Here is a 40,537-nt window from a genome sequence, read left to right as displayed (position 1 = left end):
GCTCCATACCTACAATCACCATCGCGGACACACCGCGCTCAACGGCCTACCACCCGCCAGCCGCATCCCCAACCTCTCGGGTCAGTACAGCTAGGCGGGCTGGTCGGCGGGGAGGGGCTCGGCGCGGTCGGCTTCGGCGGTGAGGAGCGCCTTCCACGGGTACGCGGTGCTGTCCTCACGGCGGCGCAGCCAGGCGGCGTGGGTGTCGCGGACCGTGGACGGGGTCGACGTACCGATGCTGATCGTCATGGCGGGCTCCTTGCTGTCGGCGAGTGCACCGCCTATCGGCGGGGGTCTGCCGTCCGCGAGGAATCCGGGTCACCCGGACGGTATCGAAGGGGTTGCAAGGTTCCGCGGTCGCCACTAACGTACAACCACATGGTTGTAGGTTCGCTTTCTGGCGCGGACACGGATCGGGTGTTCCACGCTCTGGCGGATGCGACCCGGCGGGACATCCTGATCCGGGTGATCCGGGCCGGGCAGTCCGTGTCGGAGCTGGCGCGGCTCTATCCGATGAGCTTCGCGGCGGTGCAGAAGCACGTCGCGGTGCTGGAGCGGGCCGCCCTGGTCAGCAAGACCCGGCGCGGCCGGGAGCAGATCGTCAACGGCGAGGTCGAGACGCTGCGGCGGGTGTCGCTGCTGCTCGACGCCTATGCGGAGATCTGGCGGCAACGGGCCGACCGGATCACCGCCATCCTGGACGAGGAGTGAGAGATGACCGTCATCAGTTCGACCAAGGACGTGGAGAAACTGACGCTGACCTTCGTGGCGGAGTTCGACGCCCCGGTGGACCGGGTCTGGCAGGTCTGGGCCGACCCGCGCAAGCTGGAGCGCTGGTGGGGCCCGCCGACCTGGCCGGCCACCTTCGAGCGCTACGAGTTCGAGCCCGGCGGCCAGGTGCGCTACTTCATGACCGGCCCGGACGGGGAGAGGGCGCACGGCTGGTGGACGATCACCGCGGTCGACGCGCCGCACCGGCTGGAGTTCGACGACGGGTTCGCCGACGACAAGGGTGAGCCGGTCGACGTGAAGGACACCACCCACGGCGTGGTCACCCTGGAGGCCGCCGGCGGCCGGACGCGGATGACCACCGTCTCCACGTTCGTCAGCGCCGAGCAGCTGGAGCGGATGGCCGCGATGGGCATGGAGGAGGGCATGCGCCAGGCCCAGGGCCAGATCGACGCGCTGCTCAAGGAGTGACGTCGCGGCCCGTCCCGCCGGTGATCGGCGGGGCGGGCCGAACGGCGTACGCGGGACACCCCGGCGCGGTAGCGTCGGCTTCACCCACAATGCGCCGGGAGGGGAGGGGGACCGTGGTGTGGGCCCTCCTCGCGGTCTCGGTGCTCGTGCTGGCGATCGGCGTCTGGCTGATCCTGCGGAGCCGCCGGCTCGCCGCTGCCGGGGACGCGAAAGCCCAGCGGGAGATCGCCGCCCTCACCGCGGCGCTGAGCGAGCGTGACGCCGAGCTGGAGCGGCTGCGCGCCGACCGGGACGCCCGGGCCGAGGCCGCCCAGGTGGAGCAGCGCCAGCTCAACCACCGCCTGCGCCGCCGCGCCAAGGAGGCGATCGACAGCACCGCCGCGGTGATCGGCGGCAAGCTGGAGGACGTGGTGCTCCAGGTGGACGCGGCCCGCAACGCGGCGACCGCCACGCACGAGCGGGTGACGCACACCAACGACGCCGCGGAAGCCCTGGTCCAGCGTGCGCACAGCGCCGACGAGGCGGCCACCGCGCTGAACGCCAGCCTGCGCCAGGTCGCCGGGATCGCCAGTGTGATCTCCGGGATCGCCTCGCAGACCCGGCTGCTCGCGCTGAACGCCACCATCGAGGCGGTCCGGGCCGGCGCCGCCGGCAGCGGGTTCGCCGTGGTCGCCGACGAGGTGAAGAGCCTGGCCGACACGACGGCCGACTCCACCGAGCAGATCACCAGCACGATCGCGACCCTGGAGGCGGACGTCGCGCAGATGGGCGGGACGCTGAACGCGATCATCCGCGACGTCGGCGACATCGAGGACGCCCTGCGCCAGCTCGGAGGGATCGCCGACCAGCAGCACGGCATCGTGATGCAGCTGCATCAGAGCGTGGACGCCACGATGCACCAGATCGGCGACCTGTCCGACGTGGCCGAGCGCCTGGAGCGCCGCCGTCACGACCGGATCCCGGTGCAGGGCTCGGCGACGTTGCAGACGGCCTCCGGCCAGACGATCAGCGCACGGATGACGGATCTGAGCGCCGACGGTCTCGGCTGCACGGTTCCGCCCGGCACGGCGCTGATGGTCAACGACGCGGTGCGCGCGGACTGCGCGTTCGACGGCTTCCGCGGGACGGTCGACGCCCGGGTGGTACGCCGGCTGGTCCGCGACGACGCGATCGAGATCGGCCTGCACTTCGACGAGCTGCCCGACGCGCTGCGCGACCAGGTCGACTCCTACCTGGTGAGTCTCGGCGCGCAGTACACCTGATCGTCAGCCCTCGACGCCGGTGGAGTCGTGCGCGCTGCCCACCGGTTTGGACTCCGGGGAGCCCCGCTGCCGCAGGTAGATCGAGAGGATCACCATCGACGCGACGGCGAGCAACTCGGACTGCCAGTTCTGCAGGGTGCGGTTCCAGAAGTCCGGCTCGGTCAGGTAGGCCGCCCAGGAGACCGGGTCCTGCAGGTCGCGCAGCTGCTCCTCGTTGAAGGCGGCCATCCCGGCGATCGACTGGGTGAGCCAGGACCCGAGGAAGAGCAGGCCCATCACCAGACCGAGCGAGTTGGACAGCAGCGCCCGGCGCATCCCGCCGGCCCGCGCCCAGCTCGGCGAGTCCTCGGTGGCGTACCGGCCGACCTTCTGTTTCTCGTCGGACTCCAGACCCTCCTCGCCGAGCTTCTTGGACTCCGGCGAGCCCTTCTGGACCAGCCAGACGGTCAGGAAGATGTAGAGGAAGAACTGCAGGTACTCGGACTGCCAGTTCTCCGCAACGTCGGCCGCGAAGGACGCCGAGGTGAGGTAGCGGCCGAGGGGGATCGGCTCCATCCCGGAGGCGATCTGCCGGTGGTTGAAGTCGGCGTGCCCGGCGAAGGCCTGCCCGACCAGCACGATCAGGAAGAGGGTCCCGAAGACGAGACCGAGCGAGTTCTCCCGGACGAACCTTCTCATCGGTGCAGCACCCCCAGCGTGGCGAAGTACACCAGGCCGGCCGTCACCACGAGCAGGAGCAGCAGGTACTGGAAGCGCATCGGGTCACCCGCCCTGGATGACGCAGTCGTAGGGACGCTCACCGCGCGGGGTGCAGCCTGCGGCCACGACCCGCCAGCCGTCCGGGAACACGGCGAGGAAGACGGTCTCCCCGTTCATCCGGACCAGCGCGCGCTGGCCGTACACCTCGGTCTCGGTGACCGGCGACGGCGCCGGAAGCGCCTCGCTCAGAATGCTCTCCGCGCAGGGCGCGTCGATCTCGGACTCGGTCTCCGGGGCCAGCGCGCCGCAGGCGGCCGAGCCGTCACCGTCGGCGACCGCCCGCAGGAACCCGGTCGCGGTCTCCGCAGCGGCCGAGGCCCGCTCCTCGACGGATGCGCAACCGGCCAGCAGCAGAGCCGGCACCAGCAATATCGCACGTCGCACGAAGCGCAGCTTGCCCCGCAAGACCATGTTTCATGCCTCGGGGAACACTCCCGGAAGATCCTCGGTGAGGTAGCGCTGCACGGTCGGGCCGAGCGCGGCGACCAGGGCCTCGGCCGGCGCGGACGCGATCGGCTCCACCTTGATCACGTAGCGGGTCATCGCCATGCCGGCCATCTGGCTGGCCGCCAGGACGACCCGCAGCTCCCCCTCCGCCGGGTCGAGGCCGAGTTTCGCCACCGCCCGCCGCAGGATCTGGGTGACGATGAACTCGCGGAACAGCTTGGTGGCCCACTCGTTGCCGACCGCCGAACGCAGCAGCGCCACCCCGGCCTTGCCACCCGGACCGTCCCAGATGTGCAGGAACGTGCGGACGAACCGGATGCCGATCTCGTCCCGGCTGCCGTTCGCCGCCTCCTCGATCACGTCGAGCGGGTCCATCGGCGAGTTCATGGTGGCCAGGAACAGCTTGTCCTTGGTGCCGAAGTAGTGATGGACCAGCGCCGGGTCGACCCCGGCGCCGGTCGCGATGGCACGGATCGAGGCGCCGTCGTATCCCTTCTCGGCGAACGCGCTCCGCGCGGCGATGAGGATCGCTTCGCGCGTGTCCGGGTTTCCGGGCCGGCGTCCGGTCCGTCGCACCATCGTTCTCCCTTTTCCCGGTACGGGGGTTCGGTTCAGGCCGTCCGGCGGCGCAGGGTGGCCGCGCCCAGGATGAGCGCCACCACGATCGCCCCCACGACGACGGTGAGGTCTCGCCACATGATGCCGGTCGGCTCCGCGTGCGCGCCCACCTCGGTCAGCGCCTCCACCGAGTAGGACATCGGCAGCACGTCGCTGATCGCCTGCAGCCAGCCGGCCATCGCGGCGCGGGGCACGAACAGCCCGCACAGCAGCAGTTGCGGCGCCACCACGAGCGGCATGAACTGCACGGCCTGGAACTCGGTGCGGGCGAAGGCGCTGCACAGCAGGCCGAGGGCCACCCCGAGCACGGCGTTGGCCACGGCGATCAGGATCACCAGGCCGACGCTGCCGGCCGTCGTCATGTCGAGCACCCAGTAGGCGAAAGCGGCCGCCACGGTGGCCTGCGCCGCCGCGGCCAGGCCGAACGCCACCCCGTAGCCGAAGAGCAGGTCGAGTTTGCCGACCGGGGTGGTGAACAGCCGCTCCAGGGTGCCGGTGGTGCGCTCGCGCAGCATGGCGATGCTGGTGATCAGGAACATGACGATGAACGGGAAGACGCCGAGCATGGTCAGCGCGATCCGGTCGAAGATGCGGGGCTGCTCGTCGTACATGAAGTAGATCAGGGTGATCAGCAGCGTCGGCACCACGATGATCAGCGCAATGGTGCGGGGGTCGTGCCGCAGCTGGGTGAGGATCCGCCTGATCGTGCTCGTCAGGATCATGCCGCCACCGCCTGTCGCTTGATCAGTCGCAGGAACGCCTGGTCCAGGTCGTCGGTGCCGGCCGAGGTCTTGACCGCCGCCGGCGTGTCGTCGGCGATCAGCGCGCCCTCGCGGATCAGCAGCAGCCGGTCACACCGGTTCGCCTCGTCCATCACGTGGCTGGAGACGAGCACGGTGGCGCCGTCCGCGGCGAGCCGGCGGAAGTGGTCCCACAGCTCGTCGCGCAGCACCGGGTCCTGCCCGACGGTCGGCTCGTCGAGGACGAGCACCTCGGGCCGGCCGACGATCGCGCAGGCCAGCGAGGCGCGGCTGCGCTGCCCGCCGGAGAGGTTGGCCACCAGCTGGCCGGCCGCGCCGGTCAGCCCGACCGCCTCGATCGCCTCGTCGGCCACCGCGGCCTTGAGCCGGTAGAGGCTGGCGAAATAGCGCGCGTTCTCCCGGACCGTCAGGTCGGCGTAGACACTCGGCGCCTGCGTCAGGTAACCGATCTTGCTGCGCAGCGGCGCGGACCCGGCGGGGTGGCCGAGGACGGTCACCGTGCCGGACTCGACGATCTGCACGCCGACGATCGCTCGCATCAGCGTGGTCTTGCCGCTGCCGCTGGGCCCGAGCAGGCCGGTGACGCTGCCGCGCGGGATGACGCAGGAGAAGCCGTCGAGCACGAGCCGCTTCCCGCGTTTGACGACGAGGCCGGAGACCTCGATCGCGGTATCCATCGTTCCTCCCCAGAAACTCATCAAGTGTTGAACTCAACGCTAGATGAGTTTCCCGGGCACGCACAAGTGCCAATCTCAACACATGATGAATTAGACCCCGGCCGGGTGGAACCGGGCCAGGACCTCGTCCACGTCCTCGTCGGTGAGCTGGGTGAAGTCCTCGTACCAGCGGCCGACGGCGAGGAACTGGTCGGGGGCGGAGAGGCAGACGACCACGTCGGCCTCGGGCGCCAGCGCGTCCCGGGCCTGCGGCGCGCAGACCGGCGCGGCCAGGATCAGCCGCTCCGGTTCGTGCTCGCGCACCCAGCGCAGGGCGGCGTGCGCGGTCACCCCGGTGGCCAGGCCGTCGTCGATCAGCACGACCTCCCGGCCGCGCACCGCCGGCGCGGGCCGCTCCCCGCGGTAGCGCCGGATCCGGCGTCCCAGCTCGGCGCGCTCCTCGGCCAGGATGCCGGCGACGTCCTGCTCGGTGATCCCGGCGTAGCGCAGGTTCTGCCGGTCGAAGACGGGCGGGCCGTCCTCGGCCACGGCGCCGACACCGAACTCCGGATGGCCGGGCGCGCCGATCTTGCGGGCCACCACGATGTCGAGGTCACCGCCGATCCGCTCGGCGACCGGGGCGGCGACCGGCAGACCGCCGCGCGGCAGAGCCAGCACCAGGGAACGATCCCGGCCGGCCCCGGTGACCTCCTGCGCGAGCCGGTCGGCCAGCGCGCGGCCGGCCTCGGTGCGATTCCGGAAGATCATCCTCGGTTCACCTCACCGGCGTACGGGTCGCGGTCGCCAGATGCATGCTGAACCAGCCGCCGGCCTCCTCGGCCACCTGATCCAGCGTGCCGGGCTCCTCGAACAGGTGCGTGGCGCCCGGGATGATCCGCAACTCCGCGCGGATCCGCATGGTGTTGCGGGCCTGCTCGTTCATCTCCAGCACCCGCGGGTCGCGCTCACCGACCACGAGCAGCGTCGGCGCCCGCACCTCGAGCAGGGCCGGTCCGGCCAGGTCCGGGCGGCCGCCCCGGGACACCACCGCCTGGATCGCCTCCGGCCGGGCCGCCGAGGCGACCAGCGCCGCTCCCCCGCCGGTGCTCGCCCCGAACAGCCCGATCGGCAGCGCCGCGGTGGGCGGGTGGGCCCGGGTCCAGTCGATGATCCCGACCAGCCGGTCGGCCAGCAGGCCGATGTCGAACCGCAGGTCACCGCTGCGCGAGTCGTGGGTCTCCTCCTGCTCGGTCAGCAGGTCCGCCAGCAGCGTCGCCAGCCCGCGCCGGTTCAGCTCCCGGGCCACCGCCTGGTTGCGAGGACTGTGCCGGGAACTGCCGCTGCCGTGGGCGAAGAGGACCACGCCGACCGGGTGCTCCGGCAGGGTCAGATCACCGGCGAGGCGTACCGTGCCGACGTCGATCAGCTCTTCGGTTGTCCAGGTGGTCATCGTCGTCCGTCCTTCTCTCGGTCCGTTTCATCGGTCGGAGTCCGGAGGGACAGGGCCTCACCACCACGGTAGGCCGGACCGGCCCAAAAAGCTCTCAGGTCCGCGGACCGGCTGCCGATCAGGAGGAGGAAGAGCGACCACGGCCTTCGGAGTCCGCCATGTCCGTGTCCCGGTTGAACCGCAGCCAGCTGACACCACCGGTCAACCCGGCCGCAACCCCGCCCGGGAACGGAACCAGGCCGCCCGGGAGGACGCGGCGTCACTGACCGACCGCGACCGGGAACTGATATATCAGGCCACCGGCCAGCGCATCCGGGTCGGCGAGACCAATCAGGGCTGGATCAACTCGCTGGCCGCGGCGATCGCCTCGGACCGGGCCACCGGCCGGCTCGCCCCGGGCCAGGAGGTGACCGCGGTCTACCTCAAGGACCTGGTGCGCCGGTACGACCAGAACCCGACCGGGCGCAACCCGGTCACCGGCTATCTGGAGCCGGCACTGCGATACCTCTCCCAGCACGGCGGCGGCGGCCGGCTCGACGTGAGCGCCTGACCGCCCCCGTCAGCGGTCAGGCGCCCACGTCAGCCGCGCTGCGTACGCTCCACGAGCGCCGCCGCGACGTCGCGCAACTTACGGTTGCTGTCCTGCGACACCCGGGTGAGGATGGCGAACGCCTCGTCGGCGGTGCACCGCCGTTCGCCCATGATGATGCCCTTGGCCTGCTCGATCACCGCCCGGCTCTCCATCGCCGCCTGCATGTGCTGGGCCAGGGTGGCCGTGGTGTCGTAGAGGTGGGCGTTGGCGAGGGCGACCGCCGCGTACCGCACGAAGGTCTGTGCCAGGGCGACCGCGTCGTCGTGGAAGGCGCGCGGCCGCGCGCCGTAGATGTTGAGCGCGCCGGAGACCTTCTCCTCGATCGGCAGCCCGACCGAGAGGACGCTGCCGATCCCGGCGTCCGCGGCCACCTGGGCCCAGCCGTTCCAGCGGTGGTCGGTCCCGGTGTCCGGCACCGGCACGGTGGTCCGGCCGGCAGCCGCCTCCAGGCACGGGCCGCCGTCCTGCTCGTACTGTCGCTCGTCGAGTTTCAGCGCGATCTCGCCGGTGTGCGCCGCGGTGTGGGCGCCCCCGTCGCGAACCAGGGTGATCGAGACCTGTTCGGCGCCGGGCAGGGTGCGCTGGGCCAGATCGGCCACCCGGCGCAGGACGCCGTTGAGGTCGGTCTCGCCCAGCTTGATGCGACCGAGCTCCGCGAACGCGGCCGCCGAATCGGTCGGGTCGTGCGCCATCAACGTCAGAAGGTCCCCGCAGCGGAACGCGAACCGTCGCCGGACGGCCCGCGTTTGGTTAACCGGTGTTGCTGCCCGGTGGGCGGTGTGCCCACGGACCCGCGCCGCTGCTTGACGCTGGTTCGCCGGCGTCGATGGGACGACTCCGGCCGCAGGACGACGATAATACCTAAGCCGCCCGGAATCGGAACGATCGGTGTGGCGCTCACTCCGACACCGGCAGGACCCGGTCCAGGCCCGCGATGGTCAGCACCCGCCGGGTGAGCCCCCGCGCGTTGCACAGCTCCAGCCGGTGTCCCCGCGTTGCCGCCCGCCGGCCCGCCTCCGCCAGCGCGTTCACCCCCGCCGCACCGAAGAAGCGCAGGCCGCCCAGATCGCAGGAGACCAGCGGGTATTGATCGACCACGGGCAGCAGCGCGGCGGTCAGCGTGGCGGTGGTGTCGGTGTCGATCTCACCGTAGAGGTGGACGACCGCCGCGGGCGTCCCGTCCGGCAGACGCACGGGACGGCAGTGCACACGGAGAACGTCGTCGTCCGGGCTCATGGGAAACGCAGGCATGGCCGAGCCCTCACCGTCGTCGAAGCGATGGCTGGGCACGTGGCTTGACCCGGCTTCGACTCTAGTCCCAGCAGGGCCGCCGGCAACCGGGACAGGACGGGCGCGGTCGGGTACAAAGTGAAATGATGAGCCTCGAGCCGCTCGACCCCACCACCGCCTTCAGCGAGCTCGGCCGGATCAACCTCGGCGAGTCCGACCTCGAAGGCATCCTGGAAAAGGTCGCCACGCTGGCGAAACGGGCCGTCCCCGGCGCGTACGAGGTGTCCGTGACCCTGGTCCGCGAGGGCCGCCCGCGCACCGTGGCGAACACCGGCGACGCCGCCCTGTGGATCGACAAATGGCAGTACGAGAACGGCCGCGGCCCCTGTCTGGAGGCCGCGGCCGACCACAGGACGCTCTGCGTCGACGACGTCAGCGGGGAACGCCGCTGGCCCGGCTGGCACGACCAGGCCGGCGCGGTCGGCGTGCGCAGCACCATCTCCGTCGGGCTGCCCATCCAGGAGAACGTCGTCGGCGCGCTGAACATCTACGCCACCGAGGTCCAGGCCTTCGACGCCGACGCGATCGTGCTGGCCGAGACGTTCGCCGGCTACGCGGCGGTGGCCCTGGCCAACGCCCACCTCTACGACACCACGGCCACCCTCGCCGGGCAGATGCAGCTGGCGATGGAGAGCCGCGCGGTCATCGAGCAGGCCAAGGGCATCATCATGAGCCAGCGGCACTGCTCCCCCGACGAGGCGTTCGCCATTCTCGCCAAGGCCTCGCAGGACTCCCAGCGGAAGCTGCGTGACGTGGCGGCGGTCCTGGTCGAACGCACCCGCCGGGGTTGACTCAGCTCACCGCTGGGCGAGCGGCAGCGCCAGGTCGGTCACCGTGACCGGCGACGGGAACCGGCCCAGCTGGTCGGCCCGCCCGTTGAGCAGCGAGATCTGGAACAGCGTGCTGCGCCCGCCGACCTGCAGCGTCGCGAACCCGGTGACGTCACCGGACTTCGTCTCGGTGTAGATGTCGAAGCCGGCCTCCGCCCCGGCGTCGGCGCCGAGTTTCCCGGTCGGGCTGAGCGGTCCCGCGTTGGCCGGCGCCTGGATCGCCACCTGGTCGAGGGTGGTGTCGAGGTCGAACAGGGTGGTGCCGGTGTCCGCGTTCAGGTCGTTGTTGGTGTACGCGGCCGCCGTCACCCCGGTGGCGGGCGTGGTCGCCGGCGGGATGGTCAGGGTGCCGTCGGCGACGGTCGTGCCGCCCGGGTTGACGTCGTGCCGCAGGTTCTGGCCGGTGTCGCTGATGATCCGCAGCCGGTCGGCGGCCGGGTTGAAGTCGACGCCGAAACTGGTGCCGTTCAGCGCCACGGCGAGCTGGCCGGCCTTGGCCGCCTTCGCGCCTCGCACCGTCAGGGTGTAGACGCCACCCGCGTCGCCCACGCCGTACAGCTTGCCGTCCTGCACCCGGTAGTCGATGCCGACCAGCCGGGTGTCGCCCTGCAGGCCGGTGACCGGGCCGGCCGGGCGGACCCGGCCGGGCTTGTCCACCGTGAAGGTGACCAGCTGCTGGTCGGCGGTCAGCCCGACAGCCTGCAGGCGCCGGTCGTCATCGGCTTGCGCGGCCCCGGCGGCCCCGAGCGTCAGGGCGGCCGCGGCCGCGGTACCCAGGCCGGCGGTGATCCATCGGTTCATTCTTGCCTCCGCTTTCCGTTGGGACATCGCAGGCGATTCGCGCCCGGGCGGAAGGCGGATGGGTCGAGTCGGCCAGCCGACACGAACGCGGTCAGTGGGCGAGGGCGATGCGCCAGAACGGGCGGGACTCGCGGTCCGCGCGGCGGTAGACCCGGATCAGCCAGGCGACGCCGATCAGCGAGATCAGGATCAGGCCGCCCCAGGAGAGGATCGTGAACAGGTGCGCCTGCGCGGCGGTCAGTGCCGGCTCGCTGTCGCGCTGGCCGGTCAGCACCAGCGTGACGAACAGCGCGATGCTGTGCATCGCGTCCCAGAGGGCGTGCAGCACGGCGACACCGAGGTACGTGAACACCAGCCGCCACGTCAGCGAGAAGTGCCGCCGCCCGCTGGCCGAGAAGAGCACCCCCCCGAGGATCGCCGTCCACAGCCCGTGCCCGACCGGGGCGAGCACCCCGCGCAGCAGCTCGGTCTGCACCAGGGTGATCAGCGACAGCCCCTGCTCGGTGAAGAGGGCGGTGAAGGCGTATCCGGCCGACTCGAAGGCGGCGAAGCCGAACCCGACCGAGGCGCCGAGGACCACGCCGTCGATGGCGTACTTGTGCTGCAGGCGGCGGCAGAGGAAGGCGAGCGCGGCCAGTTTCGCCGCCTCCTCGATCAGGCCGACGCCGAGGAAGAAGGCCGGGGACGGGTGCAGCAGGTAGGTCTCCAGCAGCGAGGCGGCGAGCACTCCGAGCACGCCGCCGGTGACGAACGTGCTGAACAGCAGCTCCGAGGTGACCTCGCCGCTGTGCCGCCGGCCGTAGGCCCAGAGCACGAACGTCACGGGAACCAGGAAGCTGCCGAGCAGCACCAGGGTGGGCACCAGGTTCGGGTTGCCGGTGGCGAAGGTGACCACCACGGTGAGCAACCAGAGCCCGAGGCCGGTGAGGAAGACACGCAGCCAGAGGCGGTGCGTGCGGGTGGCCGGGGCGGCCGGGGCGATGTCGTGCATGCGCCGCGAGCTACCCCGGCCGTTTCCTGATCACGCGGGAATGAGACGTACGAGTCAACGACGCGTGTAGATGAACCCGATCTTGTCGACCGCGGTGCCCGATCTGCCGTGGAATCCGGCGATCTGCCATCCGCTCGGTGCGGTCCGGGTCACACAGTCCGAGGTGGTGGTGCCACCGGCGACGCTGTTGCCCAGATTCGTGGTGAACCGGGCGTAGAAGATCCGGGTATGCCCACTGTGTTTGGCCTGGCAGAGATGGGCGCTGGTCACGTACTCCCCGGCGCCGAGCGGGAGCGACCGGGCAGTTCCGCCCGTCCCGCCGTGGCTCAGCGTGGCGCCACCGGCAAGGGTCACCGACACCTGGTCCACGCGCGACCCGGCACGCAACCCGACCGCGACGGCGCGGGCACCGGCCGGCACCGCGGTGACGTCGTTGTAGAACGCGCCGTGCGGCCCGCCGAACTGCTCGCTGAACTCGTACGCCGGGTTGGTCGACCAGCTGAAGGTGGTGCTGATCGGGAAGTGGTCGGAGAGCATCAGCCCGTCCGCGGTGCGGAAACCGAGGTGCTCGTTGTGATAGCCGGTGGCGTCCAGCGTCACGAACCGGCTGCCGCGGTAGAGGACCTTGTCGACCACCTCGCAGCTGTCGGTGATCGCCGCCGGGTCGCAGACCAGCGCCGCCGAGCCCGCCGCCGGGGCGACCCCGCCGCGCTCCAGCCGCACCCACGCGTCGGTCAGCCCGTTGACCGCGGCGAAGTCCCGGATCGTGTCGGCCGCCCGGGTGTAGCGGGTGTTGGTGTCCCCGGCGACCACGACCGCGTTGCCGGCCGAGTGGGTGGCGATGAACGCGCTGAGCTGGTTCAGGTTGTCGGCCCGGGACTCCTGGTCGCCCGCGCTGGTGCCGGCGTTGGTGTGCAGGTTGTAGAAGTCGACGTAGACGCCCTCGGCCAGCCGGTGCCGGGCGAAGGTGAACCCCTTCGGCGTGAGGCAGTCACCGGAGTCGAACTGGCAGGAGTTCCAGTCGCCGCGCTCGAAGTCGTCGTAGGCGTACCCGGCCAGGGTGTTGAGCCCGGAGCCGATGCCGGCGCCGCCGCTGGTCGGGGTCCGGTGCGGGTGGGCGTCCGCGGCGTAGAGGTGGGCGTGGTAGTTGAAGTCCTCCTGGACGTGCACGATCTCGTACGGGCCGAGGCGCTGCCCGATCGCGGTGTGGGCGGCCTTCCGGTCCACCTCGGCGCTGGAGATCAGCTCGGGCAGGCCGGCGACGTTGTAGGTGAGCAGGTCGAACGTGCCGCTCGCGGCGGCCTGGGCGGGAGCGGGGACGGCGAGCAGGGCGGCGAGAACGCCGGTCGCGAGGGTCACCTGGCGAAGCATGACCGGAACATATCCACTCGCCTCGACTTACGGAACCGAGCCGAGCTGGCGATTTCGTAGATGTTCACGCTCACAATACGAAGCGTTGGCTCGTCCTTCGCCGCTTCCCCGAAAGCTGAGCGCGATCTTGCCCATGGAAGACGGAGCACCCCGACATGAACCTCAGCCGCCGCACCCTGCTGCGCGCCTCAGCCGCGGGAGCGGCCGGCCTGGTAGCCGGTCCAGCCCTGCGGAACAGCGCCGCCACCGCCGCCACCGTCGCCCCCGCCGCGTTCGTCGACAGCTACCGGACGAACGTCACGGCGAACCTGACCGTCGAGACCAACGCCGCGGTCCGCATCCTCTCCGGCATGCAGCGGGTCTGGGCCACCGGCGCCGCCTGGAACACCGGCACCGTCCTCGACCGGGCGTTCCTGCGCGCCAACGTGCGCTACTGCGTGCGGACCACCCGCGAGCGCACCGACGCCGAGGCCGCCCGCGCGTTCATCGTGGACCGTCAGCACCAGAGCTACTCGGTGATCGCCGGCCTGGGCCCGCTCGCCGACGTCTACAAGGCCGGCGCCCTCGCGGTCACCGGCATCACCTCGGCGCCCGCGTCGACGCCGGCCACCACGATCAGCGACGCGATCCCGGCCGGCGCGCCGGCCGGCTCGGCGCTCGGCGCCGGCTCGCCCACCTCCGCCCTCGGCAAGGTGGTCACGCTGGTCAACACGCTGCGCGGCAACTTCTCCTCCGGGAACCCGGCCAAGTTCGCCTACCAGTACCCGCGCCCCTGGCGGATTAACGCCGACAGCGAGGTGGTGGACACCGGCGCGGTCGACCCGCTCGGCTACCCGGTCTACGACTCGGACACCGTGGTCGTGCCGGCCCTGCTGCGCCAGCGCAGCACCAACCCGGCCGAGGACGGCGGCTACGTCAGCGGCCACACCAACGCGCTCTACCTGGCGTCGATCGCGCTCGCCTACGCGGTGCCGGAGCGCTTCCAGGAGATGATCACCGCGGCCTACGACCTGGCCGAGACCCGGATCATCGCGGGCATGCACTCCCCCGTCGACGTGATCGGCGGCCGGATCCTCGGCACCGCGCTCGCCGCGGCGATCCTCGGCGACGCGGCCAACGCGACCCTCAAGGCCGAGGCGCGCGCCCAGGCGCTCAGCTACTTCCAGGCCCAGGTGGGAGACGTTCTCACCGCCGCGCACGCGGCAGATCACAGCGATGCGTACGCGGACCGCGCCCGCAACGCCGCCATCGTCGGGCCGAAGCAGACGTACGGGCTGCCGCGCACCCGCGACCGGGCCCCGTTCGTGGTGCCGAAGGGCGCCGAGGTGCTGCTCGAGACGCGGCTGCCGTACCTGGACGCCGCGCAGCGCCGCGAGGTCCTGCGCACCACCGGGCTGGCCGCGGGCAACCCGCTGCTCGACGGCGGCGAGCAGTGGGGCCGCATCGACCTGTTCACCGCGGCCGACGGCTACGGCGCGTTCGACTCGACCGTCGCGGTGAGCCTGGACGCGGCCGCCGGGGGCTTCTCCGCCGCCGACACCTGGCGCAACGACATCACCGGCAGGGGTGGCCTGATCAAGCTGGGCACCGGCGCGCTCACCCTGGCCGGCGACAACGACTACCGGGGCGGGACGACCGTCGCGCACGGCACGCTGGTCGCGGCCACGAAGCGGGCGCTCGGCGACGGCGACGTCACGGTCACCGGGGGCACGCTGCGGCTGGCCGCGGAGAAGGTGCACGTCGGCGGGGCGTTCCGGCAGAGCGCGGGCACGCTCGCCGTCACGGTGCGCCCGCACGGCGCGCCCCCGCTGACCGTGCACGAGGAGGTCGTCCTGGGCTCCGGCGCCACCCTGTCGATCGAGGTGACGCCGGGCAGGAAGTACGACCGGCCGGTGCCGGTGCTCAAGGCGCGCCGGGTCCGCGGGCGGTTCGCCTCGGTCAGCGTCGTCACACCGGGTTACCGCGCCGAGCTGGTCCAGGACGGCGACAGCGTGGCTGTCCGGCTCCGCACCGCCTGATCCAGGGGCTTCCCCCGGCCGGCGGTCGTTCAGCCGGCCGGGCAGGCGGGCGCGGCGAACAGCGGGCGTACCCCGACGGTGAACCGGCAGCCGAACGCCGCGCTCGCCACCGCGCGCCGGTCGAGGATCGCGTCCCCGGCCGGCCGGCGGCCGGTCTCCACCCAGCGGACCAGGTCGTCGAAGCCGCGCTGCCGCTCGGCCAGGGCGAACCCGCAGTGCGACACGTCCCGGATCGCCCGGGAGACGAACAGGTGCGACCGGCCGTTGCGCTTGGCCTCCCGGGCGTACTCCTGCTCCATGGAGAACGGCACGAACAGGTCGCCGATGCCGTGCAGCGACAGCACGGGCACCGGCGGCCGGCCGTCGACGCGCGGCACGCCGTTCAGGCCCGGGTCGGCCTGCGCGGTCCGCCGCACCCGCAGCACGTCCCGGTTGAGCCGCCACTCCGCGGCGGTCGGCCAGGCCCGGTCGGTGGAGCGGTAGAAGGTGCGCCGGTTGTCGGTGAGGTTGCCGGGCGCGATGCCCGCGGTCCCGCCGGAGGTGGCCGGGTGCACGCTGAACAGGAACGGCAGGCCGCCCTGGCTGGCGGTGTTCCAGTAGGTGAACGCCGAGTCGAACCCGGGCCGCTCGCCGCCGCTGCGCCGCTCCACCACGCCGGACCAGGTCCGGCCGGCCTCGGTGGAGCCGGTGGGCAGGCCGAGCGCGGGGGTGATCCGGGCGACCTGCGCGGCCCAGGCGGCCGGCTCGATCGGGAACGAGGTCTCCACGCCGGCGAGCGCGGCGGCGGTCACGTTGGCGTCCAGGAAGTAGTCGAACAGCTCCACGTCGCCGAGCACGCCGCAGGTCGGCATCGCCCCGGCGAAGGCCCGCGGGTACTCCTCGATCGCGACCGCGGTGATGTGCCCGCCCATCGAGTCGCCGGTCATGTAGACCTTGCGCGCCGAGCGGCCGGTCAGCTCCTTGAACAGGCCGATCAGCGCGTACGAGTCGCGCACGCCCTGGCCCACGTCGTAACCGTTGGTGGCGTAGCTGGAGGCGGCCCAGGCGTACCCGTTGGCGATGTAGTGCGCCCGCAGGTCCGGGCTTCCGACGTAGACGGTGGTGCCGGTGCCCCGGTAGCCGTGGGCATAGAGCACCAGCCGGCCGTTCCAGCGCTGCGGCACCTCGACGCGGTAGGCCGCGCCGTCCCTGATGCCGGTGTGCGCGCGGGCCCCGGGCAGCGCGGTGAACGGGGTGCCGTCCACCTCGCAGTCCGGATCGGCGACCAGGTAACCGGGCTGGGTGGTGCTCGGCGTAGGTGCGGTGCAGACCTCGGCGGCCGACGCCGGGGTGCCGATCAGCATCCCGGCGACCAGCGAAGCGGCCACCACAGCGGCACGAACGATCATCGCGTTACCTCCCGGTAACATCCAATGATTCGCTCAGATCGATGTCAAGTGCCGGAACGGCCCGCGCAGCGCCGCCCATTGCAGCAGCATGATCGTCTTGGCGTCGGCGATCTCCCCGGAGTCGATCCGCTTCAGCGCCTCGGCGAACGGCAGCTCCACCGCCTCGATGTCCTCGCCGTCCTCGGGCAGCCCGCCGCCCGCGCCGACCCGCGACTCGGTGCTGTACGGCGCCGCGAAGCAGTGCACCCGCTCGGTCACCGACCCGGGGCTGGTCCACGCGTTGAAGACCGGCTCCAGCGCCCCCACCTCGACCCCGAGCTCCTCGCTCGCCTCCCGCCGGATCGCCGCGGCCGGGTCGTCGCCGTCGAGCAGGCCGGCCGCGGTCTCCACGAACATGCCGTCAGGGTGGCCGTTCACATATACCGGGAAGCGGAACTGGCGGGTGAGCAGCACCGTCTCCCGGGCCGGGTCGTAGAGCAGCACGGTCGCGCCGTCACCGCGGTCGTAGGTCTCCCGCTGCTGGGTGCTCCAGCTCCCGTCCCGCCGCCGGTAGTCGTAGGTGGTCCGCCGCAGCACGTGCCAGGCGGCGGCGAGCAGCTCCACGTCGCGCACGACCACGGACGGGTTGCCGGTCAGGTCACGCCCGGCCCGGTCCAGGCCGGTGCGGCCCCGCGCATCCGGCACATCGACGCCCGGCCGCGGCGCGACCGCCGGAATCTGCGCGATGTCGAAGTAGACCGGAAGGCCGCGGGAGCGGGCGATCGCCACGTCCTGATCCGCGCCGCGCGACTCGCCCGGCAGGCGCAGCACCGCGTCGCAGTGCGCGAGCAGCCGCTGCGCCGCCGGGTAGAGCACGTCCTCGTCGGTCGCGTCGCCGCCCGCACCACGCAGGACCGGCAGGGCCACCCACTCCCCGATCATCGGCACGTGCCCGGCCCGGAAGACCGGCCAGGCCGCCGCCTCCAGGCGCTCCAGGTTCGCGGCGATCAGATCGGGGTCACCGCCGGTGCCGGACCGGTAGGGCCCGGCGATCAAGATCAGCATTGGCTTCGTCACGGTCCGGAAACTACACTGAGAAACGCGCAATAGTCGACAAGAATAAGGAGAATCACGGATGCTGGCGGCGGAACGACGCGACTTCCTGCTGGCCCGGTTGCAGAGCGACGGCAAGCTGGTCGCCAAGGAGATCGCCGCGGAACTCGGCGTGGCCGAGGACAGCATCCGCCGTGACCTGCGCGAGCTCGCCGCCGCCGGGCTCTGCCAGCGGGTCTACGGCGGCGCCCTGCCGGTCTCCCCGGCCATCGCCGATTACGCGACCCGCACCACGGTCGCCACCTCCAGCAAGGAGCGGGTCGCCGCGGCAGCCGCCGCGCTGGTCCGGCCCGGCAGCACGGTTCTGCTCGACGGCGGCACCACGGCCCTCGCGGTCACCGCGGCGCTCCCCCACGACCTGGCCGCCACCGTGGTCACGCACAGCCCGACCGTCGCCGCCGCCCTGGTGACCCATCCGCTGATCGAGGTCTACGTGCTCGGCGGCCGGCTCTTCAAGCACTCCGCGGTGACCTGCGGCGCCGCGGCCGCCGAGGCCGCTCAGCAGGTGACCGCCGACCTCTTCCTGCTCGGCGTCGCCGGCGTCCACCACGAGGCCGGCCTCACCACCGGCGACGCCGACGAGGCCGCCATGAAACGCACCCTCGCCGGCCGCGCCGCCGACACCTACGTCCTCGCCAGCAGCGAGAAGATCGGCGCGGCCTCGCCCTTCACGGTGCTCACCCCCGATGCCGTCAGCGGCGTCATCACCGACGCCCCGGGCGACCACCCGGTCCTGCGCTCCCTGCACAGCGCCGGCGTCTCGATCATCCCCGCCTGAGGCCCGGCGGGGAGGCGTCGACGGTCTGCTGGAGGATCTCGCGGAAGGCGCGGGCGGCCGGCGACGCCGCCCCGGCCAGGCGCTGGGCCGTGAAGATCGTGCGGCGGGGCAGCTCGGTCAGGTCGAGCAGGCGGCAGGAGGTCGAGCGGCCCGCCCACACCAGGTCCGGGATCAGGGCGACCGCGTTGCCGGATTCGACCAGGCGCATGTGGGCCTGCAGGTCGGCGGTCTCGTAGCGGACGTCGGGTTCGAAGCCGGCGCGACGGCAGACCTGTTCGGCGAAGTGCCGGGAGGCGGCGCCGCGCGGCTCCATCACCCAGGGCATGTGCCGGGCCGAGTCCAGGGAGTCGACCGGGCGCAGGGACGCCTCGACCGAGGGCAGGGCGAGGCGGATCGCGTCGGTGGTGAGATCGCGGCGGTCGAGGCCGGGATGGTGTGGCGCGGCGTGAGCCGGGTACTGCTCGGCTATCACCATGTCGAAGTCGCGGGCCCAGGTCTCCCGGAGCGCCTCTTCGGGCTCCCGCTGGACCATCTCGACGCGCACGTCCGGATGCTGCCCGGCCATGGCGCGCAGGGTGGCCGGCATGAAGGCCAGGGCCGCGGACTGGAAGACCGCGACCCGGACCCGGCCGGTGACCCGGGTGGCGGCGGCCTGCAACCGGGCCTCGGCGCGCTCCAGGGTGTCGAGAACCTCGCCGACCGAGGCGACGAGGACCTCGGCCTGCGGGGTGAGCTGGACCCGGCGGCCGGCCTTGCGCAGCAGCTGGGTGCCGGTCTCCTTCTCCAGCTGGCTGAGCTGCTGGCTCACCGCGGAGGGCGTGAAGTTCAGCGCGTCGGCGACGGCGGCGATGGTGCCACGGATGGCGAGTTCGCGAAGCAGCACGAGGCGGCGGATCTCCAGCACGGCCTCATACGTTAGCTCAACTTAAGAACACCGGTCATAAAGCATCGCTTTTCCTAACCGGAGTTGAGGCAGCACACTGTGGCGGAAACCGGAAGGAGCATCCCGATGTCTGAGATCGCCGAAGAGACGATCGCCCTTGTCCGGCGCTGGCTGCGCGAGGCTGCGGACGTCCCCGTCGGCGGCTCGGCCGCGCAGCTGGCCGGAGTGCTGCGTGACCCGAAGGGCCTGGCGTTCACCGTCGGCTTCGTCGACGGCGTGGTCCGCCCCGAGGACCCGCGAGTCAGCGCCCGCGCGCTGAACACGCTGGCCGGCGACATCCCCGCCTTCCTGCCGCTGCACCTGCGCACCGCGGTCAAGCTGGGCGGCAGGCTCGCCCCGCTGATGCCCGGCGTGGTGGTGCCGATCGCCCGCCGCGCGCTGCGGCACATGGTCGGCCACCTGATCGTCGACGCCACCGACGCCCGCCTCGGCAAGGCGATCAAGCGGATCCGCAAGCGCAACGTCCGGCTCAACGTCAACCTGCTGGGCGAGGCGGTCCTCGGCCGGGGCGAGGCGAAGCGCCGGCTCACCGAGACCGAGCGGCTGCTGGCCCGCCCCGACGTCGACTACGTGTCGATCAAGGTGTCGTCGACCGTCGCCCCGCACAACCCGTGGGCCTTCGACGAGGCCGTCGCGGACATCGTCGAGCAGCTCACGCCGCTGTTCACGCTGGCCGCGCGGACCGGCAAGTTCGTCAACCTGGACATGGAGGAGTACAAGGACCTCGACCTGACGGTCGCGGTCTTCACCCAGCTCCTCGACCGCCCCGAGATGCTCGGCCTGGAAGCCGGCATCGTGCTGCAGGCCTACCTGCCGGACGCGCTGGGCGCCATGATCCGCCTGCAGGACTGGTCGGCGGCCCGGCGCGCCCGCGGCGGCGCCGGGATCAAGGTGCGACTGGTCAAGGGCGCCAACCTGCCGATGGAGCGGGTCGAGGCGGAACTGCACGGCTGGCCGGTGGCGACCTGCGACAGCAAGCAGGCCACGGACACCAACTACAAGCGGGTGCTGAACTACGCCCTGCACCCGGAGCGGATCCGCAACGTACGGCTCGGGGTGGCCGGCCACAACCTGTTCGACGTGGCGTACGCCTGGATCCTGGCCGGCGAGCGCGGCGTGCGGGACGGCATCGAGTTCGAGATGCTGCTCGGCATGGCCGAAGGCCAGGCCGAGGCGGTCCGGCGCGAGGTCGGCGGGTTGTTGCTCTACACCCCGGTGGTACGCCCGGAGCAGTTCGACGTGGCCATCGCCTATCTGATCCGCCGCCTCGAAGAGGGCGCCAGCTCGGACAACTTCATGTCGGCGGTGTTCGAGCTGCACACCGACTCCGCGCTGTTCGCCCGGGAGCAGGAGCGCTTCCTCGCCTCGCTCCGGGATCTGGACGAGACGGTGCCGGCGCCGAAGCGGGTCGCCGACCGCTATGCCGCGGTGCCGCGCAGCGAGCCGGGCCGGTTCGTGAACACGCCCGACACCGACCCTGCGGTGGCCGTCAACCGCGATCGCGCCCGCGCGCTGCTGCAGCGGGTCACCACCTCGGAACTCGGCCTCGACCTGCCCCGGATCAGCGACCGGGAGCACCTGGACGAGGCCCTGGAGAAGGCCGCCGCCGCGAGCTGGGGCGGCGCCGACCGGCGGACCGTCCTGCACCGCATCGGCGAGGCCCTGGAGGAGCACCGCGAGACCCTGCTCGAGGTGATGGCGGCCGAGGCCGGCAAGACCATCGACCAGGCCGACCCGGAGGTCTCCGAGGCGGCCGACTTCGCCCACTACTACGCCGAGCTCGCCGCCTCGCTGGTGCGGACGGACGGCGCGACGCCGGTTCCGGCCCGGCTGACGCTGGTGACGCCGCCGTGGAACTTCCCGGTCGCCATCCCGGCCGGTTCGGTCCTGGCCGCGCTCGCGGCCGGCTCGCCGGTCGTACTGAAGCCGGCCGGTCCCGCCGAGCGCTGCGGCACCGTGCTCGCCGGCATCCTGCGCGACGCCCTGTCCGCCGCCGGCGCCGACCCGGACCTGGTCACCCTGCTGCAGGTGGACGAGGCGGGGCTGGGCCGCGAGCTGATCAGCCACCCGCTCGTCGACCGGGTGATCCTGACCGGCGCGTACGAGACCGCCGAGCTGTTCCGCTCGTTCCGCACCGACCTGCCGCTGCTCGCCGAGACCAGCGGGAAGAACGCCGTCATCGTCACCCCGAGCGCCGACCTGGACCTGGCGGTCAAGGACGTGGTGTCGTCGGCGTTCGGCCACGCCGGGCAGAAGTGCTCGGCCGCCTCGCTGGTGGTGCTGGTCGGTTCGGTGGCCCGGTCGCAGCGGTTCCGCACCCAGCTGCTGGACGCGGTGTCGTCGCTGGACGTCGGTTACCCGGCCGACCCGCGCAGCCAGGTCGGCCCGCTCGTCGAACCGGCCGCCGGCAAGCTTCTCGACGGCCTGACCCGGCTGGGCCCGGGTGAGCGCTGGCTGCTGGAGCCCCGCAAGCTCGACGACACCGGCAAGCTGTGGAGCCCCGGCGTCCGGGACGGGGTGCGGCGCGGCTCCGAGTACCACCGCACCGAGTACTTCGGACCGATCCTCGGCATCATGACCGCGGACACCCTGGACGAGGCGATCGACCTGGTCAACGAGGTCGACTTCGGTCTCACCTCGGGTCTGCACTCGCTGGACGAGGGCGAGATCCGCACCTGGCTGGACCGGGTGCAGGCGGGCAACCTCTACGTCAACCGGGGCATCACCGGCGCCATCGTGCAGCGGCAGCCGTTCGGTGGCTGGAAGCGCTCGGCGGTCGGCCCGGGCACCAAGGCCGGCGGCCCGAACTACCTGGTCGGCCTGACCGGCTGGGAGTCCCGGCCGGCCACCGCGACGGCCGAGGTGACGCACGCCGATGTGCGGGCGCTGCTCGGTGCGGCCCGCGGCGTGCTCAGCGCCGAGGAGCTGGCGCGGGTCGAGCGGGCCGCGCGCAGCGACGCCGCGTTCCCTCTCGCCGCCTCGGACGTCTCCGGGCTGCAGGCGGAACGCAACGTGCTGCGCTATCTGCCCTGCCCGGTCACCGTCCGGCTCGCCGCCGGTGGTTCGGTCGCCGACCTGGTCCGGGTCCTCGCCGCGGGCACGCTGGCCGGCGCCGAGCTGCGGGTCTCCACCGCGGAGCCGCTGCCGGCCGGGCTCGCCGACCGGCTGCGTGACGCGGTGGTCGAGGACGACGCGACGTTCGCCGCCGGGCTGAGCGCCGGCCGGCTGCGGCTGGTCGGCGGCGACGCCGGCACGATTCTCGAGGCCACCGGCGGGCGTCCCGACCTGGCGGTCTGGGCCGGCCCGGTGACCGAGGCCGGCCGGGTGGAGATGCTGCCGTTCCTGCGCGAGCAGGCGGTCAGCATCACCGCGCACCGCTTCGGCAACCCGCTCGCCCTGGCCACCCGGGTGCTGTAGGCACCGTGTGAAGTGGGGGCGCGCCGCGCGCCCCGGCTTCACACACCGCTCATCGCCGTGGGGAGTTCGGGCGCGCTGCGCGCCCGGACTCCCCCACAGTCAGACGACGGAAAATCCGGGCGGGAGGGACGCGCGGCCGGTGAGAGCGCGCAGGACCGCCGGGCCGTCGCCGGTGACGACAGCGATGCGGGCCGCGAGAGCGGCGGCCTCCGCGAACACGCTCTCGTCCAGCGAGATCGGCACCCCGGCCGCCGCCGCGGCGTCGGACCCGTGCACGACCAGCTCGAACGTCCGGGTCGGCAGCCAGTCCCGGACCCGCATCCCCCCGGCCGGCGTGGCCACCGGATCGTCGTCGCCGGCCCCGGCCAGCGCGGACGTGGCCCGCCCGATGAAGTCGCTGACCACGGCCGCCGGCTCCACCCCGAGCGCCTTCCCGGTCGCCCGGGCGTCGTCGGCCGACGCCGACCGGGCGGCCGCCAGCAGCTCCGGCGGCGCGTTGCGGGCCACCGCGAAGTAACCCTCCGGGCTGGTGACCAGCAGCGCCGGAGCGCTCGCGGCCAGCACGTCCGGCACCTGCCGCAGCGCCGAGCTGACGGTGTGCCCGAGCAGGTCGCGCAGCGTCCACTCGCCGAGGCCGGGCTCGTCGAGCCGGTCCGGCGGGATCCGGGAGACCAGGTCGGCGAAGGCGATGGCCGCGGACCGGTACGTACGGCGGTAGTCCATGTCACCAACCTGCCACGCTGCCCCGTGCCGCACGACCCCGCCTCTAGTCCAGCTGCTCCACCATCCGGTTGCGGGCGTGCTGGTAGATGATCGAGCTGCGGAAGCCGACGATCTCCCGCCGGTCGGAGAACCGGTCCATCAGGAACGCGTGCAGGCTGTCCACGCTCGGCACCGCGACGTGCACCAGGAAGTCGTCGCCGCCGGCCAGCACGAAGACCGACAGCACCTCGGGCAGCCCCGCCGCGTAGGACTTGAAGCCCTCGATCACGGTCCGGGTCAGCGGCCGGACCTGCACGTGCAGCAGCGCCTGGACGTCGCGGCCGAGAGCGGTCAGGCTGACCTCCGCGTGGTACCCGGTGATCACGCCCCGGTCGCGCAGCAGCCGCACCCGTTCCAGGCACGTCGAGGGGGCGATGCCGACCGCGCGGGCCAGGTCCCGGTTGGTCTGCCGGGCGTTCGCCTGCAGTTCCCGGACCAGTGCCGAATCAATGTCGTCCACGACCGCCATCTTCGCAGTTCTGCCGAATTTCATTCGGCAGCAGGATTCCACGACCGCTCAGCGTCCTAGCGTCAAGGCCGTCCAAGCAGCAGATGTACGGGAGGCCACAATGTCGTTCAACCACCGGCGTGTCGTCGTCGAGCAGGGCCGCCGCTCCGGCCTGCCGATCGTGGTGGCCGTCCACTCCACCGTCCTCGGCCAGGCGATCGGCGGGTGCCGCCTGGCGTCCTACCCGGACTGGCGCGACGGGCTCGACGACGCGTTGCGCCTGTCCGCCGCGATGACCGAGAAGGCGGCCTTGGCCGGGCTGCCGCACGGCGGCGGGAAGACGGTGATCGCGCTGCCACCCGGGCGGGTCCTGTCCCCCACCGAACGCCGGGACGCGCTGCACGACGCCGGCGACGTGATCGGCGGGCTGCGCGGGGCTTACGCCACCGGCCCGGACGTCGGCACCGGCCCCGCCGACATGGTCACGATCAGCGAGCGTACGGCGTACGTCTTCTGCCGTCCGGCGCAGGCCGGCGGCAGCGGGGACTCCTCGCCGCACACCGCCGCCGGCGTCCTGGCCGCCCTGCGTGCCGTCGCGGCCGAACGCTTCGGCTCGCCGGACCTGTCGCGCCGCAGCTTCGCCGTGCTCGGCCTCGGCCGGGTCGGCACGCACGTGCTGCGCCTGCTCGCCGAGGCCGGCGCCACCGACCTGATCGCCGCCGACGTGGACCCGGCCCGGCGGGCGGTCGCCGGGAAGTACGGCGCCACCTGGACCGGCCCGGACGACTGCCTGACCGCCGAGGTGGACGTGCTGGTCCCGGCCGCCCTCGGCGGGGTGCTCACCCGCGCGCTCGTGCCGCGGCTGAGCTGCTCGGCGATCGCCGGCCCGGCCAACAACCAGCTCGACGACCCGGCGACCGCCGACCTGCTGCACGAGCGGGGCATCCGCTGGGCGCCGGACGTGGTGGTCAGCGCCGGCGGCATCGTGCACGCCACCGCCGCGGAGCTGCACCACGAGAGCGAGGCACAGATCAGCGCCCGGATCGACGGGATCGGCGACACCCTGGCCGGGATCCTCAGCGCCGCCCGGGAGACCTCCGCGACGCCGGCCGCCGCGGCGACCCGGCTGGCCGGGTTCCTCACCAGCGAGCGAGCGGCTTCTATGCTGGCGGCATGTTGAAGGCGCAACGAACGAGTATGTGGAAGACCCGCTACGAGATCAGCGACGGCGACACCGTCGTCACGGTCTGGGACGGCAACAGCTGGTCCATCGGCGGTCACTTCGAGCTCGACGGGCACGCCTACCGGGTCAAGGCCAACGGCTGGGGCTCGCGCTACACGATGACCGACCGGCACGACCGGGTGGTCGCCGAGGCCGAGCGGGTCTACCGCAAGCAGTGGAAGGTGCACGCCGGCGGCCGGACCTTCGAGTTCAAACGCGACTCGGTCTGGCGTGGCGGCGACGAGCAGCTGATGGACGGCGACACGGTGGTCGGCACGGTCAAGCGCACCAGCACGTGGCGCGGCGAGTTCGCCGCCGACCTGCCCGGCCTGCCGCCGGCCGTGCAGGTCTTCGTGCTCGGTGTGGTGCTCACCAACTACAACGCTCAGGCGGCCGCCGCCGCCTGAGCCGTCACCAGCGGTTGCGGGCCTCCTCGGCCCAGCCGGTCAGCCCGTCCAGGTCGATCTTGCGGCCGTCAGCGGTACGGGCCCAGCCGGTGAAGTGACCGAAACACTGGTGCGTCTCGCTGGCCAGCACCCCGAGGTTCGTCCGGGCCACCCGTTCATGGAACGGGTGGAACCGGACGTCCACCCGCTCGCCGCTGATCCGCCACGGCGCGAGCCAGTCGGCACGGTCGTACTGCCAGGTCAGGTCCTCGCCGATCTTGTGCAGCCGGCCGTCGACGAGCAGCGCGTTCTCGGTGCTGCCGGTGCCGTCGGTCCACTTGCCACCGAGCTGGATCGCCCGGCCCTCGCCTGCGCCGGCCGCCCAGTTCCAGGTGATCGAGTACGGCCAGCGGCCCCGCCCGTGGTCGAGCGTCGCATAGGAACCCTCGGCCGGCACGGCGTGCTCCACCCCGTTCAGCACGAGCCGGCCGTGCACCGGGCGGCCGATGTCCTTCACCGTGTACTGGAACCGGGTCGGGCTCCAGCGGACCACCACCCCGAGCGCGTCGCGGTCCGGGACCGAGGGGACGGTCAGGTCGATCTCCAGCTCGGCTGCGGACGCGCGGATGACCGTACCCTCGGGCTTTTGATCGATGTGGATGCGCAGGCCGGGGCCGCGCGCGACCACCTGCCCGGCCCCGGCGCGGTCCGGGAGGACCGTGTGACGCGCGAGCGGAACGGTCGCGTCCGCCCTGGTCTCCCGGCCGGTGGCCCGGTCCAGCACGTAGAGGCCGTGCACGCCGGCGTAGTCGAGCGACGAGGCGACCACCCCGATCACGTGCGCCGGGGTGGTCACGCCCCAGTACTCCCAGCGCTTGGTGCGGCCCCAGCCGCGCAGGTTCGCGCGGTGCACCGGGCGGCGGGTCCAGCCGACCGCGGCCGGGTTGAGCCGGCCGTCCGGCAGGCACAGGTCCACCGGCGCATCGATCTCGATCTCGTGGGTCACGCGCGGCAGGCTACCGGCGCTCCTCAAGATCCGCTAGAACGGGTACGTGCGCGGCTCGTGCCGGGCGGTGACCCACTGCACCTGGGTGAACTCCTCGGTGGCGAAACCCATCCCGAACCGGCCGGCGCCGCTGTCCTTCACCCCGCCGAACGGCATCTGCGGCTCGTCGTTGACCGGCTGGTCGTTGACGTGCACTATGCCGGCCTGCAGGTGGCGGGCCAGATCGAGACCACGGTACGGGTCGCCGGTGAGGACACCCGCGGTCAGCCCGAAGTCGGTGGCGTTGGCCCGGCGTACCGCGTCGTCGGGGCCGTCCGCCTCCTCCAGCAGCACGACCGGGCCGAACGTCTCGTCGAAGGCCAGCTCGGCGGTGGGCGGCACCCCGGCCAGCACGGTCGGCGGGAAGCAGCGCCCGGACGGCACGCCGCCGGTGAGCAGCCGGGCGCCCATCTCGACGGCCTCCCGGACCCGGCGCTCCAGCAGCGACAGCGCCCACTCGTTGATCACCGGGCCGACCACGGTGCCGGGGTCCGACGGGTCGCCGAGCGGCAGCGCCGCGGCCCGCGCGACGAACCGCTCGGTGAACTCGGCGGCGATCGAGCGGTCCACGATGATGCGGCGGGCGCACATGCAGGTCTGCCCGGAGTGGACGAACGCGCCGTAGGTGGCGGCGTCGACGGCGTGGTCCAGGTCGGCGTCGGCGAGCACCAGCAGCGGATTGTGGCCGCCGAGCTGCAGCACCACCCGCTTGAGGTGCCGGCCGGCCTGCTCGGCGAGGCGGCGGCCGGTGACCGTGGAGCCGGTGAAGCTGAGCCGGCGTACCCGGGGATCGGCGATCAGGGTCTCGGCGACCGCGCCGGCCTCGCCGGGCGCGTGGGTGACCACGTTGAGCACGCCGGGCGGCAGCCCGGCCCCGGCGAGCAGTTCCGCCCAGAGCGTGCCGCCGGTCAGCGGCGCCTCCTCCGACGGTTTGAGCACCACGGTGTTGCCGACCATGATCGGGGCCACCACCGCGCGGCCGGCCAGCACCAGCGACGCGTTCCAGGGCGCGATCGCGGCGACCACCCCGACCGGGCGGCGCATCGCGAGGGCCCGGGTGCCGGGCAGGTCCGACGGGAGGATCTGGCCGGCCGGCTCGTACGCCAGGGCGGCCGCCTGCCGCAGCAGGTTGACGCAGAAGTCGAGCTGGATCGCGGCGAACTGCACGCCGCAGCCGGTCTCGGCGGCGAGCAGGCCGCGCACCTCGTCGCGCCGGCGCTCCAGTGCCTCGGCGGCCCGCAGCATGATCTGCTGCCGGCGCGCGGGCAGGGTCTGCGCCCAGGCCGGGAAGGCAGCCTCCGCGGCGGCGACCGCGGCCGCCGCGTCGTCGGCGTCGCCGGCCGCGGCGCGGGCGAAGACGTCACCCGTCCACGGGTTGCGCTTGTCGTAGGTGCGCCCGTTGGCGCCGTCCGTCTCGGCACCGCCGATGTGGTGCCGGACCAGCCTGATCGCTTCGATCATCGTGGGGCGATCGTAGCGTTCCGACAATGCGAACGCGACGTTACGATGCGCCATGGCCGCCGATGAGGAACCCGCCTCCAGCGCCGCGTTCTCCCAGTCCCTGGAGCGCGGGCTGACCATCCTGTCGTCGTTCAGCGAGTCGCGGCCGGTGCTCGGCATCGCCGACCTGTCCCGGGCCGTCTCGCTGAACAAGAGCACCACCCACCGGTACGTGGCGACCCTGGCCCGGCTCGGCTACCTGCAGCAGGACCCGGAGACGAAGAAGTACGCGCTGGGGCCGCGGGTGGTGGACCTGGGGTTCGCCGCGATCAACGCTCTGGAGATCAACCGGGCGGCGGCGCCGTACCTGCAGGCGCTCGCCGACGAGACCGGCTACACGGTGAGCATGGCGGTGCTGGACGGCACCGACATCATCTATGTGGAGCGGCGGCGCAGCGGGCGGGCCGCCGGGTTCGCGATGGGGCTGAACCTGCACGTCGGGTCGCGGCTGCCGGCGTACTGCACGTCGATGGGGAAGGTGCTGCTGGCGTACCAGGAGCCGGGGGTGCTGCGCGGGCTGCTGGACCGTACCGACTTCGCGCGCCGCGGGCCGAAGACGCTCACCAACCGGGAACAGCTCACCGCCGCGCTGAGCCGGATCCGGCAGAGCGGGGTCGCCGTCAACGACGAGGAGCTGGCGTCCGGGCTGCGCTCGGTGGCCGCGCCGGTCCGCGACCGGACCGGGCAGGTGGTGGCGGCGATCAACATCGCGGTGCACCTGACGGTCTGGTCCACCACCGCGGACACCGTGGTGGCCCGCCTGGAGCGGCCGCTGCGGAACACGGCCGCGGAGATCTCCCACCGTCTCGGCTACCGATAACGGCGTTCGGATGAGTCGAACACTCCGTTGATCTGCCGGAAACACGGGCATACCGTCAGCGCACCCTGCACAACGGGAGGCGAGCACCGATGCTCCTCGACGACAAGACCTGGACCGGAAACATCTTCATCGGCGGCGAGTGGAAGCCGGGACGGGGGGAGGCGTACGACGTCGTCGAACCCGCCACCGGCGACGTCCTCGGCCGGATCGGGCGGGCCACCCCCGAAGACGTCGACGAGGCCGCCCGGCGCGCCGCCGAGGCGCAGAAGAGCTGGGCGGCGACCCCGCACCCGGCCCGCGCGGCGGTGCTGCGGCGGGCGGCCCAGCTCTGGGGCGAGCACGCCGAGGAGATCTCCCGGTGGAACGTGCGCGAGGTCGGCGCGATCCCGCCGATGGCCGGGTTCGCCCTGCACGTCGCCGAGCAGGAGTGCTACGAGGCCGCCTCACTGCCCAGCCGCCCGTACGGGGAACTGCTGCCCAGCGAGGAGCCGCGGCTGTCCATGTCGCGGCGGGTCCCGGCCGGGGTGGTGGCGGTGATCGCCCCGTTCAACGTGCCGATCATCCTGGCCATCCGGTCGGTCGCGCCGGCCCTGGCGCTGGGCAACGCGGTGCTGCTCAAGCCGGACCCGCGGACCGCGGTGACCGGCGGCGCCACCCTCGCCCGGATCTTCGAGGAGGCCGGCCTGCCGGACGGCCTGCTCCAGGTGCTGCCCGGCGGCGCCGAGGTCGGCGAGGCCCTGGTCACCCACCCGCTGGTGCGGGTCATCTCGTTCACCGGCTCCACCGCGGCCGGCCGCCGGGTCGGCGCGCTCGCCGGTGAGCACCTCAAGCGCGCCCACCTCGAGCTCGGCGGCAACTCGGCGCTGGTCGTGCTCGACGACGCCGACGTCGGCGCGGCGGTGGACGCGGCATCCTTCGGCTCCTGGTTCCACCAGGGCCAGATCTGCATGACCACCGGGCGGCACCTGGTCCACGACCGGGTCTACGACGAGTTCGTGGCCCGGCTCGCGGCCAAGGCGGAGGCGCTGCCGGTCGGCGACCCGAACCGGGAGACCGTCGTGCTCGGCCCGATCATCGACGCCGCCCAGCGCGACAAGATCCACAGCGTGGTGACGCGGTCCGCTTCCTACGGCTCACGGGTCGCGGCCGGCGGCCGGTACGAGAACCTCTTCTACTCCCCCACGGTCCTCGCCGACGTCTCCGACGACGCCCCGGCGTTCACCGAGGAGATCTTCGGCCCGGTCGCCCCGGTGCTACGTTTCCGCGACGCCGAGGAGGCGGTCCGGCTCGCCACCGCCAGCGAGTACGGTCTGTCACTGGGCATCGTGACCCGCGACGTGATGCGGGGTCTCGCCCTGGCCGACCGGATCCCCACCGGCATCGTGCACATCAACGACCAGACCGTCAGCGACGAGGCGAACAGCCCGTTCGGCGGGGTCGCGGCCTCCGGGACCGGGTCCCGTTTCGGCGGTGCGGCGGCCAACATCGAAGCCTTCACCGAGACCCGCTGGGTCACCGTCCGCGACAAGCCGCCGGCGTACCCGTTCTGAGGAAAGTTGTTTCCGCGCCGTTACAGGCACTCCGGGAGGGCTTGCGTTAAATGCACGTTCATCAATAATGAGCGCCATGAATCGAGCCGAGGCGATGCCGGTTGCCGGATCCCGGAGCACGACCGAGGCCCCCGCCGGCAGCGAACCGGCGGGGCCTCCCCAGGAGGCCGGCGGCCGCCAATCCCCGCACCTCACCGCCCCCGGCGGCGACATCCCCCATCCCTTCCCCCACGCCGAAGGCGGTTCCCCGACCGCTTCCGGCGGCGCGGCGCTCCTTCCCCAGGAGGCCGGCGCCACACCCACCCACTTTCCCGGCGCGGCGTTACTTCCCCATCGCGCCGGCCCCACACCTAGCACCGGCACGGTGGGACAAGCAGGCACCCACCCCACCGGCGCGGCAGGACCCGCCGGCATCCAAGCCGGCGGCCCGGCAGGACCGACAGGCATCCAAGCCGGCGCGGCAGGACCGGCAGGCATCCAAGCCGGCGTGGCAGGACCGGCAGGCATCCGAGCCGGCGGCGCGGTGCTGCCCGCGGCGGATCTCGCAGTCCGCGACGGTGGCTCGCCCGCGGTGATCCGGCCCGCAGCGCCTTCAGCCCGGCCGGCGGCCGGGCTGTCGCGGGACCTGGAATCCCGCTCGCGGGAACTGGACCGGACCGGTCACCGGCGGCGGGCCACGACACGCAGGCTGGTCGGGCTGTGAGCCCACCGACGCGGTCGCCGGCCCCTGCCCCGGCAGACCGCCCACCAGCCCTGTTCGCCCGCAGCCCGGCAGCCCGGCCCCGCCGACGCCGAACCGGTCGGAACATAACGCTCCGCTCCGCCCAAATCTGCCAGGCCGAACACGCACCAACTGCCGGGTCATACCGCAGCCAGACCGGTCGGAACATAGCGCTCCGGTCCGTTCGGATCTGCCGGGGCGAGCGCGAGTCGCCTCCGGGAGCAAGGCGAACCAGGGCGCCACGGATCGCTGAGCGCCTCCTGGCCGGGCTGGCGCACGGGAACGCCTATCGGTGGCAACCACCAGCCCGGACGCGGCCGAAGGCCGGGTCAAGCCCGCAGCACGCCGGAATCGACGGACCCGGTGCCACCGGTCTTGGGCGCAAAAACGAGCGCCCGATCCGGTTCACGCACGACAACGAGCGCCCGGCCCGGCTTCGGCGCGACAACGAGCGCCCGATCCGGTTCACGCACGACAACGAGCGCCCGGCCCGGCTTGGGCGCGACAACACGTGCTTGATCTGGCCTGCGCAGGACAACGAAGAGCGAGCAGCCGCGGACCCCAGCGACACGACCGGCCGCCGGCCTGTCGGGGTCGCCCTTTCGGAGAGCTCGACCGGCGGACCCCGGCGAGCACCGCTTCCTTCAGCTCAGCTCGGCCCGGGCCGGCTCACCCCGCACACGGCCGCACTCGATGTCGCCGCCGGCCATCCGGGCCGTCCACCACCCCGGCCCCACCTCGCGCGCCGGTTCGCATGCATGCGGCAAGCTGAGACCTCCTGACGCCCTGGCTGGTGATGAGGCGCCGGCACCGGCGCGCTCGTCACCGGCGAAGGCCTCGGCCACCACCCGCCGCGCGTACCGGAAAGGGGGTAGAAGTAGAGGCGAGCGCGCGCCTCGGCGCGCACCGCGACCACTTCGGGAGGGCTCCCCATGGCGGGCACGCCAAGCATCACGCTCAACAACGGCCTGACGATGCCGCAGGTCGGGTTCGGTGTCTTTCAGATTCCGGAGGCGGAGACCGCGGCCGCGGTCAGCACCGCGCTGGAGGCGGGATATCGCAGCATCGACACGGCGGCGGCCTACGCGAACGAGGCGGGCGTCGGCGCCGCGCTGAAGGCCAGCGGGGTGCCGCGGGACGAGCTTTTCATCACCACCAAGCTCTGGAACAGCGATCAGGGGTACGACCAGACGCTGCGCGCCTTCGACGCCAGTGTGGCGCGGCTCGGTCTGGACGTGCTCGACCTGTACCTGATCCACTGGCCGACGCCGAAGCGCGGAAAGTACCTGGACACCTGGCGGGCGCTGGACAACCTGTACCAGCAGGGCCGGATCCGGGCGATCGGCGTCTCCAACTTCCTGCCGGAGCATCTGCGGGCGGTGGCCGACCTGGGCGGCACGGTTCCGGCGGTCAACCAGATCGAGGTGCATCCGCAGCTGCAGCAGCGGGCGGCGCAGGAGGCGAACGCCGCGCTCGGCGTGGTGACCGAGGCGTGGAGTCCGCTGGCGCAGGCGGGGGTGCTGGACGATCCGGCCATCACGTCGATCGCCACCGCGCACGATCGCACGCCGGCGCAGGTGGTGCTGCGGTGGCACGTCCAGCAGGGGCGGGTGATCATCCCGAAGTCGGTGACGCCGGAGCGGATCAGGCAGAACCTGGCGCTGTTCGACTTCGAACTCACCGCCGAGGAGATGACGGCGATCGACGCCCTGGAGTGTGACGGGCGGACCGGGCCGCACCCGGATCACTTCAACTGAAACCGCTGCTCAGCCAGCCCACAGGAAACCACCGCATAGTGGGAGGACATCCCGCTGATGGAGGTACTGATGGGTCTTCTCGCCCTGGTCAACCTGGTTCTGCTCGCCGTTCAGCTGCTGCTGGTCGCGCGGGCGGTGCTGGACTGGAGTGGGGTGCTGGCCGGTCCGGCGATGCCCGGTTCGTTCCGGTCCCGGGCGACGAGCGGGGTGACCGCGGTCACCGAGCCGATTCTGGCGCCGGTGCGCCGGGTGCTGCCGCCGCTGCGCTTCGGTGGTGTCGGCATCGACCTGGCGTTCATCGTGCTGTTCCTCGGCATCAGCGTGCTGCGTGCCCTGATCTGAGCTGATGGTCCGGGTCCGCGGTGGCGGACCCGGGACCTGTCAGGAGGAGACGAACTCGAGGGCCGCGGTGTCGAAGAAGCCGCGGCCTCCCTCGTGCCCGTCCCACTCGAAGACCTCGATCTGTTTCGCGGCCGAAGCCGCCCCGATCGCGTTGTAGGCGGCGAACACCCCGGACGGCGGGCACACCGCGTCCATCAGGGCGACCGACACGATCGTCTTCGCGGTGATCCGCTTGGCGAAGTGCACCACGTCGATGTGGTCGAGCGAGTTCAGCACCTGCGCCGCCAGGTGCGGGTTGACCCGCAGGAACCGCACCACCTCGTGGAACGGGTCGCTGTCGGTGATGGTGATGGCACGGCGGATGTCGCAGAGGAACGGCACGCCGGCGGCCACCGCCGACACCCGGTCCGGGACGAGCCCGGCCGCCGCCAGGGACAGCGCACCGCCCTGGCTCTTGCCGGTGACCACCAGGCGGGAGGCGTCGACGCCGGGCAGGTCGGCCGCGGTCTCGACGGCCCGGACCGCGTCGGTGATCAGCCGGCGGTAGTACAGCGTGTCCGGGGCCAGCGCGCCGCGCGTCAGGAAGCCGGGCGTGGACGGCCCGGCGCCGGTCCCGTCGGGGTCGGGGGTGTCGCCGCCGCGCCAGCTGCCGCCCTGGCCACGGGTGTCCATCACCAGGTGCGCATATCCGGCGCTGGCCCAGAGCAGCCAGTCGATCGGCAGGCCGCGGCCACCGCCGTACCCGATGAACTCGACAGCGACCGGCAGCGGACCGGTGGCGCCGGCGGGAACGTTGAGCCATGCCTTGACCGGCTGACCGGCGTAGCCGGAGAAGGTCACGTCGTAGCTGGTGATGCCGCGCAGCGGGGTGGAGACCTCGGCGATCTCGGGCGGGGTTGCCGCTTGGCGTGCCCCGTCGAGCGTGCCGGACCAGAAGGCGTCGAAGCCGGGCGGTTCCGGGGACGGGGAGCGATAGCTACGCAGCTCGGGCAGCGGGAGGTCGAAGAGCGCCATGTTGATCACGCTAGGCCCTGCCGCCGCACGGTGAAAGAGCGCCCGGCACGATGGGCTCCGTGTCCGGCAGTCCACCGAAAGACCGCAAAGACCCGCACGTGCTGGAAGCTGTGCTGGAGCGGCTGACCTATGTGAACGAGGAGACCGGCTACACGGTCGCCCGGGTCGCCACCTCGCGCAGCGGCTCCGACCTGCTCACCGTGGTCGGCGCGCTGCTCGGCGCGCAGCCCGGGGAGAGCCTGCGGCTGCACGGCTGGTGGTCGTCGCACCCGCAGTACGGCCGGCAGTTCGAGGTCGTCTCCTACACCACGGTGCTGCCCGCGACCGTACAGGGCATTCGCCGCTATCTGGGTTCCGGCCTGGTCAAGGGCATCGGCCCGGTCTTCGCCGAGCGGATCGTCGACCATTTCGGACTCGACACGCTGGAGATCATCGAGACGGCGCCGGAGCGGCTGATCGAGGTGGCCGGACTCGGCCCGAAACGCACCGCGAAGATCACCGCGGCGTGGGCCGAGCAGAAGGCGATCAAGGAGGTGATGGTCTTCCTCCAGGGGGTCGGCGTCTCCACCTCGATCGCCGTCCGGATCTACAAGAAATACGGTGACGCGTCGATCAGCGTGGTGAAGAACTCGCCCTACAAGCTGGCCGCGGACGTGTGGGGCATCGGCTTCAAGACGGCCGACACGATCGCCCAGGCGGTCGGCATCCCGCACGACAGCCCCGAACGGGTGAAGGCCGGCCTGCAGTACACGCTGTCGCAGGCCACCGACAACGGCCACTGCTTCCTGCCGGTGGATCAGCTGACCGCCGAGGCCACCAAGATCCTGGACGTGCCGGGCGGCCTGATCCCCGCCTGCCTCGACGAGCTGGTGGCGGAGGAGGGTGTGGTCCGCGAGGAGGACGCCGTCTACCTGGTCCCGTTCCACCGGGCCGAGCAGTCGCTCGCCTCCACGCTCATCCGGCAGCTGTCCGACAGGTCCGACAGGATGCCGCACTTCCACAGCGTGGACTGGACCAGAGCCCTGGCCTGGCTGCACCAGCGCACCGGCTCGACGCTGGCGCAAGAGCAGGAACAGGCCGTGAAGATCGCGCTCACCGAGAAGGTCGCGGTGCTCACCGGCGGGCCGGGCTGCGGCAAGAGCTTCACCGTACGGTCGATCGTCGAACTCGCCGCGGCCAAACAGGCCAAGATCCAGCTGGTGGCGCCGACCGGCCGGGCCGCGAAGCGGCTCGCCGAGCTGACCGGGCACCCGGCCGCGACCGTGCACCGCCTGCTGAAGCTGCAGCCCGGCGGCGACGCCTCCTACGACCGGGACAATCCGCTCGACGTCGACCTGCTGGTCGTCGACGAGGCCTCGATGCTCGATCTGATCCTGGCGAACAAGCTGGTCAAGGCCGTTCCGCCGGGTGCGCACCTGCTGCTGGTCGGCGACGTCGACCAGCTGCCGTCGGTCGGCGCCGGCGAGGTGCTGCGCGACCTGCTCGCCGCCGACGTGATCCCCCGGGTGCGCCTCACCCAGATCTTCCGGCAGGCCGCGGAGAGCGGCGTGGTCACCAACGCGCACCGGGTCAATCAGGGCCGGCCGCCGAAGTTCGACGGGATGCGCGACTTCTTCCTCTTCCCGTGCGACGACACCGAGGCGACCGCGCCGCTCACCGTGGACGTGGCGTGCACCCGCATCCCGCGCAAATTCGGTCTGGACCCGCGCCGCGACATCCAGATCCTCACCCCGATGCACCGCGGCCCGGCCGGCGCGGGCGCGCTCAACACGCTGCTGCAGCAGCAGCTCACCCCGGCCCGCGAGGGCCTGCCGGAGCGGCGGATGGGCGGGCGGGTGTTCCGGGTGGGCGACAAGGTCACCCAGATCAGAAACAACTACGACAAGGGGGTTGCGGGAGTCTTCAACGGCACGGTCGGCGTCGTGACCGGGCTGTCGCCCGAGGAGCAGACCTTGACCGTACGGACGGACGAGGACGAAATGATCGACTACGACTTCGACGAACTGGACGAGCTGGCGCACGCGTACGCGATCACCATCCACCGCTCGCAGGGATCGGAGTACCCGGCCGTGGTCATCCCACTGACCACCAGCGCCTGGATGATGCTGCAGCGCAATCTGCTCTACACCGCGATCACCCGGGCGAAGAAGCTGGTCGTGCTGGTCGGCTCACGCCGGGCCCTGGCGGCGGCGGTCCGCACGGTCGGCGCCGGGCGGCGGCACACCGCGCTGACCCGGCGCCTGATGACCTGAGACGGCCGTCGCAGATCCCGCCGCGGGCTCCTTGCGTACCGGGTGCCAGAAGTTGCCCGCGACCGGAAGGACGTCGAGATGCGCAAGAGCAGGATGGTGACACTCGTGGCGGCGGGTGCCGTGGCCGTCGGTGGGATGGCCGTAGCACCCCTGACCTTCGCCGCGGAGGCGCCCCGGAACGGCTGCGCCGAGGTGGAGGTGCTGGGCGCACGCGGAACCACCGAGCGGCCCGGCCTGGGCGTGCTCCTCACTCCCCTCGCCCAGCGGATCACCCGGGAAATGCCCGGGACGGTACGGACCACGGCGGTCGACTACCCGGCCTCCTTCAATTACACGGCCAGCGTGCGGCAGGGCGTGGCGGACCTGACCGCGAAGGTGCAGCGCACCGCCGCCGCGTGCCCGGAGACCAGGTTCGTGCTCACCGGGTACTCCCAGGGCGCGGACGTGGTGGGCGACGCGGTGACCGGGCCGCTCGCCGGCGACCTCGATCGGGTCGCCGCGGTGCTGCTCTTCGGCGACCCGACGTTCACCGCCGGGGAGGCGTTCAACGTCACCGACGGCAACCGGTCCGGGGTCTTTCCGCGGGGACGGGGCCGGCTGGACGCGGTCGCCGACCGGACCCGGTCGTTCTGCAACGGCAACGACCGGTTCTGCCAGGGCGGCGCCAGCCTGGCGGCGCACCTGAACTACAACCAGTTCCTCGGCGACGCCAGCGGTTTCGCCGCCGATCGGGCCGGCTGATAGCACAAATAGCATCGGGGTGGGCGGCCATTGGCGTAAACGGGGCCGAATGGCCGCCTTTCCCAAACTCCCGTACTGCTGTTCTCGGCGCCGGTAGCGGCCTTTCTCCAGATCGCTAGGGTGGGCAATGGAAAAGATTAGGGAGCCCTATTTTCCGAACCTTTTTCCGGTTCCGCGAATGGCATTACGAAACCCAACGGGGGGAATTCTCATGTTGCGTTCCATGACCGCCGGCGTGGCGCTTCTCTCGGCGCTGGCCGTGGCCCCGGCCGCGCAGGCCGTGCCCGTGCCGGCACCCGACGAGATGATGATCATCGACGTGGTGAACGCGAACGGCTCGGGCTGCCCGCCGGGCAGCGCCGAACTCGCGGTCTCGCCGGACAACACCGCGTTCACGGTGACGTACTCCAAGTACACCGCGCAGGTCGGCCCGGAGGCGACCCCGCTCGACTTCCGGAAGAACTGTCAGCTCGCCCTGGACATCAAGGTGCCGTCCGGTTTCACCTTCGCGATCGCCAGCGCCGACTACCGCGGTTACGCGAACCTGCAGAAGGGCGCGGTGGCCCAGGAAGCCGCCAACTACTACTTCCAGGGCCATTCCCAGACCACCCGGATCCGGCACGACTTCAAGGGCCCGATGGACGACGTCTGGCAGCGCACCGACAAGGTGGGCGTCACCTCGCTCAGCTTCCTGCCGTGCGGTGAGCGCCGTTACCTGAATATCAACACCGAATTGCGGGTGAACCGCGGCAGCTCGGACGCGAAGAAGCACACCAGCTTCATCTCGATGGACTCCACCGACGCCGCGATCAACACGGTCTACCGGATCGCCTGGAAGAAGTGCAGCAAGAAGTAGGACCTCACCGGTCGACGAAAGCGGCCCACGGGTCTTCCTCGGGCGGGCGCCGTACCTCTTCCACGGTGGGTACGGCGCCGCCGCCGGCCGGGCCGGCCGAGCGGGCCGCCAGATAGGCGGCCAGCGCCGTGGTGATCGGCACCGCGGCGACCAGGCCGATCGTGCCGACCGCGCTGCGCACCAGCTCCTGCGCGATCAGCTGCGAGGTGAGCAGCTCGCCGACCGGGGTGTTGCCGGCCGCGAAGAGCAGCATCAACGGCAGCGAGGCGCCGGCGTAGGCGAGCACGATCGTGTTGATCACCGAGGCGATGTGCGCCCGGCCGATCCGGGTGGCCGCGCCGTAGAGCTGCCGGAACCGGTACGCCGGGTTGGCCACGGCCAGCTCGGTCACGGTCGCCGACTGGGTGACCGTGACGTCGTCCAGCACGCCCAGCGAACCGATCACGATGCCGGCCAGCAGCAGGCCCTGCATGTTGACGTCGCCCTGGGTGATCGTCAGATAGTTCGACGTCTCGTCGGCCACCCCGGACAGGTTCACCGCCGCGGTCGCCAGGCCCGCCAGCACCGCGGTGATCGCGAGACTGACCAGCGTGCCCGCCACCGCGATCGTCGTGGTGGTGGAGAAGCCGTGCGTCAGGTACAGCACCACCAGCATGATCGCCGCGGCGCCGACCACCGCGACCAGCACCGGCGAGCGCCCGTCCAGGATCGCCGGGACGATGAACCAGAGCAGGATGCCGAAGGTGACCGCGAGACCGGCCAGCGCGGTGACCCCGCGCCACCGGCCGAACGCGATCACCGCGAGGGCGAACGCCGCCCCGAGCAGCCACAGCTGGCGGGACCGCTGGTGGTCCGCGATGGAATAGGTGACGGTGCCGTCCTGGCCGTTCAGGGCCAGCAGCACCACCTCGTCGCCGGCGGCCACCTCCGGTACGCCGGGACCGCCGGGCATGTCGGTGGTGACCTGTTCACCGCTGTCCAGCCGCACCGTGACGGTGCCGCAGTCCTCCAGCGGGGTCTCCCCCTCCGGCACCGGCGGGCACTCGGCCGGGGCGACCGCGACGACCTCGCCGAACGCCCGTGCCGGGCCGTCGCCCTCGGTCGCCTGAGGGGCGTCGCGGGGCCAGAGCAGCAGCATGCCCACCACGGTGACCAGCACCGCCGGGATCAGCACGAGCAGGGTGAGCCGCTTGGCGCGGGGCTGCGCCGGGCCGTCACCCGGCGCGCGGTGATGGTGGTGATGGTTCATCCGCCGAACCGTACAGGGGACGGGTGATCAGGATGTGGTCCGGCCCTTGTGCGGCGCCTTCGCCGGGGCCGAGCGAGCCCGGTCGGTGGCGGTGCGGCCGAAGACCAGCCAGAAGTCGGTGATCGCCAGGCTCAGCACCGGGCGCCGGCCGGCCAGGTAGCCGAGGGGGCCGTTCGGGTCGGGGCGCCACGCGGCGTTCGCGGTCCGTAGTCCGGCGCGGCCGCGCACCGGCGTACGCCGAACCTGCTCGCCGAGTGCCTGGGCGACCGACAGGCCGAGCGGGAACCGGCCGGGCAGCCGTCCCTTGAGCCGGACCAGCGCCGAACCGATCGGCGCGCCGGCCGGCCCGGCCGCGCTGGCGTTCGCGTCGACCAGGTCGTCGTCGGCCTCGATCTGGAACTCGGCGAGTTCCTTGGGGATGCCCCAGAGCCGCCGGCCGCCCTCCTGCGAGGCGACGCTGTCCACCCAGATGTCGGTGATGCTGACCCGGGGACGGCCGCGCTCGTGGACGAGCACCGAGCTGAGCAGCTCCTGGTAATGCAGGACGCCGCCCGGCTCGTACTTGACCCAGGCGGCGCCGACGACACCCCGGCCGCCGATGGTGAGCGGGCGGACCGAGGCGCCGAGAACCGGTGGCAGCTGCGGGAGCTGCCGCCGGGGAATCAGGAAGACCGACAGATACATCTGACCGCGCAACTGCCACGGTTCGGGCGGGTACATCTCACGGACCTCCGGTGCTGCCGTCTGTAGCTACACATTGGCAGCTGTCGACGGCCGGCACCAGAAGCCGTGCACCGGTCAGTAGCGGAAGCGGGAGACCACCGACTGGAGCTGCGCGGCGGTGACGGTCAGCTCCTCGGCCGCGTGCCGGGTGTCGCCGACCGTGTCGGTGGTACGGCGGGTGGCGTCGGAGACCGTGGTGATCGTGGCGGCGATGTCGCCGGCGCCGCTCGCCGCCTCGGAGAGCGTGCGGTTCATCTCCTGCGTGGTCGCGGTCTGCTCCTCCACCGCCGAGGCGATGGTCAGCTGGATGCCGTTGATCCGCTCGATGATCGTGGAGATCTCGCCGATCGCGGTGACCGCGCCGCTGGTGTCGGTCTGGATCGCCTGCACCCGCTTGGAGATGTCCTCGGTCGCCTTGGCGGTCTCCTGGGCCAGGTCCTTGACCTCTCCGGCGACCACCGCGAAGCCCTTGCCGAGCTCGCCGG

General features: G+C 72.2%; 42 protein-coding genes (1 of these 42 only partly in view). 18 read left to right on the top strand and 24 right to left on the bottom strand.

Annotated elements, in window-relative coordinates:
* Positions 1-90: 90 nt before the first annotated feature.
* Positions 91-249: a hypothetical protein gene (locus AB0F81_RS08250; RefSeq protein WP_360192927.1), complete on the bottom strand. Its 159-nt coding sequence runs from the start codon at positions 247-249 to the stop codon at positions 91-93.
* 168 nt (positions 250-417) lie between these two features.
* Between AB0F81_RS08250 and AB0F81_RS08245 the strand changes: the two genes are divergently transcribed.
* From AB0F81_RS08245 to AB0F81_RS08235, 3 genes are all read left to right on the top strand, one after another.
* The gene (locus AB0F81_RS08245; protein WP_360192924.1) at positions 418-711 is read left to right on the top strand and encodes a helix-turn-helix domain-containing protein; all 294 of its coding nucleotides are present in this window, start codon (positions 418-420) and stop codon (positions 709-711) included.
* Between the two features lie 3 nt (positions 712-714).
* Positions 715-1,200, top strand: a complete 486-nt coding sequence (locus AB0F81_RS08240) for an SRPBCC domain-containing protein (protein ID WP_360192921.1) — start codon at positions 715-717, stop codon at positions 1,198-1,200.
* 113 nt (positions 1,201-1,313) lie between these two features.
* Entirely contained in the window at positions 1,314-2,462 is a 1,149-nt protein-coding gene (locus tag AB0F81_RS08235) for a methyl-accepting chemotaxis protein (protein ID WP_360192918.1), read from the top strand.
* A 3-nt stretch (positions 2,463-2,465) separates the two neighbouring features.
* On the opposite strand, the gene AB0F81_RS08230 is transcribed toward AB0F81_RS08235, so the two are convergent.
* The 7 genes from AB0F81_RS08230 to AB0F81_RS08200 form a co-directional block, all read right to left on the bottom strand.
* Positions 2,466-3,140, bottom strand: a complete 675-nt coding sequence (locus tag AB0F81_RS08230; RefSeq protein WP_360192915.1) for a DUF6766 family protein — start codon at positions 3,138-3,140, stop codon at positions 2,466-2,468.
* Between the two features lie 84 nt (positions 3,141-3,224).
* On the bottom strand, positions 3,225-3,605 hold the full coding sequence (locus AB0F81_RS08225; RefSeq protein WP_360192912.1) for a hypothetical protein: 381 nt from the start codon (positions 3,603-3,605) through the stop codon (positions 3,225-3,227).
* A gap of 30 nt (positions 3,606-3,635) precedes the next feature.
* Positions 3,636-4,247 (bottom strand): TetR family transcriptional regulator, encoded by a 612-nt coding sequence (locus AB0F81_RS08220; protein WP_360192909.1) that lies wholly within the window; start codon positions 4,245-4,247, stop codon positions 3,636-3,638.
* Positions 4,248-4,279: 32 nt separating this feature from the next.
* On the bottom strand, positions 4,280-5,008 hold the full coding sequence (locus tag AB0F81_RS08215) for an ABC transporter permease (protein ID WP_360192906.1): 729 nt from the start codon (positions 5,006-5,008) through the stop codon (positions 4,280-4,282).
* Positions 5,005-5,724, bottom strand: coding sequence for an ABC transporter ATP-binding protein (locus tag AB0F81_RS08210; RefSeq protein WP_360192903.1), 720 nt, complete (start codon positions 5,722-5,724; stop codon positions 5,005-5,007). Before AB0F81_RS08210 ends, AB0F81_RS08215 begins: the two co-directional genes overlap by 4 nt.
* Before the next feature lie 90 nt (positions 5,725-5,814).
* The gene (locus tag AB0F81_RS08205; protein WP_360192901.1) at positions 5,815-6,471 is read right to left on the bottom strand and encodes a phosphoribosyltransferase family protein; all 657 of its coding nucleotides are present in this window, start codon (positions 6,469-6,471) and stop codon (positions 5,815-5,817) included.
* A gap of 7 nt (positions 6,472-6,478) precedes the next feature.
* The gene (locus tag AB0F81_RS08200; RefSeq protein WP_360192898.1) at positions 6,479-7,153 is read right to left on the bottom strand and encodes an alpha/beta family hydrolase; all 675 of its coding nucleotides are present in this window, start codon (positions 7,151-7,153) and stop codon (positions 6,479-6,481) included.
* Positions 7,154-7,559: 406 nt separating this feature from the next.
* Between AB0F81_RS08200 and AB0F81_RS08195 the strand changes: the two genes are divergently transcribed.
* Positions 7,560-7,703: a hypothetical protein gene (locus AB0F81_RS08195; protein WP_360192895.1), complete on the top strand. Its 144-nt coding sequence runs from the start codon at positions 7,560-7,562 to the stop codon at positions 7,701-7,703.
* A 29-nt stretch (positions 7,704-7,732) separates the two neighbouring features.
* Here the strand turns inward: AB0F81_RS08195 and AB0F81_RS08190 are convergent, their stop codons facing one another.
* Together AB0F81_RS08190 and AB0F81_RS08185 are read right to left on the bottom strand one after the other, a co-directional pair.
* Positions 7,733-8,437, bottom strand: a complete 705-nt coding sequence (locus AB0F81_RS08190) for a GAF and ANTAR domain-containing protein (RefSeq protein WP_360192892.1) — start codon at positions 8,435-8,437, stop codon at positions 7,733-7,735.
* A 205-nt stretch (positions 8,438-8,642) separates the two neighbouring features.
* On the bottom strand, positions 8,643-8,996 hold the full coding sequence (locus AB0F81_RS08185; RefSeq protein WP_360192890.1) for an STAS domain-containing protein: 354 nt from the start codon (positions 8,994-8,996) through the stop codon (positions 8,643-8,645).
* Between the two features lie 125 nt (positions 8,997-9,121).
* Here AB0F81_RS08185 and AB0F81_RS08180 point away from each other — a divergent pair, with 125 nt between their 5' ends.
* Complete coding sequence (locus AB0F81_RS08180) at positions 9,122-9,826, top strand: GAF and ANTAR domain-containing protein (protein ID WP_360192887.1); 705 nt, start codon at positions 9,122-9,124, stop codon at positions 9,824-9,826.
* 6 nt (positions 9,827-9,832) lie between these two features.
* Here AB0F81_RS08180 and AB0F81_RS08175 read toward each other — a convergent pair whose 3' ends face one another.
* The 3 genes from AB0F81_RS08175 to AB0F81_RS08165 form a co-directional block, all read right to left on the bottom strand.
* Positions 9,833-10,666, bottom strand: coding sequence for a DUF4394 domain-containing protein (locus AB0F81_RS08175; protein ID WP_360192885.1), 834 nt, complete (start codon positions 10,664-10,666; stop codon positions 9,833-9,835).
* A gap of 91 nt (positions 10,667-10,757) precedes the next feature.
* On the bottom strand, positions 10,758-11,657 hold the full coding sequence (locus AB0F81_RS08170; RefSeq protein WP_360192882.1) for a PrsW family glutamic-type intramembrane protease: 900 nt from the start codon (positions 11,655-11,657) through the stop codon (positions 10,758-10,760).
* A 54-nt stretch (positions 11,658-11,711) separates the two neighbouring features.
* A complete protein-coding gene (locus AB0F81_RS08165) occupies positions 11,712-13,028 on the bottom strand; it encodes a jacalin-like lectin (RefSeq protein ID WP_360192880.1) in 1,317 nt (438 codons plus the stop codon).
* A gap of 155 nt (positions 13,029-13,183) precedes the next feature.
* On the opposite strand from AB0F81_RS08165, the gene AB0F81_RS08160 reads away from it, so the two are divergent.
* The gene (locus AB0F81_RS08160) at positions 13,184-15,046 is read left to right on the top strand and encodes a phosphatase PAP2 family protein (protein ID WP_360192877.1); all 1,863 of its coding nucleotides are present in this window, start codon (positions 13,184-13,186) and stop codon (positions 15,044-15,046) included.
* 29 nt (positions 15,047-15,075) lie between these two features.
* On the opposite strand, the gene AB0F81_RS08155 is transcribed toward AB0F81_RS08160, so the two are convergent.
* Positions 15,076-16,434, bottom strand: a complete 1,359-nt coding sequence (locus tag AB0F81_RS08155; RefSeq protein WP_360192874.1) for a phthalyl amidase — start codon at positions 16,432-16,434, stop codon at positions 15,076-15,078.
* A gap of 33 nt (positions 16,435-16,467) precedes the next feature.
* Positions 16,468-17,490 (bottom strand): NUDIX domain-containing protein, encoded by a 1,023-nt coding sequence (locus AB0F81_RS08150; RefSeq protein ID WP_360192871.1) that lies wholly within the window; start codon positions 17,488-17,490, stop codon positions 16,468-16,470.
* Positions 17,491-17,548: 58 nt separating this feature from the next.
* Between AB0F81_RS08150 and AB0F81_RS08145 the strand changes: the two genes are divergently transcribed.
* Positions 17,549-18,304, top strand: coding sequence for a DeoR/GlpR family DNA-binding transcription regulator (locus tag AB0F81_RS08145; protein ID WP_360192868.1), 756 nt, complete (start codon positions 17,549-17,551; stop codon positions 18,302-18,304).
* Here AB0F81_RS08145 and AB0F81_RS08140 read toward each other — a convergent pair.
* The gene (locus AB0F81_RS08140) at positions 18,291-19,208 is read right to left on the bottom strand and encodes a LysR substrate-binding domain-containing protein (protein WP_360192865.1); all 918 of its coding nucleotides are present in this window, start codon (positions 19,206-19,208) and stop codon (positions 18,291-18,293) included. The genes AB0F81_RS08145 and AB0F81_RS08140 overlap by 14 nt on opposite strands.
* 105 nt (positions 19,209-19,313) lie before the next feature.
* Between AB0F81_RS08140 and AB0F81_RS08135 the strand changes: the two genes are divergently transcribed.
* The gene (locus AB0F81_RS08135; protein WP_360192863.1) at positions 19,314-22,664 is read left to right on the top strand and encodes a bifunctional proline dehydrogenase/L-glutamate gamma-semialdehyde dehydrogenase; all 3,351 of its coding nucleotides are present in this window, start codon (positions 19,314-19,316) and stop codon (positions 22,662-22,664) included.
* 99 nt (positions 22,665-22,763) lie between these two features.
* On the opposite strand, the gene AB0F81_RS08130 is transcribed toward AB0F81_RS08135, so the two are convergent.
* Complete coding sequence (locus AB0F81_RS08130; RefSeq protein WP_360192860.1) at positions 22,764-23,387, bottom strand: maleylpyruvate isomerase N-terminal domain-containing protein; 624 nt, start codon at positions 23,385-23,387, stop codon at positions 22,764-22,766.
* A gap of 43 nt (positions 23,388-23,430) precedes the next feature.
* Positions 23,431-23,895 carry an Lrp/AsnC family transcriptional regulator gene (locus tag AB0F81_RS08125; RefSeq protein ID WP_360192857.1) on the bottom strand — a complete coding sequence of 155 codons (465 nt, stop codon included), beginning with the start codon at positions 23,893-23,895 and terminating at the stop codon, positions 23,431-23,433.
* 100 nt (positions 23,896-23,995) lie between these two features.
* Between AB0F81_RS08125 and AB0F81_RS08120 the strand changes: the two genes are divergently transcribed.
* Complete coding sequence (locus AB0F81_RS08120) at positions 23,996-25,054, top strand: Glu/Leu/Phe/Val dehydrogenase dimerization domain-containing protein (protein WP_360192854.1); 1,059 nt, start codon at positions 23,996-23,998, stop codon at positions 25,052-25,054.
* Complete coding sequence (locus AB0F81_RS08115) at positions 25,048-25,503, top strand: hypothetical protein (protein WP_360192851.1); 456 nt, start codon at positions 25,048-25,050, stop codon at positions 25,501-25,503. Before AB0F81_RS08120 ends, AB0F81_RS08115 begins: the two co-directional genes overlap by 7 nt.
* 4 nt (positions 25,504-25,507) lie before the next feature.
* On the opposite strand, the gene AB0F81_RS08110 is transcribed toward AB0F81_RS08115, so the two are convergent.
* Both AB0F81_RS08110 and AB0F81_RS08105 read right to left on the bottom strand, forming a co-directional pair.
* Entirely contained in the window at positions 25,508-26,488 is a 981-nt protein-coding gene (locus AB0F81_RS08110) for a DUF2804 domain-containing protein (RefSeq protein WP_360192848.1), read from the bottom strand.
* A gap of 33 nt (positions 26,489-26,521) precedes the next feature.
* The gene (locus AB0F81_RS08105; RefSeq protein ID WP_360192845.1) at positions 26,522-27,988 is read right to left on the bottom strand and encodes an aldehyde dehydrogenase family protein; all 1,467 of its coding nucleotides are present in this window, start codon (positions 27,986-27,988) and stop codon (positions 26,522-26,524) included.
* 52 nt (positions 27,989-28,040) lie between these two features.
* Here AB0F81_RS08105 and AB0F81_RS08100 point away from each other — a divergent pair, with 52 nt between their 5' ends.
* From AB0F81_RS08100 to AB0F81_RS08080, 5 genes are all read left to right on the top strand, one after another.
* Positions 28,041-28,847 carry an IclR family transcriptional regulator gene (locus AB0F81_RS08100; protein ID WP_360192842.1) on the top strand — a complete coding sequence of 269 codons (807 nt, stop codon included), beginning with the start codon at positions 28,041-28,043 and terminating at the stop codon, positions 28,845-28,847.
* A gap of 89 nt (positions 28,848-28,936) precedes the next feature.
* Positions 28,937-30,397: a benzaldehyde dehydrogenase gene (locus tag AB0F81_RS08095; RefSeq protein ID WP_360192839.1), complete on the top strand. Its 1,461-nt coding sequence runs from the start codon at positions 28,937-28,939 to the stop codon at positions 30,395-30,397.
* Positions 30,398-30,884: 487 nt separating this feature from the next.
* Entirely contained in the window at positions 30,885-31,100 is a 216-nt protein-coding gene (locus AB0F81_RS08090; protein ID WP_360192836.1) for a hypothetical protein, read from the top strand.
* A gap of 950 nt (positions 31,101-32,050) precedes the next feature.
* Positions 32,051-32,875: an aldo/keto reductase gene (locus AB0F81_RS08085; protein ID WP_360192834.1), complete on the top strand. Its 825-nt coding sequence runs from the start codon at positions 32,051-32,053 to the stop codon at positions 32,873-32,875.
* Positions 32,876-32,944: 69 nt separating this feature from the next.
* Complete coding sequence (locus AB0F81_RS08080) at positions 32,945-33,217, top strand: YggT family protein (RefSeq protein ID WP_360192832.1); 273 nt, start codon at positions 32,945-32,947, stop codon at positions 33,215-33,217.
* Positions 33,218-33,256: 39 nt separating this feature from the next.
* Here the strand turns inward: AB0F81_RS08080 and AB0F81_RS08075 are convergent, their stop codons facing one another.
* The gene (locus AB0F81_RS08075) at positions 33,257-34,231 is read right to left on the bottom strand and encodes an acetylxylan esterase (protein ID WP_360192829.1); all 975 of its coding nucleotides are present in this window, start codon (positions 34,229-34,231) and stop codon (positions 33,257-33,259) included.
* A gap of 59 nt (positions 34,232-34,290) precedes the next feature.
* Between AB0F81_RS08075 and AB0F81_RS08070 the strand changes: the two genes are divergently transcribed.
* The 3 genes from AB0F81_RS08070 to AB0F81_RS08060 all read left to right on the top strand — a co-directional run bounded on the left by AB0F81_RS08070 (position 34,291) and on the right by AB0F81_RS08060 (position 38,080).
* Positions 34,291-36,483: an ATP-dependent RecD-like DNA helicase gene (locus AB0F81_RS08070; RefSeq protein WP_360192826.1), complete on the top strand. Its 2,193-nt coding sequence runs from the start codon at positions 34,291-34,293 to the stop codon at positions 36,481-36,483.
* Positions 36,484-36,561: 78 nt separating this feature from the next.
* A complete protein-coding gene (locus AB0F81_RS08065) occupies positions 36,562-37,224 on the top strand; it encodes a cutinase family protein (RefSeq protein ID WP_360192822.1) in 663 nt (220 codons plus the stop codon).
* A 211-nt stretch (positions 37,225-37,435) separates the two neighbouring features.
* Positions 37,436-38,080 (top strand): DUF4360 domain-containing protein, encoded by a 645-nt coding sequence (locus AB0F81_RS08060; protein WP_360192819.1) that lies wholly within the window; start codon positions 37,436-37,438, stop codon positions 38,078-38,080.
* A gap of 4 nt (positions 38,081-38,084) precedes the next feature.
* Here the strand turns inward: AB0F81_RS08060 and AB0F81_RS08055 are convergent, their stop codons facing one another.
* The 3 genes from AB0F81_RS08055 to AB0F81_RS08045 form a co-directional block, all read right to left on the bottom strand.
* Positions 38,085-39,329 (bottom strand): YibE/F family protein, encoded by a 1,245-nt coding sequence (locus tag AB0F81_RS08055; RefSeq protein ID WP_360192817.1) that lies wholly within the window; start codon positions 39,327-39,329, stop codon positions 38,085-38,087.
* Positions 39,330-39,356: 27 nt separating this feature from the next.
* Positions 39,357-40,049, bottom strand: coding sequence for an acetoacetate decarboxylase family protein (locus tag AB0F81_RS08050; RefSeq protein ID WP_360192814.1), 693 nt, complete (start codon positions 40,047-40,049; stop codon positions 39,357-39,359).
* Between the two features lie 78 nt (positions 40,050-40,127).
* Positions 40,128-40,537 carry the 3' portion of a methyl-accepting chemotaxis protein gene (locus tag AB0F81_RS08045; RefSeq protein ID WP_360192811.1) on the bottom strand. It continues 1,162 nt past the right edge of the window, so 410 of the gene's 1,572 nt are visible here — the last part of the coding sequence; its start codon lies off the right edge, out of view; its stop codon occupies positions 40,128-40,130.

The organism is Actinoplanes sp. NPDC024001, assembly GCF_040638955.1.
Taxonomy (GTDB): Bacteria; Actinomycetota; Actinomycetes; order Mycobacteriales; family Micromonosporaceae; genus Actinoplanes.
The sequence above is the reverse complement of the archived record's forward strand: the minus strand, read 5'-3'. Positions and strand labels throughout refer to the sequence as shown.

What these genes read in the sequence shown, in the direction of transcription:
- AB0F81_RS08055 (WP_360192817.1), bottom strand. Translation starts at nt 39,329, where the DNA reads ATGAACCATCACCACCATCACCGCGCGCCGGGTGACGGCCCGGCGCAG.
- AB0F81_RS08100 (WP_360192842.1), top strand. Translation starts at nt 28,041, where the DNA reads ATGGCCGCCGATGAGGAACCCGCCTCCAGCGCCGCGTTCTCCCAGTCC.
- AB0F81_RS08130 (WP_360192860.1), bottom strand. Translation starts at nt 23,387, where the DNA reads ATGGACTACCGCCGTACGTACCGGTCCGCGGCCATCGCCTTCGCCGAC.
- AB0F81_RS08145 (WP_360192868.1), top strand. Translation starts at nt 17,549, where the DNA reads ATGCTGGCGGCGGAACGACGCGACTTCCTGCTGGCCCGGTTGCAGAGC.
- AB0F81_RS08105 (WP_360192845.1), bottom strand. Translation starts at nt 27,988, where the DNA reads ATGATCGAAGCGATCAGGCTGGTCCGGCACCACATCGGCGGTGCCGAG.
- AB0F81_RS08125 (WP_360192857.1), bottom strand. Translation starts at nt 23,895, where the DNA reads ATGGCGGTCGTGGACGACATTGATTCGGCACTGGTCCGGGAACTGCAG.
- AB0F81_RS08230 (WP_360192915.1), bottom strand. Translation starts at nt 3,140, where the DNA reads ATGAGAAGGTTCGTCCGGGAGAACTCGCTCGGTCTCGTCTTCGGGACC.
- AB0F81_RS08175 (WP_360192885.1), bottom strand. Translation starts at nt 10,666, where the DNA reads ATGAACCGATGGATCACCGCCGGCCTGGGTACCGCGGCCGCGGCCGCC.
- AB0F81_RS08065 (WP_360192822.1), top strand. Translation starts at nt 36,562, where the DNA reads ATGCGCAAGAGCAGGATGGTGACACTCGTGGCGGCGGGTGCCGTGGCC.
- AB0F81_RS08165 (WP_360192880.1), bottom strand. Translation starts at nt 13,028, where the DNA reads ATGCTTCGCCAGGTGACCCTCGCGACCGGCGTTCTCGCCGCCCTGCTC.
- AB0F81_RS08155 (WP_360192874.1), bottom strand. Translation starts at nt 16,434, where the DNA reads ATGATCGTTCGTGCCGCTGTGGTGGCCGCTTCGCTGGTCGCCGGGATG.
- AB0F81_RS08085 (WP_360192834.1), top strand. Translation starts at nt 32,051, where the DNA reads ATGGCGGGCACGCCAAGCATCACGCTCAACAACGGCCTGACGATGCCG.
- AB0F81_RS08205 (WP_360192901.1), bottom strand. Translation starts at nt 6,471, where the DNA reads ATGATCTTCCGGAATCGCACCGAGGCCGGCCGCGCGCTGGCCGACCGG.
- AB0F81_RS08115 (WP_360192851.1), top strand. Translation starts at nt 25,048, where the DNA reads ATGTTGAAGGCGCAACGAACGAGTATGTGGAAGACCCGCTACGAGATC.
- AB0F81_RS08250 (WP_360192927.1), bottom strand. Translation starts at nt 249, where the DNA reads ATGACGATCAGCATCGGTACGTCGACCCCGTCCACGGTCCGCGACACC.
- AB0F81_RS08095 (WP_360192839.1), top strand. Translation starts at nt 28,937, where the DNA reads ATGCTCCTCGACGACAAGACCTGGACCGGAAACATCTTCATCGGCGGC.
- AB0F81_RS08200 (WP_360192898.1), bottom strand. Translation starts at nt 7,153, where the DNA reads ATGACCACCTGGACAACCGAAGAGCTGATCGACGTCGGCACGGTACGC.
- AB0F81_RS08050 (WP_360192814.1), bottom strand. Translation starts at nt 40,049, where the DNA reads ATGTACCCGCCCGAACCGTGGCAGTTGCGCGGTCAGATGTATCTGTCG.
- AB0F81_RS08185 (WP_360192890.1), bottom strand. Translation starts at nt 8,996, where the DNA reads ATGCCTGCGTTTCCCATGAGCCCGGACGACGACGTTCTCCGTGTGCAC.
- AB0F81_RS08135 (WP_360192863.1), top strand. Translation starts at nt 19,314, where the DNA reads ATGTCTGAGATCGCCGAAGAGACGATCGCCCTTGTCCGGCGCTGGCTG.
- AB0F81_RS08075 (WP_360192829.1), bottom strand. Translation starts at nt 34,231, where the DNA reads ATGGCGCTCTTCGACCTCCCGCTGCCCGAGCTGCGTAGCTATCGCTCC.
- AB0F81_RS08060 (WP_360192819.1), top strand. Translation starts at nt 37,436, where the DNA reads ATGTTGCGTTCCATGACCGCCGGCGTGGCGCTTCTCTCGGCGCTGGCC.
- AB0F81_RS08210 (WP_360192903.1), bottom strand. Translation starts at nt 5,724, where the DNA reads ATGGATACCGCGATCGAGGTCTCCGGCCTCGTCGTCAAACGCGGGAAG.
- AB0F81_RS08215 (WP_360192906.1), bottom strand. Translation starts at nt 5,008, where the DNA reads ATGATCCTGACGAGCACGATCAGGCGGATCCTCACCCAGCTGCGGCAC.
- AB0F81_RS08240 (WP_360192921.1), top strand. Translation starts at nt 715, where the DNA reads ATGACCGTCATCAGTTCGACCAAGGACGTGGAGAAACTGACGCTGACC.
- AB0F81_RS08180 (WP_360192887.1), top strand. Translation starts at nt 9,122, where the DNA reads ATGAGCCTCGAGCCGCTCGACCCCACCACCGCCTTCAGCGAGCTCGGC.
- AB0F81_RS08160 (WP_360192877.1), top strand. Translation starts at nt 13,184, where the DNA reads ATGAACCTCAGCCGCCGCACCCTGCTGCGCGCCTCAGCCGCGGGAGCG.
- AB0F81_RS08190 (WP_360192892.1), bottom strand. Translation starts at nt 8,437, where the DNA reads ATGGCGCACGACCCGACCGATTCGGCGGCCGCGTTCGCGGAGCTCGGT.
- AB0F81_RS08080 (WP_360192832.1), top strand. Translation starts at nt 32,945, where the DNA reads ATGGGTCTTCTCGCCCTGGTCAACCTGGTTCTGCTCGCCGTTCAGCTG.
- AB0F81_RS08220 (WP_360192909.1), bottom strand. Translation starts at nt 4,247, where the DNA reads ATGGTGCGACGGACCGGACGCCGGCCCGGAAACCCGGACACGCGCGAA.
- AB0F81_RS08120 (WP_360192854.1), top strand. Translation starts at nt 23,996, where the DNA reads ATGTCGTTCAACCACCGGCGTGTCGTCGTCGAGCAGGGCCGCCGCTCC.
- AB0F81_RS08170 (WP_360192882.1), bottom strand. Translation starts at nt 11,657, where the DNA reads ATGCACGACATCGCCCCGGCCGCCCCGGCCACCCGCACGCACCGCCTC.